At 65.6% G+C, this 56,588-nt stretch carries 50 protein-coding genes, 1 tRNA gene and 1 riboswitch (1 of these 52 cut by a window edge); of the genes, 28 read left to right on the top strand and 23 right to left on the bottom strand.

The features are described 5' to 3' along the window. Both dnaK and HMPREF3151_RS00530 read right to left on the bottom strand, forming a co-directional pair. A protein-coding gene (gene dnaK / locus HMPREF3151_RS00535; RefSeq protein ID WP_070472068.1) for a molecular chaperone DnaK crosses the window boundary here: on the bottom strand, positions 1 to 1,510 show its 5' portion. It extends 332 nt beyond the left edge of the window; only the first 1,510 of its 1,842 coding nucleotides appear in the window; the start codon lies at positions 1,508 to 1,510; its stop codon lies beyond the left edge, outside the window. A 244-nt stretch (positions 1,511 to 1,754) separates the two neighbouring features. Further along, on the bottom strand, positions 1,755 to 3,275 hold the full coding sequence (locus HMPREF3151_RS00530; RefSeq protein WP_070472066.1) for an acetaldehyde dehydrogenase ExaC: 1,521 nt from the start codon (positions 3,273 to 3,275) through the stop codon (positions 1,755 to 1,757). 142 nt (positions 3,276 to 3,417) lie between these two features. Here HMPREF3151_RS00530 and HMPREF3151_RS00525 point away from each other — a divergent pair, with 142 nt between their 5' ends. Further along, positions 3,418 to 4,821: an AI-2E family transporter gene (locus tag HMPREF3151_RS00525; RefSeq protein WP_070844426.1), complete on the top strand. Its 1,404-nt coding sequence runs from the start codon at positions 3,418 to 3,420 to the stop codon at positions 4,819 to 4,821. A 45-nt stretch (positions 4,822 to 4,866) separates the two neighbouring features. Next, positions 4,867 to 5,391, top strand: a complete 525-nt coding sequence (locus HMPREF3151_RS00520) for a type 1 glutamine amidotransferase domain-containing protein (protein WP_070472062.1) — start codon at positions 4,867 to 4,869, stop codon at positions 5,389 to 5,391. Positions 5,392 to 5,699: 308 nt separating this feature from the next. On the opposite strand, the gene HMPREF3151_RS00515 is transcribed toward HMPREF3151_RS00520, so the two are convergent. Genes HMPREF3151_RS00515 through HMPREF3151_RS00480 form a run of 8 tightly spaced genes read right to left on the bottom strand, consistent with a single transcriptional unit; the run spans position 5,700 to position 12,768 of the window. Further along, positions 5,700 to 6,266, bottom strand: a complete 567-nt coding sequence (locus HMPREF3151_RS00515; protein WP_070472060.1) for a nucleosidase — start codon at positions 6,264 to 6,266, stop codon at positions 5,700 to 5,702. A 6-nt stretch (positions 6,267 to 6,272) separates the two neighbouring features. Then, positions 6,273 to 7,196, bottom strand: coding sequence for a sulfite exporter TauE/SafE family protein (locus tag HMPREF3151_RS00510; protein ID WP_083290092.1), 924 nt, complete (start codon positions 7,194 to 7,196; stop codon positions 6,273 to 6,275). Positions 7,197 to 7,206: 10 nt separating this feature from the next. Beyond that, entirely contained in the window at positions 7,207 to 7,845 is a 639-nt protein-coding gene (locus tag HMPREF3151_RS00505; RefSeq protein WP_070472056.1) for a sirohydrochlorin chelatase, read from the bottom strand. Between the two features lie 10 nt (positions 7,846 to 7,855). Further along, positions 7,856 to 9,139, bottom strand: a complete 1,284-nt coding sequence (locus HMPREF3151_RS00500) for a sulfate adenylyltransferase subunit 1 (RefSeq protein WP_070472054.1) — start codon at positions 9,137 to 9,139, stop codon at positions 7,856 to 7,858. Next, positions 9,139 to 10,053 (bottom strand): sulfate adenylyltransferase subunit CysD, encoded by a 915-nt coding sequence (cysD, locus tag HMPREF3151_RS00495; RefSeq protein ID WP_070472052.1) that lies wholly within the window; start codon positions 10,051 to 10,053, stop codon positions 9,139 to 9,141. The genes HMPREF3151_RS00500 and cysD overlap by 1 nt, the downstream gene beginning before the upstream one ends. A 17-nt stretch (positions 10,054 to 10,070) precedes the next feature. Beyond that, positions 10,071 to 10,850 carry a phosphoadenylyl-sulfate reductase gene (locus HMPREF3151_RS00490; protein ID WP_070472051.1) on the bottom strand — a complete coding sequence of 260 codons (780 nt, stop codon included), beginning with the start codon at positions 10,848 to 10,850 and terminating at the stop codon, positions 10,071 to 10,073. Then, the gene (locus HMPREF3151_RS00485; protein ID WP_070472049.1) at positions 10,847 to 11,107 is read right to left on the bottom strand and encodes a hypothetical protein; all 261 of its coding nucleotides are present in this window, start codon (positions 11,105 to 11,107) and stop codon (positions 10,847 to 10,849) included. Before HMPREF3151_RS00485 ends, HMPREF3151_RS00490 begins: the two co-directional genes overlap by 4 nt. Beyond that, a complete protein-coding gene (locus HMPREF3151_RS00480; protein WP_070472047.1) occupies positions 11,104 to 12,768 on the bottom strand; it encodes a nitrite/sulfite reductase in 1,665 nt (554 codons plus the stop codon). The genes HMPREF3151_RS00485 and HMPREF3151_RS00480 overlap by 4 nt, the downstream gene beginning before the upstream one ends. A gap of 238 nt (positions 12,769 to 13,006) precedes the next feature. Between HMPREF3151_RS00480 and HMPREF3151_RS00475 the strand changes: the two genes are divergently transcribed. The 8 genes from HMPREF3151_RS00475 (at position 13,007) to HMPREF3151_RS00440 (ending at position 22,867) form a co-directional block, all read left to right on the top strand. Further along, positions 13,007 to 14,374 (top strand): FAD-dependent oxidoreductase, encoded by a 1,368-nt coding sequence (locus HMPREF3151_RS00475; protein ID WP_070472045.1) that lies wholly within the window; start codon positions 13,007 to 13,009, stop codon positions 14,372 to 14,374. Between the two features lie 188 nt (positions 14,375 to 14,562). Beyond that, complete coding sequence (locus HMPREF3151_RS00470) at positions 14,563 to 16,269, top strand: ABC transporter ATP-binding protein (RefSeq protein WP_070472043.1); 1,707 nt, start codon at positions 14,563 to 14,565, stop codon at positions 16,267 to 16,269. Then, positions 16,266 to 18,218 carry an ABC transporter ATP-binding protein gene (locus HMPREF3151_RS00465; RefSeq protein ID WP_070472041.1) on the top strand — a complete coding sequence of 651 codons (1,953 nt, stop codon included), beginning with the start codon at positions 16,266 to 16,268 and terminating at the stop codon, positions 18,216 to 18,218. Before HMPREF3151_RS00470 ends, HMPREF3151_RS00465 begins: the two co-directional genes overlap by 4 nt. A 112-nt stretch (positions 18,219 to 18,330) precedes the next feature. After that, complete coding sequence (locus HMPREF3151_RS00460) at positions 18,331 to 19,614, top strand: Na/Pi symporter (protein ID WP_083290087.1); 1,284 nt, start codon at positions 18,331 to 18,333, stop codon at positions 19,612 to 19,614. 11 nt (positions 19,615 to 19,625) lie between these two features. Further along, positions 19,626 to 19,997, top strand: coding sequence for a hypothetical protein (locus HMPREF3151_RS00455; protein WP_070472039.1), 372 nt, complete (start codon positions 19,626 to 19,628; stop codon positions 19,995 to 19,997). Next, positions 19,990 to 20,928 (top strand): substrate-binding domain-containing protein, encoded by a 939-nt coding sequence (locus tag HMPREF3151_RS00450; RefSeq protein ID WP_070472037.1) that lies wholly within the window; start codon positions 19,990 to 19,992, stop codon positions 20,926 to 20,928. Before HMPREF3151_RS00455 ends, HMPREF3151_RS00450 begins: the two co-directional genes overlap by 8 nt. A gap of 70 nt (positions 20,929 to 20,998) precedes the next feature. Next, positions 20,999 to 21,604, top strand: coding sequence for a DUF1707 SHOCT-like domain-containing protein (locus tag HMPREF3151_RS00445; RefSeq protein ID WP_070472035.1), 606 nt, complete (start codon positions 20,999 to 21,001; stop codon positions 21,602 to 21,604). Between the two features lie 21 nt (positions 21,605 to 21,625). After that, positions 21,626 to 22,867, top strand: coding sequence for a pyridoxal phosphate-dependent aminotransferase (locus tag HMPREF3151_RS00440; RefSeq protein WP_070472034.1), 1,242 nt, complete (start codon positions 21,626 to 21,628; stop codon positions 22,865 to 22,867). A gap of 9 nt (positions 22,868 to 22,876) precedes the next feature. On the opposite strand, the gene HMPREF3151_RS00435 is transcribed toward HMPREF3151_RS00440, so the two are convergent. The 3 genes from HMPREF3151_RS00435 to HMPREF3151_RS00425 all read right to left on the bottom strand — a co-directional run bounded on the left by HMPREF3151_RS00435 (position 22,877) and on the right by HMPREF3151_RS00425 (position 27,729). Further along, positions 22,877 to 24,400, bottom strand: coding sequence for an ABC-F family ATP-binding cassette domain-containing protein (locus HMPREF3151_RS00435; RefSeq protein WP_070472139.1), 1,524 nt, complete (start codon positions 24,398 to 24,400; stop codon positions 22,877 to 22,879). A gap of 364 nt (positions 24,401 to 24,764) precedes the next feature. After that, positions 24,765 to 26,303 carry an FMN-binding glutamate synthase family protein gene (locus HMPREF3151_RS00430; RefSeq protein WP_246815158.1) on the bottom strand — a complete coding sequence of 513 codons (1,539 nt, stop codon included), beginning with the start codon at positions 26,301 to 26,303 and terminating at the stop codon, positions 24,765 to 24,767. A 100-nt stretch (positions 26,304 to 26,403) separates the two neighbouring features. Next, positions 26,404 to 27,729, bottom strand: coding sequence for a UDP-glucose dehydrogenase family protein (locus tag HMPREF3151_RS00425; protein ID WP_070472031.1), 1,326 nt, complete (start codon positions 27,727 to 27,729; stop codon positions 26,404 to 26,406). Positions 27,730 to 27,886: 157 nt separating this feature from the next. Here HMPREF3151_RS00425 and HMPREF3151_RS00420 point away from each other — a divergent pair, with 157 nt between their 5' ends. Then, positions 27,887 to 28,546: a hypothetical protein gene (locus HMPREF3151_RS00420; protein WP_070472029.1), complete on the top strand. Its 660-nt coding sequence runs from the start codon at positions 27,887 to 27,889 to the stop codon at positions 28,544 to 28,546. A 33-nt stretch (positions 28,547 to 28,579) separates the two neighbouring features. On the opposite strand, the gene dcd is transcribed toward HMPREF3151_RS00420, so the two are convergent. Further along, complete coding sequence (gene dcd / locus HMPREF3151_RS00415) at positions 28,580 to 29,143, bottom strand: dCTP deaminase (RefSeq protein WP_035000205.1); 564 nt, start codon at positions 29,141 to 29,143, stop codon at positions 28,580 to 28,582. A gap of 62 nt (positions 29,144 to 29,205) precedes the next feature. Here dcd and HMPREF3151_RS00410 point away from each other — a divergent pair. Then, positions 29,206 to 29,276: transfer RNA gene (locus HMPREF3151_RS00410), tRNA-Gly, on the top strand. Positions 29,277 to 29,308: 32 nt separating this feature from the next. Here the strand turns inward: HMPREF3151_RS00410 and HMPREF3151_RS00405 are convergent. Then, entirely contained in the window at positions 29,309 to 29,887 is a 579-nt protein-coding gene (locus HMPREF3151_RS00405) for a hypothetical protein (RefSeq protein ID WP_070472027.1), read from the bottom strand. Between the two features lie 16 nt (positions 29,888 to 29,903). Then, a riboswitch (SAM riboswitch) is annotated at positions 29,904 to 30,038 on the bottom strand. Positions 30,039 to 30,117: 79 nt separating this feature from the next. On the opposite strand from HMPREF3151_RS00405, the gene HMPREF3151_RS00400 reads away from it, so the two are divergent. Next, the gene (locus HMPREF3151_RS00400; protein WP_246815157.1) at positions 30,118 to 30,939 is read left to right on the top strand and encodes an esterase/lipase family protein; all 822 of its coding nucleotides are present in this window, start codon (positions 30,118 to 30,120) and stop codon (positions 30,937 to 30,939) included. 151 nt (positions 30,940 to 31,090) lie between these two features. Continuing rightward, positions 31,091 to 32,614, top strand: coding sequence for an HNH endonuclease signature motif containing protein (locus tag HMPREF3151_RS00395; protein WP_070472025.1), 1,524 nt, complete (start codon positions 31,091 to 31,093; stop codon positions 32,612 to 32,614). A gap of 66 nt (positions 32,615 to 32,680) precedes the next feature. Here HMPREF3151_RS00395 and HMPREF3151_RS00390 read toward each other — a convergent pair whose 3' ends face one another. Next, positions 32,681 to 34,336 (bottom strand): VanW family protein, encoded by a 1,656-nt coding sequence (locus tag HMPREF3151_RS00390; protein ID WP_070472024.1) that lies wholly within the window; start codon positions 34,334 to 34,336, stop codon positions 32,681 to 32,683. Positions 34,337 to 34,477: 141 nt separating this feature from the next. After that, the gene (locus tag HMPREF3151_RS00385; protein ID WP_070472022.1) at positions 34,478 to 35,689 is read right to left on the bottom strand and encodes a glycoside hydrolase family 3 N-terminal domain-containing protein; all 1,212 of its coding nucleotides are present in this window, start codon (positions 35,687 to 35,689) and stop codon (positions 34,478 to 34,480) included. An 80-nt stretch (positions 35,690 to 35,769) separates the two neighbouring features. Here HMPREF3151_RS00385 and HMPREF3151_RS00380 point away from each other — a divergent pair, with 80 nt between their 5' ends. Further along, positions 35,770 to 35,979 carry a DUF2613 domain-containing protein gene (locus HMPREF3151_RS00380; RefSeq protein WP_070472021.1) on the top strand — a complete coding sequence of 70 codons (210 nt, stop codon included), beginning with the start codon at positions 35,770 to 35,772 and terminating at the stop codon, positions 35,977 to 35,979. Between the two features lie 15 nt (positions 35,980 to 35,994). Then, entirely contained in the window at positions 35,995 to 38,892 is a 2,898-nt protein-coding gene (locus tag HMPREF3151_RS00375) for an alpha-(1->3)-arabinofuranosyltransferase domain-containing protein (RefSeq protein WP_070472019.1), read from the top strand. Here the strand turns inward: HMPREF3151_RS00375 and HMPREF3151_RS00370 are convergent. Then, positions 38,799 to 39,851, bottom strand: a complete 1,053-nt coding sequence (locus HMPREF3151_RS00370) for an acyltransferase family protein (RefSeq protein WP_305764324.1) — start codon at positions 39,849 to 39,851, stop codon at positions 38,799 to 38,801. The genes HMPREF3151_RS00375 and HMPREF3151_RS00370 overlap by 94 nt on opposite strands. Positions 39,852 to 39,888: 37 nt before the next feature. Between HMPREF3151_RS00370 and HMPREF3151_RS00365 the strand changes: the two genes are divergently transcribed. From HMPREF3151_RS00365 to HMPREF3151_RS00350, 4 genes are all read left to right on the top strand, one after another. After that, a complete protein-coding gene (locus HMPREF3151_RS00365) occupies positions 39,889 to 40,542 on the top strand; it encodes a porin PorA family protein (protein ID WP_070472016.1) in 654 nt (217 codons plus the stop codon). Beyond that, positions 40,526 to 41,950, top strand: coding sequence for an MmpA family trehalose lipid delivery protein (locus tag HMPREF3151_RS00360; RefSeq protein ID WP_070472015.1), 1,425 nt, complete (start codon positions 40,526 to 40,528; stop codon positions 41,948 to 41,950). Before HMPREF3151_RS00365 ends, HMPREF3151_RS00360 begins: the two co-directional genes overlap by 17 nt. Positions 41,951 to 42,111: 161 nt before the next feature. Further along, positions 42,112 to 42,348, top strand: a complete 237-nt coding sequence (locus HMPREF3151_RS00355) for a three-helix bundle dimerization domain-containing protein (RefSeq protein WP_070472013.1) — start codon at positions 42,112 to 42,114, stop codon at positions 42,346 to 42,348. A gap of 339 nt (positions 42,349 to 42,687) precedes the next feature. Further along, complete coding sequence (locus tag HMPREF3151_RS00350) at positions 42,688 to 43,140, top strand: DIP1984 family protein (protein WP_070472011.1); 453 nt, start codon at positions 42,688 to 42,690, stop codon at positions 43,138 to 43,140. On the opposite strand, the gene HMPREF3151_RS00345 is transcribed toward HMPREF3151_RS00350, so the two are convergent. The 3 genes from HMPREF3151_RS00345 to HMPREF3151_RS00335 are packed head-to-tail and all read right to left on the bottom strand — an operon-like array spanning position 43,132 to position 44,862. Further along, positions 43,132 to 44,190, bottom strand: coding sequence for a glycosyltransferase family 4 protein (locus tag HMPREF3151_RS00345; protein WP_070472009.1), 1,059 nt, complete (start codon positions 44,188 to 44,190; stop codon positions 43,132 to 43,134). The genes HMPREF3151_RS00350 and HMPREF3151_RS00345 overlap by 9 nt on opposite strands. Then, entirely contained in the window at positions 44,187 to 44,570 is a 384-nt protein-coding gene (locus tag HMPREF3151_RS00340; protein WP_070472007.1) for a type II toxin-antitoxin system VapC family toxin, read from the bottom strand. The genes HMPREF3151_RS00345 and HMPREF3151_RS00340 overlap by 4 nt, the downstream gene beginning before the upstream one ends. A gap of 1 nt (position 44,571) precedes the next feature. Beyond that, positions 44,572 to 44,862 (bottom strand): type II toxin-antitoxin system Phd/YefM family antitoxin, encoded by a 291-nt coding sequence (locus HMPREF3151_RS00335; protein ID WP_070472005.1) that lies wholly within the window; start codon positions 44,860 to 44,862, stop codon positions 44,572 to 44,574. 35 nt (positions 44,863 to 44,897) lie between these two features. Here HMPREF3151_RS00335 and HMPREF3151_RS00330 point away from each other — a divergent pair, with 35 nt between their 5' ends. Beyond that, positions 44,898 to 45,641, top strand: coding sequence for a class I SAM-dependent methyltransferase (locus tag HMPREF3151_RS00330; RefSeq protein WP_070472003.1), 744 nt, complete (start codon positions 44,898 to 44,900; stop codon positions 45,639 to 45,641). Here HMPREF3151_RS00330 and HMPREF3151_RS11700 read toward each other — a convergent pair. Further along, positions 45,638 to 46,378 (bottom strand): hypothetical protein, encoded by a 741-nt coding sequence (locus tag HMPREF3151_RS11700; RefSeq protein ID WP_141741244.1) that lies wholly within the window; start codon positions 46,376 to 46,378, stop codon positions 45,638 to 45,640. The two genes, HMPREF3151_RS00330 and HMPREF3151_RS11700, sit on opposite strands and share 4 nt — an antisense overlap. A gap of 173 nt (positions 46,379 to 46,551) precedes the next feature. Continuing rightward, positions 46,552 to 48,378, bottom strand: coding sequence for a phosphoenolpyruvate carboxykinase (GTP) (locus tag HMPREF3151_RS00320; RefSeq protein WP_070472000.1), 1,827 nt, complete (start codon positions 48,376 to 48,378; stop codon positions 46,552 to 46,554). Between the two features lie 274 nt (positions 48,379 to 48,652). Here HMPREF3151_RS00320 and trmB point away from each other — a divergent pair, with 274 nt between their 5' ends. The 7 genes from trmB to HMPREF3151_RS00285 form a co-directional block, all read left to right on the top strand. Then, entirely contained in the window at positions 48,653 to 49,423 is a 771-nt protein-coding gene (gene trmB, locus HMPREF3151_RS00315) for a tRNA (guanosine(46)-N7)-methyltransferase TrmB (RefSeq protein ID WP_070472133.1), read from the top strand. Positions 49,424 to 49,425: 2 nt separating this feature from the next. Further along, entirely contained in the window at positions 49,426 to 50,100 is a 675-nt protein-coding gene (locus HMPREF3151_RS00310) for an NYN domain-containing protein (protein ID WP_070471998.1), read from the top strand. Between the two features lie 10 nt (positions 50,101 to 50,110). Next, positions 50,111 to 52,426, top strand: coding sequence for an MMPL family transporter (locus HMPREF3151_RS00305; RefSeq protein ID WP_070471997.1), 2,316 nt, complete (start codon positions 50,111 to 50,113; stop codon positions 52,424 to 52,426). Continuing rightward, positions 52,416 to 53,411 (top strand): lysylphosphatidylglycerol synthase transmembrane domain-containing protein, encoded by a 996-nt coding sequence (locus tag HMPREF3151_RS00300; protein WP_083290085.1) that lies wholly within the window; start codon positions 52,416 to 52,418, stop codon positions 53,409 to 53,411. The genes HMPREF3151_RS00305 and HMPREF3151_RS00300 overlap by 11 nt, the downstream gene beginning before the upstream one ends. 58 nt (positions 53,412 to 53,469) lie before the next feature. Next, a complete protein-coding gene (locus HMPREF3151_RS00295; protein ID WP_246815156.1) occupies positions 53,470 to 54,921 on the top strand; it encodes an FAD-binding oxidoreductase in 1,452 nt (483 codons plus the stop codon). 16 nt (positions 54,922 to 54,937) lie between these two features. Then, positions 54,938 to 56,224, top strand: coding sequence for an SAM-dependent methyltransferase (locus HMPREF3151_RS00290; RefSeq protein WP_141741243.1), 1,287 nt, complete (start codon positions 54,938 to 54,940; stop codon positions 56,222 to 56,224). Positions 56,225 to 56,253: 29 nt separating this feature from the next. Further along, positions 56,254 to 56,588: DUF3054 domain-containing protein (locus HMPREF3151_RS00285; RefSeq protein ID WP_070472127.1), on the top strand; the 335-nt coding region annotated here is incomplete at its 3' end.

Raw genomic sequence — 56,588 nt, 5'->3', positions numbered from 1 at the left:
CGCGGCGCTTCCTGTCCTCGTCGGCGTGAGCCTCGGCGTCCTTGATCATGCGATCGATCTCTTCGTCGGACAGACCGGAGCCGTCCTGGATCTTGATCGTGTTCTCCTTGCCGGTGGCCTTGTCCTTCGCGGACACGGACACGATGCCGTTGGCGTCGATGTCGAAGGTGACCTCGATCTGCGGCACACCGCGCGGAGCCGGTGCGATGCCTGCCAGCTCGAAGGAGCCGAGCAGCTTGTTCGCGGACGCGATCTCGCGCTCACCCTGGAAGACCTGGATCTGCACGGACGGCTGGTTGTCCTCAGCCGTGGTGAAGGTCTCCGAACGCTTCGTCGGGATGGTGGTGTTGCGCTCGATGAGCTTGGTCATCACGCCACCCTTGGTCTCGATACCGAGGGAAAGCGGAGTGACGTCGAGAAGCAGCACGTCCTTGACGTCGCCGCGCAGCACACCAGCCTGCAGAGCAGCACCCAGCGCAACAACCTCGTCCGGGTTGACGGACTTGTTCGGCTCCTTGCCGGTCAGCTCCTTGACCAGCTCGGACACGGCCGGCATACGGGTGGAGCCGCCGACCAGGACCACGTGGTCGATGTCGCCGACGGACATGCCAGCGTCCTTGACCACCTGGTTGAACGGGCTCTTGGTGCGGTCCAGCAGGTCGGAGGTGATCTTCTGGAACTCGGTGCGGGTCAGCGTCTCATCCAGGAACAGCGGGTTCTTCTCGGAGTCAACGGTGATGTACGGCAGGTTGATGGAGGCCTGCTGCGCGGAAGACAGCTCAATCTTGGCCTTCTCCGCAGCCTCGCGCAGACGCTGCATAGCCATCTTGTCCTTGGACAGGTCGACGCCGTTCTGGGACTTGAACTTGTCCACGAGCCACTCGACGATGCGGTTATCCCAGTCGTCGCCGCCGAGCTCGTTGTCGCCGGCGGTGGCCAGCACCTCGACGACGCCGTCGCCGATCTCGAGCAGGGACACGTCGAAGGTGCCGCCGCCAAGGTCGAAGACCAGGATGGTCTCTTCCTTCTCGTTCTTGTCCAGGCCGTACGCCAGGGCAGCCGCGGTCGGCTCGTTCACAATACGAAGCACATCGAGGCCCGCGATCTGGCCGGCCTCCTTGGTGGCCTGACGCTGAGCGTCCTCGAAGTACGCAGGGACGGTAATAACAGCCTCGGTGACTTCCTCACCGAGGTACGCCTCAGCGTCGCGCTTCAGCTTCTGCAGGGTGCGGGCGGAGATCTCCTGCGGGGTGTACTTCTTGTCGTCGATCTCCACGGTCCAGTCCTCGCCCATGTGGCGCTTGACGGAGCGGATGGTGCGGTCGACGTTGGTCACCGCCTGGTTCTTCGCGGACTGGCCAACCAGGACCTCGCCGTTCTTCGCGAAAGCGACGACAGACGGGGTGGTGCGGGAGCCCTCCGCGTTAGCGATCACAACCGGCTCGCCGCCCTCGAGGACGGAGACGACCGAGTTCGTGGTGCCAAGGTCAATACCAACTGCACGTGCCATAAGAGTTATTCCTCCTGTTGAGAAGTGGTTTATCAGTAAGTTGATGTGCTTCGACTCAACTTGACGGCCACCACTATAACACCGGCGGCGACGTTCTTGAGTCTGTCGCACTCATAGGTAACAACGGCACGTGCGGCAAAGTTGTTCCCACTCGACGCAACTTTCTTTGTTTCTGCAGTTCAACGCGAAGAAAAACCTCCGGTTGCGAGGGCAACCGGAGGCGCAATCGTCGACAAGCAACTGCTTAGAACAGGCCCGTCTCCTGCTCCGAGTAGGACACCAGGAGGTTCTTGGTCTGCTGGTAGTGGTCCAGCATCATCAGGTGCGTCTCGCGGCCGATGCCGGACTGCTTGTAGCCGCCGAACGCCGCGTGGGCCGGGTAGGTGTGGTACTGGTTCACCCACACGCGACCAGCCTGAATGGCGCGGCCCGCCTTGTAAGCCGTGGTGCCGGAGCGCGCCCACACACCCGCGCCCAGACCGTAGATGGTGTCGTTGGCGATGGAGATGGCCTCGTCAAAATCCTTGAAGGTGGTCACGGACATCACCGGACCGAAAATCTCCTCCTGGAAGATGCGCATGTCGTTGGTGCCCTTGAACACGGTCGGCTCGATGTAGAGGCCGTTTTCCAGGCCGTCGATCTTGTTCACGCCGCCGCCGGTGAGCACCTCAGCACCCTCCTGCGGGCCGAGCTCCAGGTAGGACTGAATCTTGTTCATCTGCTCGGTGGAGGCCTGCGCACCCATCATGGTCTCGGTGTCCAGCGGATTACCGGTCTTGATCTGCTTGACGCGCTGCACGCCCAGCTCCAGGAACTCGTCCGCGATGGACTCGTGCACCAGCGCACGCGACGGACAGGTGCACACCTCACCCTGGTTCAGCGCGAACATGGCGAAGCCCTCGACGGCCTTCTTCTTGAAGTCGTCGTCCTTTTCAAAGATGTCCTCGAAGAACAGCGCCGGGGACTTGCCGCCGAGCTCGAGGGTGACCGGAATGATCTTGTCCGCAGCAGCCTTGTTGATGATCTTGCCCACCTCGGTGGAGCCGGTGAACGCGATCTTGGCGATGCGGTCGGAGCCCGACAGCGCAGCACCCGCCTCGTCGCCCATGCCGTTGACAATGTTGAGCACGCCCGCGGGAATGAGATCACCGACGAGATCCATCAGGTACAGGATCGACGCCGGAGTCTGCTCCGCCGGTTTGAGCACGATCGCGTTGCCCGCAGCCAGCGCCGGGGCGAGCTTCCACGCGGCCATGAGCAGCGGGAAGTTCCACGGAATGATCTGGCCGACCACGCCAAGCGGCTCGTTGAAGTGGTAGGCGACGGTGTCTTCGTCGATCTGGCTCAGGCGCCCCTCCTGCGCGCGCAGCGCACCCGCGTAGTAGCGGAAGTGGTCGATGGCCAGCGGGATGTCGGCGGCGAGCGTCTCGCGCACAGCTTTGCCATTTTCCCAGGTCTCAGCCACCGCGATCTCTTCGAGGTGCTCTTCCATCCGGTCCGCGATCTTCAACAGCACCATCGCGCGCTCCGCCGGAGAGGTCTTGCCCCAGGCGGGCGCGGCCTTATGCGCGGCGTCGAGAGCGAGGTTGATGTCGGCTTCCTTGCCACGCGCGACCTGGCAGAACACTTCGCCGGTGACGGGGGTGATGTTGTCGAAGTACTCGCCGTCCACCGGGGCGACCCAGTCGCCGCCGATGTAGTTGTCGTAGCGCTCGCGGTACTTGACGTTCGAGCCTTCAGTTCCAGGGTTCGGGTAAACGGTCATGTCTAGGCCTTTCTGACATCAGGATCAGGTTGTGGCCCACGCTACACTCATCTCTGCTTGTGGTCTAGAGCATTTTGCCTTGCGGCGCCCCTCCGTCTCCCACGACATGTGCATCAACCAGCATCTCTGGCACAATGAGCGCGTGACTAAACACGAAAACAACGACTACGTCGGCGCGCTCGACACCGCCGTCGACGATGTCCGCATGCTGCCCACCCCGGCAGACGCGGCCCAGGAACTCTCCAAGGAACCTGTGGACCGCGGCGACATCATCGCCTCCGACGGCCGCACCGCCGCCGCCTGGGCGCTGCGCTTCATCATCATCGTCGCCGCCACCGCGATCCTGCTCTACCTGCTCAAATGGGTCTGGATGGGTCTACTTCCCATCCTGCTCGCCCTGATCCTGGCCACCGTGCTGTGGCCGCCGGTGCGCTGGATGCGAAACCACAAGGTGCCTGCGGCCCTCGCCGTGTTCATCACCTTGATCGGCACCTTCGGCATCCTCGGCGGCATCATCGCCGCGATGGCGCCGACCGTGAAATCGCAGGGCACCGAGCTCGGCCACCAGGCGGAACAGGGCATCAACCAGATCATCGCCTGGCTGAAAGAACAGAACTTCACCTTCCTCGAGCCGGAACGCATCCAGCAGACGGTGGATCAGGCCACCGCGTTTGTGAAGGGCCAGGCGTCGAACATCGCCTCCGGGGTGTTCTCCGGCATCGGCGCGATTACGTCGATAGGCACGACGCTCGCATTGACGTTCGTGCTGCTGTTCTTCTTCCTCAAAGACGGCGACCGCTTCCTGCCCTGGGTACGCAAGTACACCGGCGTGCGCGCCGGCTGGCACCTCACCGAGGTGTGCATGCGCTCCTGGAACACCCTGTCCGGCTTCATCCGCACCCAGGCCATCGTGTCCATGGTGGACGCGATCTTCATCGGCCTCGGCCTGCTCTTCCTCGGCGTTCCGCTGTGGCCCGTGCTGGCTGTGGTGACCTTCTTCGCCGGCTTCATCCCCATCGTCGGTGCGATCTCCGCAGGTGCGCTGGCCGTGATCATCGCGCTGGTGTCCAACGGGTTCATGAACGCTGTGTTCGTGCTCATCCTCATCATCGCCGTGCAGCAGCTCGAGGGCAACGTCCTCTCCCCGATCCTGCAGTCCCAGGCCATGGGCCTGCACGCCGCGGTGGTCCTGCTCGCTGTTGCGGTGGGCGGCACCCTGTTCGGCATCGTCGGCGCATTCCTCGCCGTGCCGGTCGCCGCCGTCGCCGCGGTGTGGCTGCGCTACTGGGCCGAGATGGTCTCGCTGCGTTCCGGTGAAATCACGGCCGACGAGATAGCCATGGCCACACAACAGACGCAGACCATGGACTCGAAGACGTCCTTCCTCGCCGTGCGCGACCACATGATGAGCATGGCAAAACGCGACAAGTCCAACACCAAGGTCCCCGTCAAGGAAGGCCTCGGTTCCACCCGCGTGCCCCTGGGCGAGGCTAAGGAAGAGCCCGACGTCCCGGGCCGCACCCACGCCATCGAAAACGAAGAATAGGTACGGTGGGCGCCGTACTTACTCATCGACGAAAGGACGTAGACAATGGCCGACCTCAACGGCAAGAACATCGCGATCATCGCCACCGACGGCTTCGAGGATTCGGAGCTGACCTCCCCGAAGGAGGCCGTAGAGACCGCCGGTGCGGCCACCAAGGTCATCTCCACCGAGACCGGTGAGATCGAGGGCAAGAAGGGCGCAAAGGTAGCTGTCGACGCCAAGACGGCCGACGCCTCCGTCGACGAGTTCGACGCGCTTATCCTGCCTGGCGGCACCATTAACGCCGACACCATCCGCACCGACGCCGACGCCGTTGCGCTGGTCAAGGCGTTCAAGGATGCCGGCAAGCCGATCGGTGTGATCTGCCACGGCGGCTGGATCCTCGCCGACGCCGACGTGCTCAAGGGCGTCAAGCTCACCTCCGTGGCCAACGTCAAGACCGACCTGGCCAACGCCGGTGCCAACTGGGTCGACGAGGAAGTTGTGGTCGACTCCGGCTTCATCTCCTCGCGCACCCCGGACGACCTGCCGGCGTTCAACGCCACGATCGTGGAGGAGTTTGCGAAGTAGGGCTCTGCTCCCTCCACCAGACCCCCAGTACGAAACCCCTATTAAGCGCCATTTTCGCGCTTAATAGGGGTTTCGTTCTCTGGGCTTGTGGTGCCTCCGCATCGCCTGCGGGCTGATCTGCTAGTTGTCCAGAAACGCTCCTAGCAGATGAGCTTCTTACTGACACCCACTTCCAACATCACCTGGAACAACAGAAAGTTGGACACTTGATCTGCTAGTTGGGTGTGCGGGACAACTAGCAGATTCGCAAACTGAGGGGGCGGGACGCAGGAGCGGTCGCAGGGAGCGGCCCCCGGGAGCCGCGCGGATTACCGCAGGTGGTCGCGCAGCGCCTGCTCCAGCTCGACGCGGGCGCGCTCGAGTGCGGCCTCCCATACCTCGGAGGCGGACTCGTCGGCAGAATCGGAGACCTGCTTGAGCAGGGTCAGCGGCACGCCGAACGTGGAGCACACCGCGGCCAGTGCGTAGCCCTCCATGTCCACGAGCTGGCACTCGCGGGCGAGCTCATCGCGCAGGTCGGAGCGGTTCACAAATGCGTCGCCGGTGGCGAGCTTGGCCTTGGGCAGCTCGGTAAGCGGGTCGAAGGAGAACCAGCGCGGGTAGACAAAGTCGGTGATCTCGGAGGTGCCGCCGACTTTGAAGTCGTGCTTGACGGCGTCGGAAACTTCGTAGACGCCAGGCTCCAAGTCCACCAGCGCGCCGGCGGTGCCGACGTTGATCACGCGCGACGGCAACGGCCTGGAAGACAAGCGGCGGGTCAGCGCGATCGCGGCGGGCAGGGTGCCAATGCCGGTGATGAGCACCTCGTGGTCGCCGCCGGACATGATGTCCGCGGCCTCTTCCTTCATGGCTGCGACGATAAGCAAGTCAGACATGGTTATTTATCGTAGGCGGGCAGGCTCCGGGTCGACCACCGTCGCGCCCTCGCGCTCCCCCGCCGCCTTGGAATTCTCGCGCGCCTTGAGCACGCCGCGCACAGACAGCGCCGCGCCGAGGATCAGGACCGCAACGCGCACGACCCACAGGCCGGAGTCCATGCCGAGGAACTTCAGCACCACCGGCAGGTTCAAAAACACGATCAACGTGCCGACGACCCCGCCGAGGGCGATGGGGTTCATGCGGGTGACCACCCATGCGCCGATCGGTGCTGCCACCACCCCGCCCAGCAGCAGCGCGAGCACACCGGCGAGGTTGGCCATCAGGTCGTTCCACATCCCCACCGCAAACCCCAGGGTGGCCGCCAGGGTGACCAGGAACTCTGCGGTGTTGACGGTGCCGACGATGCGGCGCGGCTCGGCACGTCCGGCGGACAGCAGCGTCGAGGTGGTCACGGGCCCCCATCCCCCGCCGCCGGTGGCGTCCACGAACCCGCCGAACAGGCCCAGCCCGGCCAAGAACCCGCGCGAGTGCGGCTTCTCTGCCAGCTTGCGCTGGGTCAGCCCGCGGGCGAAGCGCAGCATGAGGTTCAGCCCGATCAGCGCCAGGATCAGCGACATCACCGGCCGCGCCGCTTCAGTGGACAGGCGCACCAACACGGTCGCACCGAGGAATGCGCCGATTGCGCCGGGGATGCCGATGGCGAACGCGGTGCGCCAGTCCACGTTGCCGAAGCGGGTGTGCGCCACGCCGGAGGCCAGCGTTGTACCCAGCTCGGCGGTGTGCACGACGGCGGACGCGGCCGCCGGGGTGAGGCCTGCCAGCGCGATGAGCATGGTGGATGAGGTGGCGCCGAAGCCCATGCCGAGGCCGCCGTCGACAAGTTGGGCGGCCAGGCCGGCCACGGCGATGAGCAGCAGCGTCTCAATCTTGTACATTTCAGGCGTCCTTTTCGGCGGCGCGGTACCGGTTGGCAACAACGTCCGCGAGGTCTGTGGTTAACGGCCCGGAGGCCGACAGGTGCTCCGGGATCCGGTCCAGAAGTGTTCCGTGGGTGACAAACAGCGGCAGCACATGCGTGTGCTTATCGACGAACCCCCGGTCGCCCCTCGTCGCCTGCACCACCGACACCTCAATCCCGGCCAAACGTGCCAGGTCATCCGCCAGGCGGGTGTAGTTTGCCGCCTGCTCGGGGTCCGATGTGCCGACGGGGAAAAGGGTGGCGTGGGGGGCCGAAGGTGCGTCGATAAGCAATCGCTTGTGTAGCGCCTCGGCGATGTCGGCGCCGGTGCCCAGTGGCTCGGCGAGGGTGAGGTCGCAGTGGCGGCGCGCCTCGGCCAGGTGCGCCGGCACGTCCACCTTCGCGTGGAACGCGCGGGTGAACAGCAGCGGAACGACGATGGCGCGCGGTGAAGACAGCGCGGCGGCCGCCTCGGCGAGGGTGGGGCGGTCGAAGTCGAGGTGAGCATCGGCCCACTCCACGCCCAGTTTTTCCGCCGCTGCCTGCGTGAGCGCGCGGATGCCCTCTTTGGCGCGCGGGTGGCGCGAGCCGTGGGAGAGGGTGATCAGCGCGGTCATGGTGGTGCTCCTAGCGCAGGCGCTTTCCGACGAGGCCCGCGGCCAGCGTGTTGCCGGAAGACTGGTCCACGAGCAGGAAGTTGCCCACCGCGCCGCGGGCGGCGTAGGGCTCGACCGGCAGCTCGTCGGCGGTCTGGATGGTCACGTGCGCGATTTCGTTGAGCGCGACGGCCTCGGGCGAGGTGTTGTCGCCCGCGGCGCCGTCAATGTCCAGGACGCGGTCCACGCTGGCCACGCGGGCGCGCACAAACGCAGTGCCGATGCGCAGCTTGACGGCCTGGCCTGCACGCAGCTCCTTCTCGGTCAGCCCCACGACGGTGGCGGCGAACTCCCGTGTCTCTTCCGGCCGGGTGCCCGAGGCCAGCAGGTCGCCGCGGGTCAGGTCGATCTCGTCCGCCAAGCGCAGGGCGACCGAGTCCCCGGCGTGGGCGGTGTCCACCGGGCCGTCGGAGGTGTCGATGCCGGCCACGGTGGTTTTCCGGCCGTAGGGGGCGAGGATCTCGTCGCCGACGGCAACGGCACCGGCATTGACGCGGCCGGCGTAGGCGCGGTAGTCGCTGGCGTGCTCGCGCAGCACGTACTGGATGTTGAAGCGGAAGTCCAGGTCGTCGGCGCGGCCGTGGTGGACCGGGATGGTCTCCAGCAGCTCCAGCACTGTCGGACCGGTGTACCACGGGGTCGCGTCGCTACGCTCCGCGACGTTATCTCCACGAAGAGCGGAGATCGGCACCATGTGCGGGTCCTCGATGCCCAGCTCGGCGGCCTTGGCGTCGAAGTCGGCCTTGATCTCGTTGAAGGTCTCTTCCGAGTAGCCGACCAGGTCGATCTTGTTCACCGCCAGGATCACGGTGCGCACGCCCAGCAGCTTGGCCACGGTGAGGTGGCGGATGGTCTGCTCCACCACGCCGTTGCGGGCGTCCACCAGCAGCACGACCACCTGGGAGGTGGACATGCCGGTCACGGTGTTGCGCGTGTACTGCACGTGGCCCGGAGTGTCGGCGAGGATGAAGGTGCGCTTGTCGGTGGCGAAGTAACGGTATGCCACGTCGATGGTGATGCCCTGCTCGCGTTCGGCGCGAAGCCCGTCGACAAGCAAGGAAAGGTCGAGCCCTTCGAAGCCGCGGTCGGCGGAGGTGCGCTCCACGGAGGCAAGCTGGTCGGCGAGGACGGACTTGGTGTCGTGCAGGAGGCGGCCGACGAAGGTGGACTTGCCGTCGTCGACGGAGCCGGCGGTGCACAGGCGCAGCGTTTCGCGGTCTGCCAAAGCGGCCGCGGCGGAGGTGGGAGTAGTCATCAGAAGTAGCCTTCCTTCTTGCGGTCTTCCATGGCGGATTCGCTCAGGCGGTCGTCGGCGCGCGTCGCGCCGCGCTCGGTCAGGGTGGAGTTGGCGATCTCGACGAGCACCTCGTCGATCGTGGACGCGTCCGAATCAACCGCGCCCGTGCAGGACATGTCGCCCACAGTGCGGTAACGCACGCGGCGGGTCTCAAGCTGCTCACCCTCGCGCGGGCCGCCCCACTCGCCCGGGGTCAGCCACATGCCGTCGCGGCCGAACACCTCGCGGTCGTGCGCGAAGTAGATCGACGGCAGAGCGATCCCGCGCGCGCCGATGTACTCCCACACGTCCGCCTCGGTCCAGTTGGAGATGGGGAACACGCGCACGTTCTCGCCCGGCAGCGTCGCGCCGTTGTACAGGTCCCACAGCTCGGGGCGCTGGCGGCGCGGGTCCCAGCCGCCGAAGGAGTCGCGCACGGAAAACACGCGCTCCTTGGCGCGGGCGCGCTCCTCGTCGCGGCGCGCGCCGCCAAGCACTGCGTTGTAGCCGACCTCCGCGATGGTCTCCACCAGCGGCACGGTCTGCAGCGGGTTTCGGGTGCCGTCGGGGCGTTCCTGCAGGTCGCCGCGGTCAATCCAGTCCTGCACCTCGGCCACGCGCAGGCGCAGGCCATGCTTTTCCACGAGCTCGTCGCGGAACTGGATCACCTCCGGGAAGTTGTGCCCGGTGTCCACGTGCAGCAGCTCAATCGGCATCGCCGCCGGTGCGAAGGCCCGGCGCGCCAGCTCGAGCACCACGCACGAGTCCTTGCCGCCGGAAAACAGCAGGCCGATCTTGTCGAATTGCCCGGCCACCTCGCGGATGATGTGGATGGACTCGTTTTCCAAGTCCTTCAGGTGCGGCGACAGCTCAGTTGTCGTTGCTTGCGTCATCTTCTCTAACACTCCTTTTATTCGTGCAGGCCGCACTCGGTCTTGGATGCGAACGCCCAGCGCCCGGCGCGCGGGTCCTCCCCCTCGGCCACCGGCATGGTGCAGGTGGCGCAGCCGATGGAGGGGTAGCCCTGGCGGGTCAGCGGGTGGATGATCAAGTCGTTGTCCTCCTCGAAGTCCTCGGTGTCCTCCAGCGACCAGGTCACCAGCGGGGAGATCTTCAGCCGGCCGGTTCCATCCAGGCTCAGCGCGGGTGCTTCGGCGCGGGTGGGGCCGTCGGCGCGGCGCAGGCCGGTGATCCAGCCGGCGTACGGGCTCATGTGCACCGCCAGCGGCTCCACCTTGCGCATGCGGCAGCACGCGCCGGGGTTGCGCAGGTACAGGTTCGGTCCGTAGACCTTGTCCTGCTCCGGGCGGGAAAGCTGCGCCTTCGCGCGCACGAGCGTGTGCGAGGGGTAGCGGGCCTCTACCGCGTCGCCCACCTCGAGGGTCTCCGGGAAGTGGTACTCAGTGTCCAAGAAGAGGAAGTCCGCCTCCGGCAGGTGGCGCTCGGCCAGCTCTGCCAGCACGGTGTTTTCCATGGACAGTGTCACCACCAGCTTGCCGGGCGCATGCTCGTGGGCCCAGCCGAGGATGTCGGCGGCGGATGCGTCGTAAAGCTTGGGTGCCCACTCCTCGACTAACTGGGCGTTTTGCCTCGCGACGTCCTCCGGCAACGCCGCCGTCTCCTTCGGCCCCTCCGGGCTGATCTCGGGGTCGCGGAAGTTTCCTCCCGGCTGGTTGAGCAGGTTGGTCATCGCTTCTCTTCCTTCACTACTGCGGTGTGCCCGTGCCGTGCCAGGGAGGCCTGCAGCGCCTCCTCCGTCGACGGCGCGGGCGCGTGCGGGGTGTCCGGATCGTCCTGGCCGTGGTACTTCACCTCGAAGATGCGCAGGCATTCCCCGCACTTCCAGGCAAAGTCCGTCTCCTCGTTCGGCCAGAGGTCCTCCCCGCCACAATAAGGGCAAAACGAGGGGAAATTGCGGTTCGGATTCGGGGCCCGGCGAAAGCTCATCGCAGGTCGTCCTCATCCGCGCGGGCGACCCATTGACGGAATGTCTCGCCGTCCTCGCGCTTGTCCACGTAATGCTGCACCACGCGCGTGACGTAATCCGTCAGCTCAGTGGACAGCACCTTGTGACCGCGCACCTTGCGGCCGAAGTTCGCGCCCTCGCCGATGGTGCCGCCGAGGTGCACCTGGAAGCCCTCGACCTTCTCGCCGGCATCGTTGGCCACCATCTGGCCCTTCAGGCCGATGTCGGAGACCTGGTGGCGCGCGCACGCGTTCGGGCAGCCGTTGAGCGAAATGGTGATCGGGGAATCCAGGTCACCGAAGCGCTCCTCCAGCTCATCCGCCAGCTCGATCGCGCGGGACTTGGTGGTCACGTGCGCGAGCTTGCAGTACTCCAAGCCGGTGCAGCTAAGCAGGCCGCGGCGGAACTCGGAGGGTGTGGAGTACAGGCCCATCTCCTCCAAATCAGCCTGCAGCTTCTCGACGTCCTCCGGGTGCACCCCGAGCAGCAGCACCTCCTTGAACGGGGTGAAGCGCAGGTCGGTCACGCCGTAGCGTTCTGCGAGGTCGGCCAAGGCGATGAGCTGCTCGCCGGACATGTGGCCCAGCGTGGGCTTGACACCGATGTAGACGTTGCCGTCCTTCTGCTCGTGCACGCCGATGTGGTCGCGGTCGACCAGGTTGTTGGGGGCCTTTGGTCCGTCCGCAAGCGCATAGCCCAGGTAGTCCTCCTCGAGGATCTGGCGGAACTTCTCCACACCCCACTCCTTGACCAGGAACTTCAGGCGCGCGCGGTTGCGCAGGCGGCGGTAGCCGTAGTCGCGGAAAATGCGCACCACGTTCGCCCACACGTCCGGCACCTGCTCGAGGGTGACGAAGGCGCCGAGGGACTGCGCGAGCATCGGGTTGGTGGACAGGCCGCCGCCGACGTAGCACTCGAAGCCGGGGCCGAGCTCGGGGTGCTCGACGCCGATGAAGGCGAGGTCGTTGATCTCGTGGACGACGTCCTGGCGGGCGTTGCCGGAGATGGCGGTCTTGAACTTGCGCGGCAGGTTCTGGAACTCGTCGTCGGTGACGATCTGCTGGATCTTGCGGATCGCCGGTGTGGCGTCGATGATCTCGTCCTTGGCAATGCCAGCGACCGGGGAGCCTAAGATCACGCGCGGCACGTCGCCGCAGGCGTCCCAGGTGTTCAGTCCGTTGTCTTCCAGCTTGTCCCAGATCGCGGGGACGTCCTCGATGCGCACCCAGTGGAACTGGATGTTCTGGCGGTCCGTGAGATCCACGGTGGAACGCGCGTAGTCGCGGGAGAGCTCGCCGACGGCGCGGGCCTGCGCGGTCGAGCAGATACCGCCGTCGAAGCGGATGCGCATCATGAAGTACTTGTCTTCCAGCACGCTGTTGTCCTCGCCGGTGAACTCGCCGCCCAGGTTCTGCTTGCGCTGGGTGTACAGGCCGAGCCACTTGAAGCGCGGGTAGAGGTCCTCGCGGTCGATGGAGTCGAAGCCGCCCTTGGAGTAGACGTCGATCACGCGCTGCTTGACGTCCAGGACCGGGGACTCCTGCTTGATCTCCTCGTCGTGGTTCAGCGGCGCGGAGCCGTCGATAAGCCACTGCCCCTCCGGTTTTTTGGCGCGTGTCCTGGGCTTCGTGGGTGCGCTCATCTGCTCTCCCTAACTAGACAACTCTGTACGCATCCGGGTGGACCGGAGCTGTTGCTGGCCAATAGTGCCGGACTACTCGGTCTAAGACAACCAGACCGATGAAAGTGCCGGTTAACACAGTGAATGTAAAGAGTTTGCCAGTGCCGAGAATGAAATTACGGATAGGTTTAAGACCACTCGGTCTATACGCTATAGTGTCCAACATCAACAGACCCTTTTGCGAAAGGACTATGAACTTATGAGCCTGCGCGTCGCCGTAGTTGGAGCCGGCCCAGCCGGCATTTACGCCTCCGACCTGCTAATCCGCAACGAAGAGCACGACATCCACGTCGACCTCTTCGAGCAGATGCCCGCCCCCTTCGGCCTGATCCGTTACGGCGTGGCACCCGACCACCCGCGAATCAAAGGCATTGTGAAGTCCCTGCACAACGTGCTGGACAAGGACAAACTGCGCCTGATCGCCAACGTCACCGTCGGCCGCGACATCACCATCGACGACCTGCGCGACTACTACGACGCCGTGGTCATCTCCACCGGCGCGGTGCGCGACCGCGAGCTACTCATCCCGGGCGGCGACAAGTCCATCGGCGCCGGCGAGTTCGTCGGCTTCTACGACGGCAACCCCCGCTTCGAGCGCAACTGGAACCTCGAAGCCAAGGAAGTCGCCGTCGTCGGCGTGGGCAACGTGGCGCTCGACGTCTCCCGCATCCTGGCCAAGACCGGCGACGAGCTCACCGTCACCGAAATCCCGGACAACGTCTACGAGTCCCTGAAGAACAACAAGGCCGAAACCGTGCACATGTTCGGCCGCCGCGGCCCCGCCCAGGCGAAGTTCACTCCGAAGGAGCTGCGCGAGCTCGACGAGTCCGACACCATCCAGGTGCTCGTGGACCCCGAGGACATCGACTACGACGAACTGTCCGAGCAGGTCCGCCGCTCCGACAAGTCCATCGACCTGAACTGCCAGGTGCTGGAGCAGTACGCCATGCGCGAGCCGGACGACGCGCCGCACAAGATCCACATCCACTTCTTCGAGGAGCCGGTGGAGGTGCTTACCGAAGGTGACGCGATTGTGGGCATCCGCACCGAGCGCCAGGAACTCGACGGCAACGGCGGCATCCGCGGCACCGGCAAGTTCACCGACTGGCCGGTCCAGCAGGTCTACCACGCCGTGGGCTACCGCTCCGAGCCGGTCGAGGGCGTGCCGTTCGACCTCGAGCGCCACGTCATCCCCAACGACGGCGGCCGCGTCCTGGTCACCGCCGAGGAAGGCGCCGCGCCGGAGGACAAGCTCTACGTCACCGGCTGGATCAAGCGCGGACCCGTGGGCCTGATCGGCAACACCAAGTCCGACGCCAAGGAAACCACCGACATGCTCATCGCCGACGCGGACGCCGGCAAACTCGCCGCGCCAACCCACACCGGCGCCGACGACATCTTCGACCTGCTCCGCGAGCGCGGCGTGGACTACGCCACCTGGGAAGGCTGGTACAAGCTCGACGAGGCCGAGCGCGCGCTCGGGGCCGCCGACGCCAACTTCCCGCGCGAGCGCAAGAAGATCGTGGAGTGGGAGGACATGCTCGGCCACTCCCGCTTCCAGGGCTAGGCGCTGGCGTCCGCTGCGCGGCCTGCCCGTAAACGCCGATATCGGCATCTAGCCTGACCGCCTATCCGCGACCTGGGCTTTTGCAGCGGCGCGCCCTGTAAACGCCGATATCGGCGTTTAGGCAGCAGCGGTATCGCAGCTGAGGCCCCACAGGTCTAAGATTGCCCCGATAAAAGAGAGGGGCACTCATGGATCTCATCCGCCTCACCGCGCACTTTGGCAAGCGGTACAGCGGCAAGATCGCGTTAGTTGTCGTGCTGCAGCTGATCACCACCCTGGCCACGCTGTATCTACCGGACTTGAACGCGGATATCATCAACAACGGCGTCGCCAACGCCGACGTGCCGTATATCTGGCGCGTCGGCGGGATCATGCTCGTCGTCGCGCTTGTGCAGCTTGCGGCGGCTGTATGCGCGTTCTGGTTCGCCTCGCAGGTGGCCATGAACACGGGCCGCGACATCCGCAAGGCGGTCTACGACCGGGTCTCCAGCTTCGACAGCGAGGACATGGGCCACTTCGGCACCGCCACCCTGATCACGCGCGGGACGAACGACGTCCAGCAGGTGCAGATGACGTTCCTGCTGTTCCTCAACTTCATGGTCGCAGCACCGATTATGGCCATCGGCGGCATCATCATGGCGCTGCGCCAGGACGCGGGCATGTCGTGGCTGGTGGTCACAGCGGTGCTGGTCCTCACCATCGTCGTGGGCATCATCGCCGCCATCCTGATGCCGCTGTTCAAGCAGATGCAGGCGAAGCTGGACGCGATCAACGGCTTACTGCGTGAGCAGATCGCCGGCATCCGCGTGGTCCGCGCGTTCGGCCGCGAGGGCTACGAGGCGGACCGTTTCCACGGCGCAAACACGGACTTGAGCAAGCTCAGCCTGAACATCGGCCGCGTGTTCGTGACCATGTTCCCGGTGATCATGCTCATCATGAACCTCGCCACCGCCGCGGTGCTGTGGTTCGGCGGCCACCGAGTGGACGAGGGCCTGGTGGAGGTCGGTTCGCTCACCGCGTTCATGCAGTACCTGATGCAGATTCTCATGGCGGTGATGATGGGTGTGTTCATGCTCATGATGCTGCCGCGCGCGATCGTCTGTGCGGACCGCGTGGACGAGGTGCTCGGGTATGAGGCGGGTGCGGGGGCGACCGGAGGGGCGTCGATAGGCGAAGGTGTCGTGCGCTTCGAAAATGTCTCCTACACGTACCCCGGTGCGGAGCAGCCGGTGCTGGAAGAGATCTCGTTTGAAGCGCGCCCGGGAACCACGACCGCGATCATTGGCTCAACGGGCGCCGGCAAGACCACGCTGGTGGGGCTGCTGCCAAGGCTGTACTCCCCCACGTCGGGGCGCGTGCTTATCGACGGCCATCCGGTCACCGACCTCGACCGCGCGAGCCTGGTCACGGCTGCCGGCATGGTCCCGCAGAAACCGTGGCTGTTCTCGGGCACCGTGGCGACGAACCTGCGGATGGGCAACCCCGACGCGACCGACGATGAGCTGTGGGCGGCGCTGCGAGTCGCGCAGGCCAGCTTCGTTGACGACCTGGATATGCCGATCGCCCAGGGAGGCACCAACGTCTCCGGCGGGCAGCGCCAGCGCCTGTGCATCGCGCGCATGCTGGTGGCGGACCCGAAGGTGTACATCTTCGACGACTCGTTCAGCGCACTCGACGCGACCACCGAGGCGAACCTCAACGCCGCGATGCGCGATGTGGTGAAGAACCGCACCGTAATCGTGGTGGCGCAGAAGGTATCCTCGATCCGGCACGCGGACCAGATTCTGGTGATGGAGGCCGGGCGCATCGTCGCGCGCGGCACGCACGACGAGCTGCTGGAAACCAGCAACACCTACCGGGAAATTGAACGCAGCCAGGCAGAGGTCGACGCATGAGCAACCAGCACGGAGCCGAGCTGACAGACGACCAGCTCGCCGAATACGAAGAGAAGATGGCCGGCGACGACTTCTCCAACAAGGCACCGCGCAAGGCCAAACAGTTTTGGCCGTCCGCGAAGCGCCTGCTGGGGTTGCTCGCGCCATACAAGATGGCGCTCACGGCGGTGTTTGTCATGAACGCCGTCTCCGTGGTGCTAGCCGTGTACGCCCCGCGCGTGATGGGCCGGGCCATGGACGTGATCTTCTCCGGCGTGATGTCCAGGCACATGCCCGCCGGGATGAGCAAGGAGCAGGCGATCGAGGGCATGCGCGCCGCCGGTCAGGACCGGTTCGCGGACATGGCCTCGGCGATGGACTTGCACCCCGGGTCCGGCATCGACTTCGACCGCCTGCGCGAACTGATCGTCGCAGTGCTTGCGCTGTACGTGGTGTCGGCGCTGCTCATGTGGGCCCAGGGCGCCATCTTGAACAAGCTGTCCATCCGGGCGGTGTTCGACCTGCGCGAGCGGGTCGAAGCGAAGCTGAACCGTCTGCCGCTGAGCTACTTCGACACCCGGCAGCGCGGCGACGTGATGAGCCGCACCACCAACGACGTGGACAACGTGCAGCAAGCGCTGCAGCAGTCCCTGTCCTCGCTGTTCAACGCGGTGATCACCATCGTGGGCATCCTGGTGATGATGTTCGCCATTTCCTGGCAGCTGGCACTGGTCGCCCTGCTGGCCCTGCCGCTGACCGGCCTGGTCATGGGCCTGGTGGGCACGCGCAGCCAAAAGCAGTTCATCACCCAGTGGAAGGCTACCGGCGACGTCAACGGGCACGTGGAGGAATCCTTCTCCGGCCACGACGTCGCGGTCATCTTCGGCCGCACCGAGGCGTTGCGCCGCACCTTCGACGAGCGCAACGAGGAGCTTGCGGGTGCGGCGCAGAAGGCGCAGTTCTTGGCCAACTCGATGCACCCGATCATGCAGTTCATCTCCTACCTGTCCTACGTGGCCATCGCGGTCCTCGGCGGGGTGAAGGTAGCCTCGGGCAGGCTCACGCTCGGCGACGCCACCGCGTTTATCCAGTACTCCCGCCAGTTCAACCAGCCGCTGGGCGAGATCGCCGGCATGATGCAGATGCTGCAGTCCGGCGTGGCGTCCGCGGAGCGCGTCTTCGAGCTTCTCGACGCTGAAGAGGAACCCGAATACCAGCCCCAAGCCCGCATGGACGGCCGTGCCGAAGGCCTGGTGGAGTTCCGCGATGTGTCCTTCTCCTACACCGACGAGCCTTTGATTCAGGACCTGAACCTGCGGGTGGAGCCGGGCCAGACCGCCGCGATCGTCGGCCCCACCGGCGCCGGCAAGACCACGCTGGTGAACCTGATCATGCGCTTCTACGACGTCGAATCCGGCGCGATCACCCTCGACGGCACGGACATCCGGGATCTTTCCCGCGAGGACCTGCGCAGCCAGATCGGCATGGTGCTGCAAGACGCAGTGCTGTTCAAGGGCACGATCATGGACAACATCCGCTACGGCCGCCTGGACGCCACCGACGAGGAGGTCATTGAGGCGGCGAAGGCCACCTACGTGGACCGCTTCGTGCGCTCGCTGCCGGACGGCTACGACACGGAAGTCGACCAGGACGGCGGATCCGTATCCGCGGGCGAGCGCCAGCTAATCACCATAGCGCGCGCGTTCCTGTCGCAGCCGTCGCTGTTGATCCTGGACGAGGCGACCTCGTCTGTGGACACCCGCACCGAGGTGCTGGTCCAAGACGCGATGAACGCGCTGCGGTCCAACCGCACCTCTTTTGTCATCGCGCACCGCCTGTCCACCATCCGGGACGCGGACGTGATTGTGGTGATGGAAGACGGCAGAATTGAGGAGCAAGGTTCGCATGCGGAGCTCGTCGCAAAGCAAGGTGCGTACTGGCGCCTGCACCAATCCCAGTTCAGCGACTAGCTGACAGTAAATTCACACGTTTCCCAAATGTTCACCTCGTGGACACCGTTCCATTAACGCGGTGTCCATACGGTGTCGGGCACACCTGTGTCAGCTACCTGATTGGGAAACGATGAAACGCGAAGAAACCGGCGGATCTTCCGTCGCCGTGGCCGACAACACCGGCCGCACCGCAGAAGACGAGAACACGAACCTCGACGACCTCGATGTGGACGACGACAACGAGCGCAAGGACCCGCTCGGCTTCCTCCCCCTCGACGGCAAGGCCAAGCAGATTGCCAACTGGATCGCCGTGATCATCGGCGTCTGGGTCCTGCTCAACGGCGTGGGCATGATCGGCGACGGCTTCAAAGGCATCGCCGGCGACCGCGCCGAGGAACTGTTCTCCTTCGCCGAGAACCCGTTCGTGGGCCTGGCCATCGGCATCGTCGCCACCGCGATCATCCAGTCCTCCTCCACCACCACCTCGATCGTGGTTGGCATGATCGCCGGCGGCCTGCCGCTGAACATCGCGATCCCGATGCTCTTCGGCGCCAACATGGGCACCTCCGTGACCTCCACACTGGTCGCCCTTGGCTTGGCCGGCAACAAGAAGCAGTTCCAGCAGGGTTTCTCGATGGCCACCGTGCACGACTTCTTCAACCTCATCGCCATCCTGATCTTCTTCCCGCTGGAAATGTTCACCGGCTTTTTGGGCAAGACTGCGACCGCGATTGCGCCGTCGCTGTCCGGCTCCGGAGAGGGCGTGCTGGCCGGCATCTTCGAGTCCATCGGCGACTTCATCGACGCCATCACCGAGCCGCTGGTCGGTCTGGCAGGCAGCCTGGTCGAGCCGCTCGGCGACGTCTGGGGCGGCGTAGTCCTGGCCGTGCTGGGCATTGCGCTGATCCTGTTTTCCATCCAGTTCATCGGCAACATCCTCAACGCGCTTCTGGTGGGCAAGGCCCAGAACATCCTCTACGCAGCGCTGGGCAAGAACGCGTTCATGGGCGTGCTCTCCGGTGCCGCCATCACCACCCTGGTGCAGTCCTCCTCCACCACCACCGCGCTGACGGTGCCGCTGGCCGCCTCCGGCAAGTTCAAGGTGCGCACCCTGTTCCCGTTCGTGGTCGGCGCCAACATCGGCACCACCGTCACCGGCCTGATCGCCGCGTTCTCCGCCTCCGGCGCCGAAGCCGAAGCCGCGATGGCCGGTGCCCTGGTGCACACGCTTTTCAACACCTTCGCCGCGATCCTGATCCTGGGTGTGCCGTTCCTGCGCAAGCTCCCGCCGGCAGGCTCCGACTGGCTCGCAGCCCTGGCGACGAAGAACAAGCTCTACGTCTTCGCGTGGATCGGCGGCGTGTTCTTCATCATCCCGATCCTGGCCGTGTTCATCTCCAACGCACTCTCCTAAGGAGCCCCTCAATGACCACTCCCGAGAACCCGACCAACGCTGAAAACACCCCTGGCGAGACCCCCGACCTGTCCCCACTGGCGAAGGACCTGATTAACCGCGAAGCCCCCGACGCCGAGCTGTACGCGCTGCTGCACGAGCTGGAAGAAACCGCAGATGAGCTGCGCAGCGAGCTGCAGGCACGCCTGGGCAACCGCGCCAAGCTGGAAGGCGAGCAGGCCCGCGCCCACCGCAAGATCAACCCGAACGTCACCCCGGAGCAGGAGGAAGAGCTGAAGCACTTCCCCGAGTACTGGGCAAACTCCAAGGGCTCCTGGAGCAACCTGTTCAAACTGCTGCGCGAACTGCGCATCGAGATGCGGGAGGGCAAGGGTAATGCGTAAACGACTCACCGCCACCGTCGCTTTGGCCGCCGTCGCCGCACTGGCCGTCGGCTGCGGCAACGACACCACCCCGGGCGATAACGCCATCAAGGTCACCGGCTCCTCCACCGTCGAGCCGATCACCAACTACATGGCCAACCGCTACGACTTCGACGTGGACATCGACGCAGTCGGCTCCACCGACGGCTTCGAAGCGTTCTGCGCGGGCGAGGCCGACATCAACGACGCCTCCGTGGCCATTCCCGGCGACGGCGCTGACGTGGACTACCAGAAACAGTGCGCCGACGCCGGCGTGAACTTCATCGAGCTGCCCATCGCGCTCGACGCCATCACGCTGGTCAAGCACCGCGACAACGACTGGGCCGAGGACCTGACCATCCAGCAGCTGCACGACATCTGGGCGAAAGACTCCGCGGTGACCAAGTGGTCGGATATCGACCCGTCCTGGCCCGACGAGGAAATCACCCTTTACGGCCGCCCGGACGGCTCCGGCACCCTGGGCGTGTTCGAGCAGCTCGTGCTGGATGGCGACGAGATCCGCGAGGACTACCAGGCCACCGACGACATCCAGGAGCTGTCTAAGTGGGTCTCCGAGGACGTCAACGGCTTGAGCTTCATGGGCATCGGCAACTACCTGGCCACCGAGGACCCGACGCGCAACCGCATCGATAACGTGCTTGTCGACGGCGTCGCCCCGACCGCCGATGAGGCAAAGAGCGGTAACTACCCGCTGGCGCGCCCGCTGTTCATCTACGTCAACGAGGACTCCGCCAAGCGCGACGACGTCAACGAGTTCGTCACCACTTACCTGGACAAGGTCGAAGCCGTGCTGCCGCGCGTGTACTTCTACCAGCTGCAGGAAGACGAGTACGACAAGTCGAAGCAGCGCTACGAGGACCGCGAAACCGGCGCTGACGAGCGCTGGCAGTAAGCCACCTTCACTGCTTTCCACCGCGCCCCGGACATGCACGACAGCCGTCCGGGGCGTTACTATATGCGGCGTGAGCACCCCCTACGGCAACTTCAGAATCGGTGACCAGGAGCGCATGGACGCCATGGACACCCTCGGCCGCGCACTCGGCGAGGGCCGGCTCAATATGGGCGAGTTCGACGACCGCTGCCGCCGCGTCGCCGAGGCACAGGTCCACTCAGATCTCGAGCCGATTTTGGGGGATCTGCCGCCGCAGCCGACCGGAGGTGCCGTCGAGAGGCAAGAAGTGCACTCGGGCGATGTGTTTTACAGCGGCCGCGAAATCATGCAGGCGCGCCGCTCCGGCAAGCGCATGCGCGCAGGCACCTTCTGGCTGGGCACCGTGGGCGCGTTCGGGCTGACCGCTGTGCACCCGGTCTTCCTGCTGATCATCCCCACCCTGTTCATCCTGCTGTACATCATGAAAGTCGGCCCCGACTCCTGGTACACCCCCAGCCTGCGGCAGCTGGAGCAGCAGCGCCGCCAAGAGATCAAGCGCCGCCAGCTGGAGATCGAATCCGCCAAGGCACACCAGCAGGCCATGATGCGGGTGCAGCGCAAGGATCAGTTCAACCAGCTGACCTCCGATGCGCTCGATGTCGCGCAAAACACGATAAACCGCTTCCGCAAGAACTAAAGAGGCCTACAGTGGAGTGGCATGAGTGAGCCACTGCAAAAGCACCGCCATTTCGACCAAGCGGACAAGCTGAAAAACGTCTTCTACGACATCCGCGGGCCCGTGACCGCCACCGCGGAGAAGATGGAGCGCGACGGCCACACCATCTTGAAGCTCAACACGGGCAACCCGGCCGTCTTCGGCTTTGAGGCGCCGGACGTGATCATGCGCGACATGATTGCCAACCTGCCCACCTCCCAGGGCTACACCACCTCCAAGGGCATCACCTCGGCACGCCGCGCGGTGGTCACGCGCTACGAGATGATCGACGGCTTCCCACCCTTCGACATCGACGATGTCTACCTGGGCAACGGCGTGTCCGAGCTGATCAGCATGACCACCCAGGCGCTGCTCAACGACGGCGACGAAATCCTCATCCCCGCCCCCGACTATCCGCTGTGGACCGCCGCGTCCACGCTCGCAGGCGGCAAAGTCGTGCACTACATGTGCGACGAGGAGGACGACTGGAACCCGTCGCTCGAGGACATCCGGGAGAAAGTCACCGACCGCACCAAGGCGATCGTGGTGATCAACCCCAACAATCCCACCGGCGCCGTGTACTCGCGCGAAGTGCTCGAAGGCATCGCCGACATCGCCCGCGAGCACGAGCTCATGGTGCTCTCCGACGAGATCTACGATCGCGTACTTTACGACGGAGCTTCGCACATCTCCATGGCAGAAGTCGCCCCCGACCTTTTGTGCATCACCTTCAACGGGCTGTCCAAGGCCTACCGGGTGTGCGGCTACCGCGCCGGCTGGATGGTTGTCACCGGTCCCCGTCGCAGAGCTCAAGGCTTCATCGAAGGCCTGGACCTTTTGAGCGGCACGCGGTTGTGCGCGAACGTGCCTGGCCAGCACGCCATCCAGGTGGCCCTTGGCGGGCGGCAGTCCATCTACGAGCTCACCGCCGAGGGCGGACGCCTGCACAAGCAGCGCAACGTGGCAGTGCGGAAGCTCCGCGAGATCCCCGGTGTGTCCGTGGTGGAGCCAAAGGGTGCGCTGTACTGCTTCCCCAAGATCGACGCGGAGATGTACAACATCCACGACGACGAGAAGTTCATGCTGGACCTGCTCAAATCCGAGAAGATCCTGATGGTCCAGGGCACCGGCTTCAACTACCCCACCCCGGACCACTTCCGCGTGGTCACCCTGCCGTGGGCATCGCAGCTGGAAAACGCCATCGAGCGCCTGGGCAACTTCCTGGCGGACTACCACCAGCACTAGGGGTTCGTCCTACGGCAAGGTCTCGATGGCGACTTCGCGGGTGAGACCTATTCGCGCACAGAAATCCTCGTCATGGCTGACCAGGACGATCGCACCGGCGTAGCTGTCCAGTGCGGAGACGAGCCAGTCCACTGTGGAAATGTCGATATTGTTGGTGGGCTCGTCGAGAAGCAATAGCTTCGGGGCTGGGTGAGAAAGCAGGATACGGGCGAGCTCAACGCGGAATCGCTCCCCGCCGGACAGCGTGCCAACGGGGGCGTGCACGGTGTCGTTCTGAAACAGCAGCTGCGCAAGTTGGTCGCGGATATACTGCGGCTCTGCCTCGAGGTTGGTTTGCGTCACCAGCTCCAGCACCGTCAGCTCTGGGTTGAGCGTAATGCGCTGGCGAAGGTAACCCACGTCGTCAATGACGTAGCCTGCCTGCCCACTCGCGATGGAGTTGAGCAGCGTAGTCTTGCCGCTTCCGTTAGGACCGGTAATGCGCACCCGCTCGGAACCTACGACTGTCAGTCCGGGAATGTCCAAGACCCGGGTACCATTGGGCAGCTCGGTGCCGGGCAAATCGATAAAGACAGCTTGATCATCGCGGACTTTTTCCTGGGCTTTGTTGTAGGCGGCGAGCGCGCCCTCCACCGCCCCTGCGTGGGCCGACCCCCGTCTCGCCGCAGTCTTTTCAGACCTGTCCTTGTCCAATCCCATCGCCATGCCGGGCTTGCGCTTCGAGGCGGCGAACTTCTTTCCACGGCGCGCATCCCGATCGATGCGTGTCTGCATCGCTTCCCGCTCCTTGACCTGCTTGCGGTGGTTCGCTTTTGCGTCCCTCACCCCGCGTATCGCTGATTCCTGCTCCTGTGCGAGCGTCTCCTTGTATGCGGAAAAGTTGCCGGAGAACATTCGCAGCCGGCCGTCGTGCAGCTCAGCAATTTCGGTGGCGCTCTGCAGCAAGTCGCGGTCATGACTAGCGACGAGCACAGGTACCGACGCCGCCTCCAGCTCCCGTATGAGCTGCTCTTTCGCGTGGTGGTCGAGGTTGTTGGTTGGCTCATCCAAGACGACGAAGTCGGGGTTGCCGGAGAACAACGCGGCCAACGCTACCCGGACTGTTTCACCGCCGGAAAGCGTATCCAGGGTTCTATCCAAAGGTAGGTCGAGTCCGTGCGCGGACAGGGTGGCGGTGATCTCTGCGGCGATATCCCACCGGTCACCGATGGTTTCAAACAGCTGGGGATCGAACTCCCCGGCCTCCACCGATGCAATTGCGTTGAGGATTTCAGTGGCCTCAAAAACATCAGCCACGGTGTCGTCCGCCCGCAGCGTGAGGTCCTGCGGTAAGTACGCGATGTTCGCGGGGCGTTCCACCGAACCGCCCGTCGGTTCGAGCTGACCGAGGATGACCTTGATCAGAGAGGATTTACCGGATCCATTATCACCGATTAACCCGGTAAGCCGACTATCAAATACGGCGTTCAGGCCTTCAAGGCACGTGGTTCCATTGGGCCACTCGAGGGAAATGTTGTTCAGGGAAATAGGCATGCTCATCTGTCTTTCTGGTTCGTGTTATGCGGAAACACGGAACGTGAGCACTGCCTACTCCTTCCCTCGGGGACGCGGTCTGTTCAGAAACTACGGTGAACCAGTGTGCGTGTCAAGCACTTTGCGTCCAATAAGTGACCAGACATGACGCTGATCTGCTAGTTCGACTGCGAATGCCTCGCGAGCGAACTAGCAGATCAAGTGTCCAACTTTATGTTTTCCCAGGTGATATTGAAACACAGTGTCAATATCAGGGCGATCTGCTAGCTACCCTGCGAACCCTTAAATGGCCAACTAGCAGATCCGCGGGCCGGGAGAGCCGACTGGGTACGGGTGGGCCGCCGCGAGAGCAGCCCCATACGCACTACGCCACGGGGCGGAACGTATCCGGGGAGGCGGCTTTCCAGTCGGGGGCCCAGGCCGAGGGGGCGTCTTCAAGCAATTGCCCCGGGCGGAGCCACTCGTAGATGGAGGCGTAGGAGCGCGACTCCGTCGGCGAGACGCTGCGGCGCAGCATGTCGGGGCGCAGCTCCGACGGATCCGAGACGCCCATGGAGGCCATGAGGCGCACGGCGGTGCTGACGGTGGTCTTGTGGAAGTTGTAGACCGCCTTCGATTTGTCCTCCACCACGATGGCGCGGTTGCGTCGCGGGTCCTGGGTGGCCACGCCCGTCGGGCATTCGCCGGTGTGGCAGCGCTGCGCCTGGATGCAGCCGGTGGCCATCATCATGGCGCGGGCGGAGTTGGTGTAGTCCGCGCCCTGAATCATGCGCATGACAATGTCGGAGCCACCGGCGACTTTGCCGGAGGCGCCGATCTTGATCTGGTCGCGCAATCCGGTGCCCACAAGCGCGTTGTGCATCAGCATCAGGCCGTGGGTCAGGGGCATGCCCATGTGGTCCTCGAAGTCGATGGGTGCGGCACCGGTGCCGCCCTCGGAGCCGTCCACGACGATGAAGTCGGGTGCGGTGCCGACCTCGCGGATGGCCTTGCAGATGGCGAGCACTTCTCTGCGGCTGCTGACGCACATCTTGAACCCCGCCGGCTTGCCGCCGGAAAGCTCGCGCATCTGCGCGATGAACTCGATGAGCTCGACCGGGGTGCTGAACACGCGGTGGCCGGCCGGGCTGATGCAGTCCACGCCCATGGGCACGCCGCGGATCTCCGAGACTTCCTTGGTGATCTTGTCCGCCGGCAGCACGCCGCCGATGCCCGGCTTGGCGCCCTGGCTGAGCTTCAGCTCCACCATCTTGACCTGGTCGTCCTGGGCCTTGTCGCGGAACTTGGCGGGGTCGAAGCCGCCGTCTTCGGTGCGGGCGCCGAAGTAGCCGGTGCCCATCTGCCAGATCAGGTCACCGCCGTTTTCCTTGTGGTACGGAGAGATACCGCCCTCGCCGGTGTTGTGGGCGAACCCGCCCATGGCCGCGCCCTTGTTCAGGGAGCGCACCGCGTTTTTGGACAGCGAGCCGAAACTCATCGAGGACACGTTCAGCATGGAGATGGAGTACGGCTGGGTGCAGTCCTTGCCGCCGACGAGTGCGCGCGGCGGCTCGGCCGGCTCCTCCACCGGCGCGATGGAGTGCACGAGGTGCTCGTGGTTGGCGTCGTAGACATCCTGGACGGTGCCGAACGACGTCTCGCTCTGCTTGCCCTTCGCGCGCTCGTAGATGGCGTTGCGCTGGTCGCGGTTGAAGGGGCGGCCGTCCCAGTCACGTTCGATGAAGTACTGGCGCAGCTCCGGACCGATGTCCGTGAGCAGGTAGCGCATGTGTCCCAACACTGGGTAGTTGCGCAGGATCGGGTATCTGGTTTGCGTGAGGTCGTGAATGGCGACGCCACCCAGCGCCGCCGCGGCAGCGCCCAGGGCGCCCTTGGCAAATGTTCCTCGCTTCTCCTTGGACATGCGGACCATCATGCCCTACCCGACCAGAAATACTAAGACGGGCACACCCTGCAGGTATGCCCGAATTAGGTACTACGAAACTACTGCTTGGAGCTGCCCCTTACAGGCTCCGACCGAGGGCACGGATCTGCCAGCCGGCGTTCTGCCAGTCGGTGACGTTGAGGACGTTTCGCCCGTCGATGAGCAGTTGCTTGTCGACGTGCTCCGCCGCCCACCGCGGGTCCATCTCCTTGAACTCCTGCCACTCGGTGGCGAGGATGACCAGCTCCGCACCGCGAAGTGCGTCCTCGAGGCTGGTGGCGTAGTCGAGGGTGGGGAACACCTTGCGGGCGTTGTCCATGCCCTGCGGGTCGTAGACGCGCACACTTGCGCCGGCAAGCGAAAGCTGGCCCGCCACAGCAAGTGCGGGCGAGTCGCGCACGTCGTCCGAGTTCGGCTTGAACGCCGCGCCGAGCACGGTGATGTTGCGGCCGATGACGCTGCCGAGCTCCTCGCGCGCCAAGTCGGTCACGCGCTGGCGGCGGCGCATGTTGATCGCGTCGACCTCACGCAGGAACGTCAGTGCCTGGTCGGCGCCGACCTCGCCGGCGCGCGCCATGAACGCGCGGATGTCCTTGGGCAGGCACCCTCCGCCGAAACCGAGACCTGCGCCGAGGAACTTCCGCCCGATGCGGTCGTCGTAGCCGATCGCATCGGCCAGCTGGGTCACGTCCGCGCCGACGTTCTCGCAGACCTCGGACACGGCGTTGATAAACGAGATCTTCGTGGCGAGGAACGCGTTGGCGGAGACTTTCACCAGCTCCGCGGTCTGCAAATCCGTCACGATGAACGGGGTGTCATTTTCCAGCGGGGTGGCGTAGACCTCGCGGGCGATCTCCTCCGCGCGGGAGTTCTCGGCGCGGTGGCCCAACACGATGCGGTCCGGCTCGATGGTGTCTTTGACTGCGTAACCCTCGCGGAGGAACTCCGGGTTCCAGGCGATCTCCACGGTCGCTTTGTTGCCGTTGGCGGCGAGAGCGTCGGCGCGCTCCTGCAGCGCGGCGGCGGTGCCGACCGGCACGGTGGACTTGCCCAAAATCAGGTGCTCGCCTTCCAGCTGGGGCACCAGGTCGTCGATCACGGCCTCGACGTAGCGGGTATCGGCAGCGTAGGAGCCGCGCTGCTGCGGGGTGCCAACCCCGATGAAGTGCACGCGGCCGAAGGCGGCGGCTTCGGCGTAGTCCGTCGTAAAGCTCAGGCGCCCCGCCTCGATGTTGCGCTCCAGAACCTCGGGCAGGCCCGGCTCGTAAAACGGCACCTTGGAGTTCTTCAGCGCCTCGATCTTGGTTTCGTCAACGTCTACGCCCAGCACCTCGTGGCCGAGTTCAGCCATGCACGCCGCATGCGTCGCGCCAAGGTAACCAGTGCCAATCACAGTCATCCGCATAAGTGGCCATTATGCCGTGGAGCGGCGAGGTCGGCAGGGTGAAGAACGGGAAGGCAAGCACACAGCTTATTCCCATTTATTTGCCAGGCGATAACACGGTGTCGAGCGTGACAACGGTAACTTAGTCACGTCCCTACAACAGGTTCAAGGAGTCTCTATGAGGAAGCTAGCTTCTGCGGTTCTTGTAACCGCACTCGGTTTCACCCAACTGATCGCACCAGCCCACGGACAAGAAAACGCCGTGACGGTCGCAGAGGCCAGTCCGACAGCGGAATTCGTGGCTGCCCCAACTAACACCCCGGACCCCAGTTTCACCGAAACGGTTGTCGGACCGTCACGGAAACCTGTGAAGGCAAGCGACGTGAAGTACAAACCCTCCGATATCAATCTCGTAATCAAGGGTGATACGTGCTTTATCGACACCCACAAAGTGGAGAGCTTCTTCGAAGACGTATACGGCCGGACATACCACAACGAGTTCTGGTCACCCCTGGAAGCAGAACACATGATCCCATACTTCGAAGAATTCCGGAAGGAGCAGGAGCAGGAGGGCATTTGGAGCAACTGGGAGCAGAAACGCACCCCGTTTAAGGAATACTTCTCGGACTTTGAAATCCAGATGGCAGAAGCCGAGATGAAGGCGCTTAAGGAGTGCGCGGCTTACACGGCACCAACCCCCACAACGACCGTGCTTAAGCCCGAGCCCGCGAAACAGAACAACACGCTTGCCATCATCGCGATCATCGTGTCTGCAATTAGCGCCGCCCTATCCGCGGTCAGCCTGGCCTTGCCCTTTTTCCCACAGTTGAAGCGCTAAACGCCTGGAAGGCTCGTCGATAGGCAAAAGCCCCTACTGGAAGTTCAGGTACGCCTTCGACGGGGTGGGGCCGCGCTGGCCCTGGTACTTCGAGCCGAGCTTGCCGGAGCCGTACGGGGTGTCCGCGGGCGAGGTCATGTTAAACAGCGCAAGCTGGCCGACCTTCATGCCCGGCCACAACACGATGGGCAGGTTGGCCACGTTAGACAGCTCCAAGGTGATGTGGCCGGAAAAGCCCGGGTCAATGAAACCCGCGGTGGAGTGCGTGAGCAGGCCCAAGCGGCCCAACGAGGACTTGCCCTCGAGGCGGCCGGCCAAGTCCGCGGGAAGAGTGAAGCACTCCAGGGTGGAGGCGAGCACGAACTCGCCGGGGTGCAGGACAAACGCGTCGCCGTCCGGCACCTCGACCAGCGTGGTCAGATCCGGCATCTCCTGCTTCGGGTCGATGTGCGTGTACTTCGAGTTGTTGAAAACGCGGAAGAACTTGTCAATGCGCACATCGATCGAGCTCGGCTGGATGAGCTCGGCATCGAACGGGTCGATACCGAGGTGGCCGGAGTCAATGGCATCGCGGATGTCGTGATCTGAAAGCAACACGAATCTAGAGTGTACTTCCCTGTTTTGGGCCGCGAATCCGTGGTGCTAAAGTTGGCAGAGCTGCCGGCGTAGTTTAGTGGTAGAACATCAGCTTCCCAAGCTGAGAGTGCGAGTTCGATTCTCGTCGCCGGCTCTCTTTTCTTTTTTTGGGGGGCTTCCTCGGATCTAGCTTTCTGTGGTGCACGGTGTCAGCGGCTTCTTGCTCAGCAATACCGCGCGGTACCTCCCATTCTCTGTTTTGAAGCGGAGGATGTTCCAATCCGGGTTGTACTCCTCCGCCAGCGCAAGTTCCTCGGGGTCGTGGTTGTAGCCGGTGACGTTCTCCTCCCCCACTGCACTGCGGAAACGGAAGGTGAGCTTCGTGCCGTCCTGCTCCGCCGCCTCGACGGGGAACCAGGAGTGCTTCAGGTTCATGGCGCGAAGCACCGGGATGTAGTGGTTTTTGTGGCCTTCGGCCTGCCTGTCGCACTCTTTGTAAGTGCATTCACGGCGTGCGGCCGGCTGCTTGGGCAGCGGGACAACGGCATCACCGACGCGGATCGCGCCCGCTTTTGGCGAGTAGTCGAACTTCGGGCCAGTGTTACCCACGAAACGGGCCGCTTCCATCGGGCTGTCGAACTTTGCGACGACACTTTCGCCCGTCTCATCGAGCGTGAACGCGAACGCAGTTCCGCTCATGTGGGCCAGGGTGGCAGGGGTCCAGTCGGTGGGCATGTTGGACATGTCGTTCAAGTCGGAAGACATGGTTAATCTCCTTTGAGAATCGCACTTCCGGCGCGGCGGTTGCACGTGCCGGCGGATCTTCCCCCGGGGGCACCGTGCGCGATATGCGCGGTTGCCAGCCGACGAGCCGGGAGGCTTTTCCCTTGTGCAGGGTGCGTCGGACTTCGTGATCCAAACCAGGACAATAACAGACCGCTTGGTCTACTGCAAGTGGGGGCCGGAGGGCGTCGATAAGCAATATGCTCAAAGGGATGAAACTCAGCAGCGCGATGATGACACTGGCGGTCGGCTACGGGGCGGTGCGCGGGCTGCAAAACCGCCCGCCGATGCCGTTCAACGACCGAAATTTTAAGCCCACACACCCCACGCCGGTGATGTACGTGCACGGGATCAACTCGCGCACCGCGGCGTTTGAGTCGAACGCCCAAAGGCTGAAAGAACAGGGGTTTTGGGTCTGGGGCTACGACTACGGCGACATGATCGCGCCCGGATTCTTCGGCGCGGGCGACCTGAATTCGATCGTGGGCGACGTGGAGGAGCACGTGGACCGTGTGCTGCGAAAAACCGGCGCGGAGCAGGTGGACATTGTGGCGCACTCGCAGGGCGCGCTGATGACCAAGCTGTTCATTTCGCGCGGGGGCGCGGAGAAGGTGCGGCGCGTGGTGGCGATGGGCGGCAACTTCCACGGCACCGACTTCCGGGGGCTGGCCGGACAGATGGGCGCGTTCGCCGCAAACCACCCGCACTTCACCGCCCTATTCGCCCCGGGGGCAGCACAGCAGCTCGCCGGTTCCGCCTGGTTACGCGAGTTTTTGAGCGGCCCGGACACCGTGCCGGGAATCACGTACACCTCCATCTACTCACCGGCAGACACGGTGGTTACGCCCGCCTCCGCGTCGATGCTGGAGGCGGTCCCGGGCGCGGACGTGGCGAACATCGACTCCGGGCAGTGGTACGACGGCTACGCGCCCTACCACGCGCTCATGCCACGCGACCCGCTGTACGCGGACCTCACCGTGTGGGGGTTGCTGCGCGAGATGGGCGACCATGTGCCACCTTCACAATTTGAGTGAGCACCTTTTGCTTATCGACGTGCTAAAGTCGCTGGCCGTTTAGGGATACTCGAACATGTGTTTGGCTTTGCGGCGGTCGTGTCGGAGGCGTGTCGTAGCGTATGCATTGTTCATTCGTTGACAGCGCGTACCTGAAGGGAGGGATCCGCCCATGACCACGGTAATTGACCACCACGTGGACCAGCTCGTCGATAGTCTGAAGGCGCTCGAGGCGCTCATGATGCAGCCCGAATCCCTCCACCTTTTATCCACGCACCAGGCCATGGAGCGGCTGCACGCGGCGCTGCCGCTGCTGTCCAACGCGAACATCGCGTTTGCTCACCTGTGCGAGCGCGACGGGGCGGGCCGGCTGGTCGGCGCGAACCACCCGGTGGAGTACCTGACCAAGCAGCTCGGGCTCCCACGCGCCGACGCCTTTAGCCTGCTCAACCAGGCGAAGACGATGTTCGGCGAGGTCGAGGTGCCCACCCCACCCTCGGACCCGCTGATGGACGAAGAAGAGCGCGAGAAGCAGGCCGAGGAAGAAGAGCGCCGCAAAGAGGAAGCGCGCAAGGCCAAGGAGCGCGCGCGGAAGGCGGCGGCGAAGGCCAACGCGGAGAAGAAGCGCATCATTGAGCGGGCACTAATGCAGCTCAACGAACACTCGGACCCGGGCCGCGACGAGATCTACGCGCAGGCGCTCGAGGCGGCGGAGACGATGTCCGCGGAAGAGCTGCGGAAGCACGTGAACACACTGGTCAAACGCGCCAACCGCAAGGGCAGGGACTACGAGGGCAACAAGGACCCGCTCGCCGCGTTTAAGAAGCGCACCATGATCTTCGGCGAGGAGGACAGCGACGGCGGTTCCTGGGGACAGATCTACTTCGACAAAGCCAGCCGCGCCGCGTTCGAGGCCGCGCTGGCCGCCGGCGAGTCGCCCGGGGCGAACCTGCCGCCCGGCGCCGAGGACAAGCGCACCCGCGGGCAGCGGCGGTTCGACCAACTCATGGACATTGTCGGCAACCACGCGAACTCCTCCACCGCGGCGCGCAAGGGCATCGGAACCGTGGTGATGACGCTGACGCTGGAAGACCTCATGGGGGCGGACGCGTACACCGAGTTCGCCACCAACACCTCGGTGTCGTTGACCGCGTTGGACATAGTCCGGCTCGGGCTGGCAGGAGACTCCTTCGCCCTGCAGCTGGACTCGTGCACCGGGGTCCCGCTATCCCTCGGGCGGGCGCGGTTGGCCAGCGTGGAGCAGAAGCTGGTGCTTTTGGCCATGCAGCAGGTGTGCGCCTGGACCGGGTGCACCAAGCCAGGCGTGGAACTGGAAGCCCACCACATCCAGTCGTACCTGCACGGTGGGCTCACAGACCTGGAAAACCTCGTCCTCCTGTGCCGCGAGCACCACATGTGCAACAACGACAACAGGGACGGCGCCGGTGGCAAGGGTCACTTCGAGAAAGATCCCACCACCTGGGACGTCACCCACCACCCCGCCGACGGCGGGCCACCAACACCAACCACGACACGTCAGTACCAAGACTCTCCTGGTCAGAGGACTATCAGGCGGGTGCGGAAGAAATACCCCGCGTTCGACGACCCACCGAACCAGACAACCACCGACCCGCCGTTATTCGACATCGGCGATGGGTCCAGGGCCGGCCCCGACCGGGGCGGCAACATAGCGTGAGAGTTGGACGCGCGGCGGTTTGGTGCCGCGCGGGTGTGGGGTGCGTGACGGTTCGTACGCTAACCGCTAACCGCAGCGCACGATCGGCTGCGGGTCGTACACCGTGGTCTGGGTTTCCCGGCTGAGCTCGTTTCCGGCGAGGTCGTAGATGATGCGGGTGTCGGAGGTAGTGAAACCAGGCGCGCCCGAAGACGGCGCACAGTTCGAGCCGGAGACGTTCACCGGCTGCGGCTGCGTCTGCGCCCACCGGCCACCGTTGACAGACTCGACGGTCACGGTCTTGACGCCCATCAGGCTCACCGTGACCTCCCCGCCGCCGACGCTGGTGGAGATGCGCACCGGGTGCGGACTGTCGTTGCGGAACTGCAGGTCGATAGCGCCCTCATACACGGTCGCCTCGCGGCCGGCTGGGTAGCGGGAGATGTAATAGGAGTGCGGCATGTGCGCCACATCCGTCATGCCGGCGAAGTAGGAGGCGTTGTACAAGGTGGTGGCGAACTGGGAGATGCCGCCGCCGACCGCGGTGTCCGCGCGCCCGTTGAGGATGATGCCGGACTCCACGTACCCCTGAGCGGGGCCGCGCGGGCCGGTGTAGCCGTTCAGGGAGAAGGTCTCGCCCGGGTTCACGATCGCACCGTTGACGGTCTGGGCCACCAGCGCAATGTTGGTGCCGGACGCACCCGAGTAGCCACTGGTGGTGAACGAGCCGACCACGTCGTTGAAGGTCGCGTTTTGCGCCTGTTCAGTGGTGAACTGCGCGGGCACGTCCTTGTACACCGCGTCCCAGGCGCGGGGCTCGTCGCCGGTCAAGCGTTTTTCAAAGCCCGCCAGGGTGGCGTCCCAGTCCACCACGGAGCCGTCGACGGACGGTTCGACGCCGCCTCCGGCCAGGACGCGGGCGTTTTTGCCCTCCACCTCGGTCTCCGCGAGCTGGTCACCCAGGATGGTGCGCGTGGCATCCAGGTTCACGTCGGGTGTGATGCGGCCTTCCACCGCGGGGAACTGCACGATTTCGCCGATACGGTCCTGCGGCACGGCGGCGGCGACGCCGTCCTTGCCGGTGACCGTGACCGGGCCGTCCAGGGCGGCGCGCACGGGGCCGCCGAGCGCGGCCTTCATGGCGTCGTCGTTGATGGCGGGCTGCGTCTGCGACGGCTCCACTTCGACACCGTCCGGGTTGAGCCAGCCGGTGGTCACCTCGTCGCGCAGCGTGGCGCGGTCCACGTCCTGGCCGAGCTTCGGGTCGGTGGTTTCGGCCTTGCCGCCCTGCACACGGATAGTGCCGTCGACGGGGTCCACGTGCAGCTCGTCGGTCATGCGGTCGAGCTGGCTCCCCAGCGTTTTGTCGTCGACGGTCGGCACGACGTCCACCTCGCGGGTGGTGAACAGCCCGCGGAGGCGCTCGACGGGGTTCGCGGTCTCGATGCCGGCGTTGTCCACCGTGGCGTCGAAATCGATGCCCAGTCCGGCCTTGGCGGGGATGAACTCGGTTGCCTTCTCCCCCGCCTTGACTGGAACAGCCTTGGCTGCGACGCCGCCGAGTTCCGCCTGGAGCTTTTCGCGCGCCTCGTCCGGCGCCATCGCACCGATGTCCACGCCGCCAACCTGGGTGCCCCGTGGGACGTTGCCCCGGTGGGTGGCCAAGTCCGCCAGGTAGATCGCGAGCGCCACGGCGAGGATGCCCAAGAGCACGCCTAGCGTGATTTTGGCGCCGCGGCCCATCACTCCCTGCCCGCCCTTGGCGGTGCCTGCGCGTCCTTTCCTGTGCGAGGTCGCCTTTACCGTAGTCACGCGCCCCACAATAATGCAGATCTTTGATCTCTCATAGCCGGGGAAGCGCTACAAACCCACCTACAAGCCCGCCTACAACCCCACGTCGATGAGCTGCTGCTGCACCCTGGTTGCGGCCTCGTCCACTCGAGTTTCAGGGATATAGCCGTTGTGCACACACCACACGATGTGGTCGACGATGCCGGGCAGGTCCGCGCCGGAGGACCACAGCGCTTGGTCCGCCCCGGAGCCGATTGCCCTGGCCACGGCATCGCGGGTGGGAGCGTAGTCCAGGATGCCGCGCATGCCGGACAGGTCGTCGGTGACCACCGCACCTTCGAAGGGCACCCCACCTGGGTAGTCGCCGGTGCGCAGCAGCCGGTAGGTGTCCGGGTTCATGGAGCTGGGCACGCCGTCGGGGCCTAGGCCCGGCACGATCATGTGGCCCATCATCACGCTGGCGCGGGGGAACTGTTCCAGCAGCGGACCGTAGGGGCGCAGGTCAAGCTCGCGCATCTGGTCCAGCGGCGGGGTGACGGCCAGGTGGTGGTGCGTGTCCCCGGAGGCGCGCCCGTGGCCGGGAAAATGTTTGAACGTCGGGGTCACCCCGGCGTCGATAAGCCCCTGCGAGAACAGCCCGGCTACGCGCACGACCTCGTCGGGGTTGCCGTGGAAGGAACGGTCCCCCACGATGTCCAGGTTGGTCACGTCCAAGTCCAGCAGCGGTGCGTAGTCCACGTTGATGCCGTGGGCCCGCAGGGAGCGGCCGATGTCGTAGCCGGTGCCTCGGATCACCTCGGGCGGCTGCCCGGCGAGCGCGCGCGGCGGCATGAACTCGCCGAGCACCTGCGTGTGGCGCTGCACGCGGCCGCCCTCGAAGTCGATGGCCACGCTGAACGGGCGGTGATACTCGGCGCGCAGGGCGTTGATGTCGCGGCCCGCCTCAGTGAGCAGCGCCGGATCCGCCCAGCTGGGGATAATCAGCCCGCCGACACCCTGGTCCAGCGCGAACCGCGCCTGGTCGTAGTTGGCCACGCCGACCACCATGAGCGAGGCGACCTTTTGCCGCAGGTCGTCCGGCACGCGCTGCTGCGCCGGCGACAAGGGCGCGGGCGCGGCCGGGGGTGCGGAAGGCGGCGCCACCTCAGGGGCTTCTTGCTTGTCGACGTCCTCCCGGCCCGCCTCCGCAGTCTCCAAAACGGCCGACTCAGCAGCGTTGTCTTCGGGCTGTTCGGCGCATCCGGCGAAGCTGAACGCCGATAGGCACGCAAGTGCGAGCAACGCCGCACCTGTCCGAGCCCGCATGTACCTGTCCCCTTGTCAGCTGTTTCAAACCCTGTTTCAAACCACAGCCACTGTACCCGCTGCTGGTAGGCTTCTCCGACATGTCCCATCGCGTATTTGCCCTGCCGGCGTCGCTTGCCCGGCGCGCCACCGCGCCCGTTTTGGCCAGCACTGTCGTTGGTGTGGTGCTCGGTGCGGTGGGGGTGCTTGGCATCGCGTCCGTGTCCGGGCAATCGACGGTGCCGCAGGGTACTGCGGTGCCGGCGGATGAGGCGGTGCTGGGCGGGCCGGAGTACGGCTCGAGGAAGTAGGCGCTGGTGCGGGGGATGCGCGCGCACCTCGCAGGTTGGCTGGTCCTGCTTGCTGTTGTGCTTGCACAGCCGCCGGGGCAGGTCGCGGCGGACACCAAGTTCGACCTGGTTGCCGCCCCGGGGCGGTTTTTGCGCCGCGCTACCCACGCGTACACCGACGAGTTTCCGCTGGGCCAGGTGCAGAACCAGGCGTACGGCTACCTGTTCCCGCAGGGGCCGTTCTTCTTGGCGGGGGATCTGCTACATGTGCCGGATTGGTTGATCCAGCGCGCGTGGTGGTGGCTGTTGTTGTGCTTGGCATACTCCGGCACGCTCACGCTGGCGCGAAGAATAGGCGTCAAGGGCACCCTCCCGCAGGTCCTCGCGGCGGGGCTCTACGCGCTGAGCCCGCGCATCCTGACCACGCTCACCGCGATTTCTTCGGAGGCGTGGCCGGTGGCGCTCGTGCCGTGGACGCTGATCCCGCTGACGCGGCGCACCCCGCGGGTGGCGCCGGCGGTAGTGGCGGTTGCGTGCATGGGCGCGGTCAACGCCACCGCCACCATCGCCGCGTGCCTGCCAGCGTTCGTGCTGCTTATCGCGCGGCGCGCCTACGCAGCGGCCAGCAAGTTCGCCCTCGGGGCGGCGGCGGTGTCCGCGTGGTGGGTCGGGCCGCTTTTGGTGCTGGGCCGCTACTCCCCGCCGTTCACGGACTTCATCGAGTCCGCCGGTGTGACCACCGCGTGGCTCAATCCGGTGGAGATCCTGCGAGGCACCACGAGCTGGACGCCGTTCGTGGACACGGAGCGCGCCGCCGGTCACCTCTTGGTGGCGGAGCCGACGTTCGTCATCGCCACCTGCCTCGTCGCCGCGTTCGGGCTCGCGGGCTTGGCGCGCCGCGACATGCCGTGGCGCGGGCCGCTGCTTGCGGTGTTCGCGGTGGGGTTCTGGGTGCTCGGCTCGGCGCACATGAGCACCTCGCTTTACGACGGTGCTCTCGCCCCCTTCCGCAACCTGCACAAATTCGACCCGCTGGTCCACCTGCCGCTCGCGCTGGGCGCCGGGCATCTGGCCGCGAAGGTGAACCGTCCCAAGGCTGTCGGCATCACCCTTGCCGCCGTAGTGGCTGTGGCGCCGGCCTGGTCGTTGCGCCTGCTGCCGGAGGGCACCTGGAACGAGGTGTCGGAGGACTGGGTTGCCGCGGGCCAGTGGCTGGACGAGCACGCCGCGGGTACCCGCACGCTTGTGGTCCCGGCGGCGTCGTTTGCTCGCCAGACGTGGGGGTGGACGCGCGACGAGCCGATTCAGGCGCTGACCCAGGCGCGTTTCGCGTTCCGCGACGCGGTGCCGCTGGTGGACCCGGAGGCGATTCGGGGGTTGGAGGGGCAGGCGGAGCTCGTCGATAGGCAGGCGCTGCGTTCTGTAGGCGTGGGTGCCGTGGTGGTGCGCCGCGACCTGGAGCGGCAGCCGCGCACGCCGAATTTGGGTGAGCCGGACGCAAGCTTCGGCGAGGTGGATATCTTCCTGCTGGACCCGCACGCGGACGTGATGGCCACGGACCGCGAGCCGGTTGCTGTGGACGGCGGCGGCGAGGTGTTGCCGCTTATATGGCGCGAGCTCGGCTATTTCCCGGCGCGCCTGACCAGCGGGGACGCCGATGTGGTCACCGATACCCCGGCGCTTGCGGTGCGCAACTACGGCACAATCGACGGTCAGTCCGGCCGCCTCGCCGCCGAGTGGGAGGACGCCACGGTGCGCAACCGGGTGAAGGACTACCCGTCTGCCGGCACCCGCACCGCGGTGGCGGCCGACGGCTTCGCCCGAGCATCGTCCTCGGCCGCGGACGCCGGCGCGTTCGGCGGGCCCGACGCGTCGAAGTCGCTCACCTCCGCCTTCGACGGCCTCAACGAAACTGCCTGGTGGCCCGCCCCCGGCGACCGCGACGCCTGGATCGAGTTCCAAACCCAGCAGGAGCACGTCACGGTTACCGCCACCGCGGACACCACCGTCCAGCTGTGCGACGGGCACAGCAACTGCCGCAACGTCACCCTGGTCAAAGACCAGCCGCGCAGGCTCACCCGCGGCGACGCGACAATCCTGCGGCTGGCCGAACCCGTGGGCATCCGCGAGCTCGACGTGGGCGTCACGCGCATCGTCGAAGTGGAGGGCACCGCGGACCGCTACTTCTTCCAGCGCCACTTCCCCGAGCACAAGGTGATCCAGCGCCGCTTCACCACCGCTGAGGACGCCACGTGGCAGCTCAGCAAACCCGCCACCATCGACGGCGAGCGCCGCGTGGGCAGCGTGTTCCTCAAAGCCGGCTCCCACGAGCTGTTCACCCGCGCCGACACGGTCATGCTCTCCCGCGCGCCGCTGCCCGACCAGACCGGCGACCGGTTGATCCTGACCACCCGCGCGTTCAACGACGGGCTCCGCGCCGCCCTCGGCGGCACCGAGCTGGAGCCTATGCGTATCGACGCCGGCGCCCAAGCCTTCCGCATCCCTCCAGGAGCCGACGGCGAGTTCGAGATGCACTTCGCTGGCGAAGGTGCCTACCGCTACTCGCTGCTCTTCGGCGGCACGTTCAGCCTGCTCGTACTCGCCTACTGCCTGTGGGTGCCGTGGCGCCGCGAGGACGACACCCCGTACGGGCCGGACACCAACGCCAACTGGGCGCCGACCGTGGCCGTGATCGCCGCGTTCCCGTTCCAGGGCCTGGCAGCGACGGCACTCGCGTGGGTGGTGCGCCGCTTCACTGTCCTGCCGATGCACCGCGTCACGGCCGCCGCCATGGCCATCTGCGGGTTGGTGCTGGCGCGCGCCCCATGGCCGGCCGCCAACTACGCCGGTTCGTCCACTTTCTTGGTCGTGGCCGGCCTGTTCGCCGTGGCGTGTCTGACCAACCGCGCGCCGGGCACCTCCACCAACTCGTAGGAGATGTAAGCCACCGCGGTACTCGCCAGCGCGGTGGCCGCGTAGACCAGAACAAACCCGCCGGAGAACATCGGCACCCCGAGCACGGGGAAGACGAAGTACAACACCGCCATGTGCCACAAAAACACCGAGTAGGACCAGTGGCCCAAGGTGCGCATGACTTTCGACGACAGCACCGTGCCGCGCTGCCGCTGCCCCAGCGCGAACGGCGCCACGATAAGCGCCGCAAACACCGCACCGAGCAGCACCCGCACGTTGAACTCAGCCGGCGTCGGGTGCTCCAGCCCCCGCGGGCCAACCACCCCGCCGACCCAGGCCACCGGCAGCGCCAGCGCCGCCACCGGCCAGCGCGGCCCGGCGTAGCGCACGCCGGCGCGCTCCAGCTCCGCCAGCACGAGGCCCACCGCGAACCAGGGGGCGTACGACGGCGGCCAGATTTGCATGTTCACCACCGCCGGATCCGTCACCCCGGCCACTGCCCACGGCCACACCAGGCCCAGCACCACCGACCCCGCCAACGCCGCGTACCTTCCCCGCGATCCGAGGCGCAAATACAACGGCAGGACCAGGTAGAAGGCGGCTTCGACGCAGAGCGACCACATCTGGGTCAACCCGTCGATAAGCGAATGCGGGACGTAAATCTGCGCAAGCAGCACATTCGCCGCGACCTGGCTGGCAGTGACCCCTGCAAGCGGCGGTAGGGCGAGCAGCACCACGCCCACGCACACGAGGTACGCGGGCACAAGGCGCGCCACCCGCCGCGAGTAGTAGCCCTCGCGGGCCCCGCCGCGCGCCAGCAGGAACGCCGAAAGCGCGAAGAACACGGCCACGAAGTAGTCGAAGCGCTCCAGCACCGCAGATCCGGTGGCGGTTTGGAATGCGACGTGCGTGGCCACGATGCCGTAGGCGGCCACGGCGCGCAGGCCGTCGAGCTCGGGCAAAATGGCGGGTCTGTTCACGATGGCGCAAGTCTAGCCACCCGGTAGGGTGACACGGGTGAACCTGCGACGCCGACTTGCCGCCTGCCTAGGCATCATCGTCGCCTGCGGCGCGCTCAACCTCGCCTCCCCCGTTGTGATCGCGCAACAGCGCACCCTTGATCCGGGCGTGTACACCATGCTTTTCGACGGCACTTCGCCCCGCACCCGCACCATCGAGCTTTCCAAAGCCCCGAAACGCCTGGACGCGGTGGTCACGCTGGACGGTGAAGAGGTGGACGCGTTTCCCATCGATCCCTCCACCGCCTTTCCCGCGAAGGGGCGCGCCGGGCTGGGGCCGCTGTTGCCGTACCGCCCGGAGCGGCGCACCTACCCGCTGTTCGACTCCACCTCCGGGGAGGATGTCGGTCTGGACTATTTGGGCCCCGGTTCGGTGCGGGGGTTGGACACGTACAAGTACTCGGCTGCGCTGTCGGATGGCTGCGTGCGCACCGTTGATGCGGAGCGGCGCACCGGCCGCATCCTCGACGAGGTGTGGGACTGTGGGCCCGACCAGTGGGTGCTGGCCGAAGAGACGAAGGCGGCGCAGGTGGACGCTGCGGCGCGCGACGTGGCGTGGCTGCGCGGGTTGCAGGTGATGGCGGTGATCACCCGTGTGGTCGCCGCCGCGGCGTTTGTGGCGGGCCTGGTGCTGTATGCGCGCCGCCGTTAGCCGCTGGTGGGCGCCGGTGTACGGCGCGCTACTGGTGTTGGGGTTGACCTGGCCGTTTTTGGTGCCCGGCGAGGCGTTCGCGCTGCGCGACATGATGGTGTTTGACCAGATGGCGCTCACCAGGGCTTCGCTGGGCTGGGGCGATCTGGCCGCGCGCAACGTGCCACAGGACGCGCTGTTGGGGATCTTGCCGTGGCCGGTGGCGTTCGTGCGGGTGTTCATGGTCGCCGCCGCCGGGTGCGCAGCGTGGGCGGGGTACCGGTTCGGGCGCACCCCGTTCGGGCAGGCGGCGGCGATGACGGTGGCGGTGTGGAATCCGTTTGTGGTGGAGCGGCTGCTGCAGGGGCAGTGGTCGCTGGCCGCGGCGGCGTGGCTGCTGCCGCTGGTGGCGTTGGGGCTTGTGCCGGCATCAGGGCTGGCGCACTGGTTGGCGTCGTTGACCCCCACAGGTGCCCTGGCGGCGGCGTGTTTTGCCCGCGGCTGGCGCGGGGTGGCGGTCAGCGTGTGCACCTGTCTGCCGTGGGTGGCGGCGGGCGTGTTCGCCGGGGTGCCCGGCACGTCTTCGGCCGCGTCCGCTGCGGCGTTTGCCCCGCGGGCGGAAGCGCACGCGGGCACCCTCGGATCTTTGCTGGGCTTGGGCGGGATCTGGAACGGCCAGGCGGTGCCGGCCTCGCGCGAGCTCGGGTTCGCGCTTTTCGGGGTGGCGCTGTGTGCCCTGCTCGCGCTGTCCTGGCGGGCGGTGCCCCGCCGTTTCCTCCTGCTGGCAGCGCTGGGGTTCGCGGTTGCGCTGGCCTCCTGGGCGGGGCTCACTGCACCACTGGTCCAGCATCTGCCCGGCGGCGGCCTGCTCCGCGACGGCCAAAAGTGGCTCATCCTCGCCATCCCCGCCTTCGTCGCCGCTGCCGGCGCGCTTGATCCCCGGCGCGCGCTCGCCGCCGCAGCGTTCGCACTGCTGCAGGTCCCGGACGCGCCAGTCGCCCTCGCCGCGCTCACCCCCACCACCGTCGAGGTCCCCGCCGTCGACCACCGCGGCCGCGACGTCCTCTTCGAGTCCCGCCCGGCGCTTGTGCCTATCGACGGCCACCCGGCCGTCGACCCCGCCCCCAAAGCCATGAACGTTGTCGAATCCGGCGCGCTGACGGTGGACGGGGTGGCGGTGGACCCGCCGTCGCTGCGGTGGACGGCGGCGCAGGCTGCCTTAGACGACCAGGAACGCCTGCGCGAGCTGGGCGTCGGTGTGGTGGTGCGCGCCGACGGTTCCGTGGCCGAGACTGGTGAGCCCGCGCGCCCTCTGCCGCCTGCCGGTGTGGCGTTGTTTGTCTTGTGGTGCATGGTGCCATTGCTACAGTGTGTCCAAAATCACACATCCCCTCAAAAGAACCCCTACCAGCGCTTTTCTAAGAATTAGTTGGCTTAGACCAATTAATGTGGACTTCCAATCATTGATCCTCTTGCACTGTTCGCCCCGCCCGTCCTAAAGTGAACTCAAAGTTAACAACAGGTTACGTACATGCGTAACCCTGAGCCTAGAGAAGGAGCAGATACCGCTTCTGCAAGGAGGAACACACCATGGCTAACACAATTGACTTCAGCATCATCCGCGAGCGCGCGCTGCGCAACATCCGCGAGGACCTGCTCGCCGAGTTCGCCGGCCAGTTCGACACACTCGAGATCAACGACGCATTCGATGCTGTCCTGCGCACCCATCGCAACTCCGCCGTGATCGAGGACTTTATCCCTGTCCTCGTCGAGGCCGAGATGCGCGACCGTCTCCGCGACGGCGAGCTGTTCCCCTCCGCGGCATAACACCGCATAACCCTCAACGCCCAGCCCTTCCCAGCGGCTGGGCGTTTTGCTATGTTCGAACGAAACTGTCGGTAGCGGAAAAGCTCGCCGGCACCCAGCGAACGTCAACCCTCCGTGCCCGGGGTAAGGGGCACCTTGCATGGCGCCTTGTGGCCGTATCAGGGCTGAAGCGGTTCGATTCCGCTCACACGCACATCGCATGCGGCCTGCACGACGCACACGGGCACGACCCCCACCACAGGGTTGCACCGAGCACTGTTTACTACCGCGACGTTGGGGGTGCCTCGGACGCATCCGCGAGGGTTGGGAACGGGGACAGAAACGTACAAGGAGGCACACATGCTGCTCGCAGAGGCACTGGCGCGCCGCGCCGAGGCGCAGGACCGTCTAAACAAGCTGCAGGAACGCCTGGTGCAGGGCGCGATGATCCAGGAGGGCGACGCGCCCGTCGAGGACCCGGCGGCCATGCTCGAGGAAGCCGCCGCCCTCCTCCAGGAAATTGAGACACTGGTGCGCCGCATCAACCACACCAATGCGCAGACAGCGTTCGAGGGCGCCACACTCACCGACGCCATCGCACGCCGCGACGCGCTGCTGCGCTCCCGCCGCCTCTACGCCGCCGTCGCCGACGCAGGCACCATGACCGGCTCCCGCTACTCGCGCTCCGAGGTCCGCTTCGTCCCCGCCGTGGACGTGAAATCCCTGCGTGACATGGCCGACAGCGCCGCGAAGGCCTACCGCGAGCTGGACACGAAGATCCAGCAGCTCAACTGGACAACTGAGCTAATTTAGAGCTCCAATAATCTTCGCGAACCTTCGGCCGGTCTCCTCCCAGGAGAACCGCGCCGCCCACTCGCGCGCCGCGGGAGCCATTGCTTCTCGACGCCCAAGGGTCTCCCCCACAACCTGCTCAAACTCCTCGCCGGGCTGCACCAGCCGACCAGTCTCGCCGTCGCGGATAGAGTCCGCCACCCCGCCGGCAGACGCGTACGCCACGGTGGGCACCCCGTGCTGCGCCGCCTCAATCACCGCGATCCCCCAACCCTCTTTCCGCGAAGGCAGCAGGTGCAGCTCCGCCCGCTCAAGCAGCGCATGCTTGTACGGCTCGGACACGTGCCCGTGGAAGACCACCTTGTCGCCGTAGGGGGCGGCGTACTCGCGCAGCTGGTCCTCCCACCAGCCGGAACCGATCACATCCAGCACGGCGCCATGCATACCCGCCACCGCGTCGATCGCCTCCTCGATGCGCTTGTGCGGAACCAGGCGCGAAAGGGTGACCAGGTGCAACCTTTGGTCGTCGTGAAGCACAGGCGTGTGCGCCGGCACCGGGTCCACGCCGTTTTCCACGATCTCAATGTCGCCCTCACGCACCCCGAGCGCCACCAAGTCGTGCTTCGAAGCTTGCGACACCGTCACGTACTGCGCGCCCCTGTACACGCGAGGCGCGACGCGCGACTCCAAAAACCACCCCAAGCGGCGGATCAGCGGGCCCGCCACCGGCCACTGCTCCTTGTGGCAGTGGTGCGTCAGCAGCACCACGGGCTTTCTCGTGAACAGCCGCGCGAAAAACGGGATGCCGTTTTGCGTGTCCACCACCACGTCCGGACGGTTGCGCCAGATAGATAGCGGCGCCGCAAGGTACACGCCGAACTTTCCCCCGGCGCGCTCGTAGCGCACCCCGTTGCGCCGCGAGCGCCTTGGTGCGTCCGTGTGCGTCGCGCTGCGGTAAATCACCTCGTGGCCCTGCGCCGCGAGGTACTCGCCAACGCGCTCGAGGTAGCGCTCCGACCCGCCGCCTTGCGGGTGGGTGGAGTCGCGCCAGCACAGAAGCAGAATCTTCATGGTGCGATGACCTCGAGTCCAACTTCACGCGAGGCATCCGCGAGGCGGTCGTCGTAGGTGAGCATCGCATCGGCCTCCAAATCCAGCGCGGCCTGCAGGTGGATCGCATCCAGCGTTCGCAGGTACGGCATGGGCAGCATGCTCGCGCTTCGCAGCGTCGCCCGGTTGAGTTCCGCAAGCGAAATTCCGCGCAAGATGAGCGTGACTTCCCCCTGGGGCCTGCCCAAACGCACCGCTAGCCGCCGCATCTCAATTTCGAGCAGGTCCGACGACACCACCTCACACTCCCCTGCCTCGAGCCAGAGCCGCATCGCGTGCGTGTGCGGCTCCGCTTTCAGCAGGCAGGCGATAGCCGATGTATCCGCATACACCCGCCGCATCCTAGAAGCGGTCCTCGCGCATATCATCGAGCATCTCGGCCAACGGTTCGCCTTCCGTCGGCTCCACCGGAAGGTCCAGCCAGCCGCCGACACGGGTGGCGGGGCGTGTGATGGCCAGCCGCGGTTTCGGCTCGTCAAGAGGCACAAGTCGCCCCACTGGTTCGCCGTTGTTGGTGACCACGAAGCTGTGCCCCGCCCGCACCGCGCGCAGGATCCGCGCGGAATCGTTGCGTAGTTCGCGCTGCGATATCCTGCGTTCAACCAGCGATTCGTCGTATTCCGGCGTGGCCATGCACTGCACTGTAGCACGGTTGCTACGGTATGCCTATGCACCGTACCCGCCGGATGGCCACACTTTCCCGCTCGCTCCGGCTGTTGCGCGCGTTTTCCTACGAGCAGTTCCGCCCGCGCATCTTCTACTCCATGCTCGCCCGCGACACGCGTTCGCTTCTCGACGCCCTCTCGCACGACCTCCTTGACACCCCCGTCACCGGCGCATCCGTGTTAGACGTCGGCGGCGGGCCCGGCTACTTCGCCGACGCCTTCTCGGACTGCTTCTACGTGGGCCTAGAGCCGGACGCCTCTGAAATGTCCGCCGCAGGGATCTCCGGCTTCGGTTCCGTGCGCGGCGACGGTGCGGCCCTACCCTTCGCCGACGACTCCTTCGACGTGGTGTACGCCTCCAACGTCGCCGAGCACATCCCGAACTGGCAAGCCATGGGCGACGAGATGCTGCGCGTGGCCAAACCCGGCGGGCTGGTGGTGCTCAGCTACACGGTGTGGCTCGGGCCGTTCGGCGGGCACGAGACAGGCCTGTGGCAGCACTACGTAGGCGGGGAGTACGCGCGCCGTCGATACGCAAAGGTGCACGGCCGCGACCCGAAGAACATCTTCGGCGAGTCCCTGTTTGCCGTCTCCGCGCGCGAGGGCCTCGCCTGGGCGGAGGCCACCGGCCAGCTCGCGGCCACATTCCCCCGTTACCACCCGTGGTGGGCGTGGTGGGTCACCCGCGTGCCCGTGCTGCGCGAGTTCGCGGTGTCGAACCTCGTGCTCGTGCTGCGCAAGGGTTAAAAACGCGGCCGCAGCAGCAAATTACGTTGCACCCGATCCATTTTCTTCATCACCCCGAGTGTCTGGGGAGACATCGCATGAACCAACGCGTACATATCAGCCAATCGTTCTTGATGGTCAACGTTGAGTATTTGTTCCTGATGGCTCACACGGTTTCTCAACCGACGTAGCTGCTCGAGCGCTACCGCGACGGCGTACCCGCTCTCCACCTGAACTGGAACAAGAGGATGAATGCTTGATCGGTGCGCGCTTACGAGTTTTTCAGTCAATCCCGGAAACCCACCGGAGAGAGCATGTATCCACAGGTTCTCCTTCGCTGAGAACCCACTGGCGAAATTCGAGCGGCTACGCGGGGCCTGCAAGGGGAATAGTGAGCTGATATTGCCGAATGAAAGCTGCGAAATTCGGTCATCCAAGGTTATCGGAGCACTAAACCGCGGATGATTTCGCGGTCTGCGACGCGCGCTGCTCTCTGCGGCGTTCCTCGCGTCTGAAGCCATTCGGCTGACCGCTTTCTTTAGCGGCTGAGCTGGATCCTCCAACCAGTCCTCGCTATTGCCTTGAGCTTGATTCCATTTTCTGAGTTCGCAATCAATACGGTTGCGCAGTACAGGCTCAAAAATCGAGAGAGCCTCGTACCAAGCCGATGCCACCGCGCTTTGCCACAGGTACAAGGACTGAACGGAGCGGTCAGAAACAGAGTTCGCGCTACGGCCTGTCTCCCCCACAATGGCCATGCGGTATGAGTGCACCCGTGCACTGCTAAGCCCCCGAAGCATCCCACCATTCATGCAGGTAACGGTAACAAAAAACCCGCCTTTCGGCGGGTTTTCTGCAAAATTAACAACAGATCCTGTCTGAAGTTTTCCAACAGCAATGATACAACATCACTGCTGTGCTACTCAAGCGCTTACTTCGCTGCAGCCTGGATGCGCTCGTCCAGCTTCTTCAGCTGGTCGAAGATCTCCTGCGGCACGCGGGAACCGAGGCCCTCGAGGTAGCGACGGGAGTCCGCGACGTCTTCCTTCCACAGCTCCGGGTCTGCGGTGAGCGCCTCGCGCACGTCCTCGATCGGGGTGTCCAGGCCGGTCAGGTCCAGGTCTTCAGCGCGGGCGGTGTAGCCGACCACGGTCTCGTCGGCGTCGACCTTGCCCTCGATGCGATCGATGACCCACTTGAGCACGCGGGAGTTGTCGCCGAAGCCCGGCCACAGGAAGCGGTCGTCGTCGCCGCGGCGGAACCAGTTGACCAGGAAGATCTCTGGCATGCGGTCGCCGCCCTTTTCGCCCATGTCCAGCCAGTGCTGGAAGTAGTCGCCCACGTTGTAGCCCATGAACGGCAGCATGGCCATCGGGTCGTGGCGCAGGGATCCGACCTTCGCTTCCGCGGAGGCGGCGGTCTGGCCAGAGGAGAGCATCGCGCCGATCATGGTGCCGTGCTCCCAGTTGTGGGCCTGGGTGACCAGCGGCACGGTGTCCGGGCGACGACCGCCGAAGAGGATGGCGTCGATCTTCACACCCTGCCAGTCGTTGAACTCCGGTGCGGCGGCCGGGCACTGCTCGATGGCCACGCAGTAGCGAGAGTTCGGGTGGGCGGCCTTGGAGGAGGACTCCGGTGTCCAGTCCTCGCCGCGCCAGTCGATGAGGTGGGCGGGCGCCTCGCCGTCCATGCCTTCCCACCAGACGTCGCCGTCGTCGGTGAGCGCGACGTTGGTGAACAGGATGTTGCCCGGCTCCATGCTCTTCATAGCAATCGGGTTGGAGGCGTAGTTGGTGCCCGGCGCGACGCCGAAGAAGCCGTTCTCCGGGTTCACGGCATACAGGCCGTCCTCGCGCAGGTGCATCCAGGCGATGTCGTCGCCGACCACCTCGGCCTTCCAGCCGTCCAGCGTCGGGGTGATCATGGCCAGGTTGGTCTTGCCGCACGCAGACGGGAAGGCGGCGGCGACGTGGTAGGCCTTGCCCTCAGGCGAGGTGAGCTTGAGAATGAGCATGTGCTCGGCCATCCAGCCCTCTTCCTTCGCCATCACGGATGCGATGCGCAGTGCGTAGCACTTCTTGGCCAGGATGGCGTTGCCGCCGTAGCCGGAGCCGTAGGACCAGATCTCCTTGGTCTCCGGGAACTGGGAGATGTACTTGGTGTCGTTGCACGGCCACGCCACGTCCTCCTGGCCCGGCTCAAGCGGGGCGCCGACGGAGTGGAGGCAGTGCACGAAGTTCTCACCCTGGATCTTCTCCAGCGCTTGGGCGCCCATGCGGGTCATGATGCGCATGGAGAGCACGACGTAGGCCGAGTCGGTCAGCTGCACGCCGAGCTTCGGGTCCGGGTCGGAGATGGGGCCCATGCAGAACGGCACGACGTACATGGTGCGGCCGCGCATGGAGCCTGTGAAGTGCTCCAGCATCTCTTCCTTGAGTGCTGCCGGCTTCATCCAGTTGTTGGTCGGGCCTGCGTCTTCCTCGTTCTCGGTGGAGATGAAGGTGCGGGATTCCACGCGTGCGACGTCGGACGGGTTGGAGCGGGCGAGGAAGGAGTTGGGGCGCTTTTCCTCGTTGAGCTTGATCAGGGTGCCTGCGTCGACGAGTTCGGCGGTGAGGCGGTCCCATTCTTCCTGGGAGCCGTCGACGAAGACGACCTTGTCAGGTTGGAAAAGTTCGACCGCCTCGTTGATCCAAGCGATAAGCTTTTCGTTGTCGGTGGGGTTGTTCCCCTCCAGGCGCTTGATTTCGGCGGTCATTTAGGTACTCCTTGTGTAACTGGTTATGGCCAGTGCGCGTGCGAAATTCATCGTTGTTGCGCCCCAAGAGTATCGAAACGGGCGTTCATCTGGCCAAAAGTTCCGACCAATTTGCGCACGCTGGATATAACCAGCTGGCCCGAGCACGACCTTTGCAAGAAACGGGGGTGGCACCCTACCCCCCGTCGCCCGTTCTTGAGCCTTTGCTTTACGACGCCTCCGGGGGTGCCTCACGGAGCTTGCGTTTGCCCTGTTCATGTGGACAATAAACGTGATGAATAATACTGAAAATTTCCGCCCCGGAACGGGCGAATTGCCAGCGGGCCGCCCGCTGCAAACCGAGTTCGACACCGGCCTGGATTACCCGCGCCTGGGTTCCGTGACCTTCCGCCGCGGCACCCTCACCGAGAATCAGGAGGCCCTGTTCGACGAACACTGGCCGCGCCTGGGCCGCGTGCTGGCGGAAGGGTCGGACGAACGCATCGACGTCGACGAGTGGTTCGGCCGCTCCGGCCACCCCACGATCCTGGAGATCGGCTCCGGGACCGGCACCTCCACCGCCGCGATGGCGCCGCTGGAGGCGGACACGAACGTCATCGCCGTGGAGCTGTACAAGCCGGGCCTGGCCAAGTTGCTCGGCTCGGTGGTGCGCGGCGGCATCGACAACATCCGCATGGTGCGCGGCGACGGCGTGGAGGTGCTGGCCCGCATGTTCGGCGAGGAGTCCCTCGACGGCGTGCGCATCTTCTTCCCGGACCCGTGGCCGAAGGCGCGCCACCACAAACGCCGCATCATCCAGTCCGGCACCCTGAACCTGATCGCCACGCGCTTGAAGCCGGGCGGCGTGCTGCACGTGGCCACGGACCACGCAGATTACGCCGAGTGGATCGACGAGCTGGTGAACGTGGAACCGATGCTGGAGTACAAGGGCTGGCCATGGGCGGAAGCGCCGCTGCTCACGGACCGGCAGGTGATCACTAAGTTCGAAGGCAAAGGTCTGGACAAGGATCACGTGATCCGCGAGTACCTGTGGGAGAAGAAGTAGCCATGGATCTGCAAGCGCTGTCGCACCCGTACACCCCTGGCGCGCCCGCCGGCCCGGAGAGTCTGCTGCTGGTGTGGGACGCGCCGAACCTGGACATGGGCCTCGGCGCGATCTTAGGCGGGCGCCCGACTGCGGCGCACCGTCCCCGCTTCGACGCGATTGGGCGCTGGCTTATCAGCGAAGCCGAAGCCCGCGCCGACGACCTCGGCCGCGACATTGAGCCGGAGGCGACGGTGTTCACCAATGTCTCGGCCGGCGGCGCGGATTCCATCCGCCCGTGGGTGGAAGCGCTGCGCAACGTCGGTTTCGCGGTGTTTGCCAAGCCGAAGAGCGACGAGGATTCGGACGTGGACCAGGACATGCTGGCCCACATCGACCGCCGCCGCGACGAGGGCGTGCTGCAGGGCGTCGTGGTTGCCTCGGCGGACGGACAGAATTTCCAGGAGCCGCTGCTCGAGCTCGTCGACGCCGACATCCCCGTGACCGTCCTCGGCTTCCACGAGCACGCCTCCTGGGCGGTGAACTCCCCGGATGTGGATTTCGTGGACCTGGAGGACATCCCGGGCGTGTTCCAGAACCCGCTGCCGCGGGTGAACCTGGACCGGCTGCCGGACGGCGGCGCGTGGCTGCAGCCGTTCCGCCCGCTGCGCTCCCTGCTGCACAACACCCGCGACTAGGAGGCCGGAGATGTTTTACAAGTGGGGCCGTTTCGCGTTCCGCCACCGCCGGATCATCCCGCTGGTGGTCATCGTGCTCATCCTGGCCATGCAGGTGCTGTTCGGCTCGAAGCTGGGCGAGCGCCTGTCCCAGGAGGGCTGGGAGGACCCGGGCGCGGACTCGACCACCGCCGCCGCGATCGAGCAGGAGACGTTCGGCCGCGACAACTCGGGCGATGTGATTGTGCTGGTGAGCTCTCCGGAGGGCGTCGACAGGCAAGAGCTTCTCGGCGAAGCCAACGCCCAGCTGAACTCCCTGCGCGAGCAACATCCCGACGAAATCGCCCACGTCACCAGCTATTTCGAGCGCCCCAACCCGCAGCTGGTCAACGCCGAGCACACGAAGGCGTTCGCGGCGATCGGGCTCAAGGGCGACGGCGAGCAGACGCTGAAGGACTTCCGCACCATCAAGCCCGCGCTCGAGGCGATGGAGCTGCCGGGCGCGACCGTGCAGGTCGCCGGCGCGACCGCGGTGGCCGACGCGCTGGACGAGGGCATGGCCGCCGACATCGCCCGCGCTGAGAAGATCGGCCTGGTGTTCGTGGCCGTCATCCTGCTGTTCGTTTTCGGCGGCGTGGTCGCTGCGGCGATGCCGCTGATCGTGGGCATATTGTCCATCATCGGCTCACTGTCGCTGCTGTCGGTGCTGGCGCAGTACCAGCAGGTGAACATCTTCTCGCAGTCCATCATCACGCTGCTGGGCCTGGGCCTGGCCATCGACTACGGCCTGTTCATGGTTTCGCGCTTCCGCGAGGAGCTGGACCGCGGCGCGGACGTCGAGGAGGCGGTGGCGGTGACCACAAACACCGCCGGCAAGACGGTGTTCTTCTCCGCGCTGATGGTGGGCGTGGCCCTGTCCGGGCTGCTGATGTTCCCGCAGGCCTTCCTCAAATCCGTGGCCTACGGCGCGATGAGCGCGGTGCTGCTCGCCGCCGTGATCTCCGTGGCGGTGCTGCCGGCGCTGTTCGGCATGCTTGGCCCCAAGATCGACATGTGGTCGGTGCGTCGTCGCTCTTCCCGCAGCGGCGACGAAGGAGCCGTTGCGGACACCGTGTGGTACAAGATTCCGGCGTGGGCGATGCGCCACGCCAAGGCCGTCGTGGTCGGCTGTGCGGCCCTGTTGCTCCTGCTCACCGTGCCGATCGTGGGCATCACCTTCGGCGGCATCAACGAGACGTACCTGCCGCCGAGCCAGGCCACCCGCCAGGCCCAGGACGAGTTCAACGAGGAGTTCCCCGCCTTCCGCACCGACCCGGTCAAGCTCGTGGTCACCGGCGCGGACAACCAGCAGCTCGTGGACATCGTGATGCAGACCCGCCAGGTCGAGGGCCTGGCCGCGCCGCTCAAACCCGCGCACGCCACGCAGGACGGCACCACGGTGCTTTCCGCCCCGTTGGCGGATAGGGCCGGGGGCGCGAACGTCGTGAAGCAATTGCGAAACATCGACACCCCCGAGGGCGTCGAGACCTACGTCGCAGGCACCCCGGCGATGGAAACCGAGTCCATCGAGGCGCTGCTGAAACGCCTGCCGTGGATGGCGCTGTACATGGTCATCGCCACGTTCCTGCTGATGGCGCTAGTGTTCGGCTCCGTGATCCTGCCGGCGAAGGCCGTGATCATGAACGTGCTCGGTATCGGCGCCACGCTCGGCTTCCTCACCGCCGTGTTCGTCGACGGCCTCGGCGCCGGCGCGCTGAACTTCACCCCGGGTCCGCTAATGAGCCCGATCCTGGTGCTGATCATCTCCATCCTCTACGGCCTGTCCACGGACTACGAGGTCTTCCTGGTCTCGCGCATGGTCGAGGCGCGCCAGGACGGCGAAAGCACCGACGAGGCGATCAAGCGCGGCACCGCGCACACCGGCGGCATCATCACCGCCGCGGCGCTCATCATGATCGTCGTCGCCGCCGCCTTCGCGCTCAGCGAGATTGTGATGATGAAGTACATCGCCTACGGCATGATCTTCTCGCTCGCGCTCGACGCCACCCTGATCCGCCTGCTGTTCGTGCCCGCGGTGATGCACTTGCTGCGCGAGGACAGCTGGTGGGCGCCGCGCTGGGTCAAGCGCCTGGCCGGCGCGTTCGGGGAGGGCTCAAGCCTATCGACGCCACCGCGCACCGAAACCTCCATCGCCCACATGGTGCCCGACACGCAACCCGGCCGCGCGGGAGTGTCGGTGTCCGAGGACGCCTCGCTGGTTCCGTTTACCCAGCTCATGCGCGACCTGGAGGAGCGCCGCGCACGCCAGGCGCTGGAGCAGCTGAAGAAGAAGGAACTTGAGCGCTAACACGTGGCGCCAGTGGCTGCGCTGGCTCGCGCCCGTGGCCATCATGGTGGTCGTGCTGGTGGTGTTGCGCGACGAGATGCCGTTTTTCGGGGAGGCGTGGAGGGCGGTCGGCGCGGCGTCGACAGGCCCGCTGCTGTTCGCGGTGGCCACGGCGGTGCTGTCGCTGGCGGCGATGGCCGCGGTGATGCAGATCCTGCTCAACGTGGAGGGTCGCATTACGGGAGTGGCGCGCACGAACGCGATCGTGTTCGCCTCCAACGCCTGGTCCACCACGGTGCCGGGCGGGCCTGCGCTGTCGGCGTGGCTGACGTTTCGGGTGCACCGGTCCTGGGGCGCGTCGGTGGGGCTGTGCGGCTGGTTCTTCGTGGTCTCCGGCGCGCTGTCGACGGTGTGGATGGTGCTCATCGGCGTGGTCGCGGTGGCGCTTTTGGGCGCGGAGCTGTCCGTGTGGTCGCTGGTGGCGTCGCTGGCGGCCGCGCTGGCGACGATCGCGGCGGTGTTCTGGGCGACATTGCATCCGGCGGTGCTGAAGCGCTGGGTGCGGTTTCTTCCGGAGAAGGTGCGCGGGCGGGTCGTGGACGTGATCGACCAGGTCTCCGCGATCCGCATCTCCGCGCCGGCGTTTTTCGGCGCGGCGGGGCTGTCGCTTACGAACCGGCTGTTAGACCTGGCCACGATGGTCTTCTCAGTGTGGGCCGTGGCCGGCCAGGGCGTGCCGCTTGCCGGGGTGTGCCTGGCGTTCATCATGACCAAGCTGGCCGGCTCGGCCCAGGTCACGCCCGGTGGGCTCGGCACGGTGGAGCCCGTGGCCTTGGGCATGCTCGTCGCCGCGGGGTTGCCGCTGGCCCACGCGACCGCCGCGACGGTGGCGTACCGGGCGGTGTCGTTCCTGCTCATCACGGCTATCGGGTGGGTGGTCTACGCCGCGGTGTACGCGGGTCGTGGCTTCATGGTCGGGCGACCGTCCGCCGGCGACGCTGTTTGAGCTGGCGTGACGTTTTCACTTGCGCACCGTACGCAAAATGGGTCTAAGGTGGCCCTACATGAGCGTTTCCAGCATGCTTTACGGTCGCAGCGTGGATTTCGAACGCGTCTTGCCGGTCGGCTGGCACGCGCACGAGGAGGGGGTCGCCGCGCTCCTGGATAGCTTCCGGCGGGTGCCGGACGGCCAGCGGGTGCGCCTGGCCAAGAAGACGTCGAACCTCTTCCGCTCCCGCGACGCGGGGAGCGCCGGACTCGATGTAGAGGGCCTGCGCGGCGTCATCGCCGTCGACCCGGTGACGAAAACAGCCGACGTGCAGGGTATGTGCACCTATGAGGACCTCGTCGACGCCACCCTGCCGTACGGCCTCGCGCCATTGGTGGTGCCGCAGCTAAAAACTATTACTCTCGGCGGCGCAGTTTCCGGCATGGGCGTGGAGTCCACCTCCTTCCGCAACGGTCTGCCGCACGAGTCCGTGCTCGAGATGGACGTGCTCGTGGGCACCGGCGACATCGTCACCTGTTCGCGCGACGAAAACGTCGCGCTCTTCCGCGCGTTCCCGAACTCGTACGGCTCGCTTGGCTACGCGGTGCGCCTCACCATCGAGCTGGAAGAGGTTGAGCCGTTTGTCGAGCTCCAGCATGTGCGCTACGACGACCTCACGGCCTTCCAGGACGCCCTCGCCGACGCTGCCGCCACCGGTGAATGGGCCGGGCGCGCCCTGCACGGCCTCGACGCCGTCGCGTTCTCCCCCACCGAGCAGTACCTAGTCTGCGCCTTCCAGGTGGGCCAAGCGCCGGGAACGTCCGACTACACGCGCGATGCCGTGTACTACCGCTCGCTGCAGCACCCGTCCGGAGTGCACCACGACTTCCTCACCGTCCGCGACTACATCTGGCGCTGGGACACCGACTGGTTCTGGTGCTCCCGCGCCTTCGGCACCCAGAACCCGAAGGTGCGCAAACTCTGGCCGCGCGAGCTGCGCCGCAGCGCGTTCTATTGGAAGCTCGTGGGCCTGGACAAGAAGTACGACCTCGAGTACCGGTTCCTGAAGAAGCCGAAGGGTCTGCCGCGCACTGAGCGAGTTGTGCAAGACATCGAGGTGCGGGACACACAGGTCGCCGAGTTCCTCGACTGGTTCTTCAAAGCCAGCGACATCGAACCGGTCTGGCTGTGTCCAATCCGGCTGCGCGACGGCGTCGAAACGCTGGCTGGCGTCGGGCTGGACGCCCAGGCACCGTGGCCGCTCTACCCCCTCGAGCCGGGGACGACCTGGGTGAACGTCGGCTTCTGGTCCGGCGTACCGGAGGTGAAGCCGGGGGCCTTCAACAGGGTCATTGAGCGAAAGGTCTCCGATCTCGGCGGGCATAAGTCCCTGTACTCAGAGGCGTTCTACGACCGCACCGAGTTCGAGCGTCTCTACGGCGGGGATCTACCGGAGCGCATGAAGGCCCAGTACGACCCGGACCGGCGCTTCCCGGGCCTCTACGAGAAAACAGTGGAAAACGCGTAGGAGAATGACCATGCACATGACCGTCGCAGATATCGTCGACACCCTCTTCCCCAGTGGCACGCCGTTCAAATGGGAAGCCTTCGACGGCTCCTCGACAGGCCCGGCAGATGCCAAGCACACCGTGAAGGTGAACAGCCCCGAGGGCCTGTCCTACATCGTCACCCACCCCGGCGATGTCGGACTCGCCCGCGCCTGGGTCACCGACGGTCTGACTGTTGAAGGCGCGCACCTGGCGCACCCCTACGACGTCTTCGACGACATGCGCACCCTCTACAACAACTACAAGCGCCCGAACCCGCGCGAGCTCGTGCGCATCGCGCGCTCCCTGCGTTCCATGGGCGCACTGCAGATCCAGCCAATTCCGGAGGCGGAGCAAGCGTCCTGGCTCGAGCGCACCATCCGCCAGGGCCTCGCCCCGCACTCGAAGGAACGCGACGCCCAGGTTATTTCGTCCCACTACGACGTAGGCAACGACTTCTACGAACTGTTCCTCGGCGACTCTATGGCCTACACCTGCGCTTACTACCCCACTCCGGACGCCACGCTCGACGAGGCGCAGGAAAACAAGTTCCGCCTCGTCTTTGAGAAGTTGAACCTTAAACCCGGTGACAAGCACCTCGACGTCGGCTGCGGCTGGGGCTCAATGGTGCGTTACGCAGCCCGCCAGGGCGTGAAGTCCCTCGGCGTCACCCTCTCGAAGGAGCAGGCAGAGTGGGCGCAGGCGAAGATCAAGGAGGAGGGTCTGGAGGACCTCGCGGAGGTGCGCTTCCTGGACTACCGCGACGTCACCGAAACCGGCTTCGACGGCATCTCCTCCATTGGCTTGCTCGAGCACATCGGGGTGAAGAACTACGCCTCCTACTTTGAGTTTCTCGCCGACAAGCTACGCCCGGGCGGCGTGATGGTCAACCACTGCATCACTTACCCGGACAACCACAAGACGTCGCAGGGCGACTTCATCAACCGCTACATCTTCCCAGACGGCGAGCTCACCGGCTCCGGCACGATCATCCACGAGATGCAGGACCACGGCTTCGAGGTCTTCCACGAAGAGAACATCCGCTTCGATTACATGCGCACGCTGCGTGACTGGTGCGAAAACCTCAAGGCCAACTGGGACGAGGCGGTCTCGCTGGTCGGCATGAACACCGCCAAGCTGTGGGGCATGTATATGGCGGGTTCGGAATGGGGCTTCGAGCACGACGTCGTCGAGCTGCACCAGGTCGTGGGCATCAAGCTTGCTAGCGACGGCTCCCGCGCCGGCACGCCTGAACGCCGGTGGTGGAACGACTCGGTGTTCTAGGTTCTAGAGTGGCTGGCATGCGCAACACTATCTCCAAGCCTTACGCCATCGCCACCGACTACGTCGCCATCGCCGCCTTCGCCTTCCTGGCGCGCGCGGCGCACCAGTCCGACGATATGCCGTTCAACTTCTCCGGCTGGCTGTCCACCCTGTGGCCCTTCGCCCTTGGTGTCACACTCGGCTGGCTGATTTCCCGCGAAAACAAGGGCGGACTCATCTGGATTGTCACCGTGGTCACCGGCCTGGTGATCTGGGGCATTCGCAATCAGGCGATCCCCCACTGGTCGTTCATCATCGTGGCCACGGTGATGTCCGCACTGCTCATGCTGGGCTGGCGCGGCGTAGCCAAGCTCGTGCGCAAATA

The sequence above is a fragment of the Corynebacterium sp. HMSC05H05 genome (assembly GCF_001807265.1).
GTDB lineage: Bacteria > Actinomycetota > Actinomycetes > Mycobacteriales > Mycobacteriaceae > Corynebacterium.
This window is presented reverse-complemented; position numbering and strand designations above follow the sequence as displayed.

Bases quoted from the DNA above. Each gene is read 5' to 3' on its own strand.
- HMPREF3151_RS00450 (WP_070472037.1), top strand. From the start codon at position 19,990: ATGCGTAAACGACTCACCGCCACCGTCGCTTTGGCCGCCGTCGCCGCA.
- HMPREF3151_RS00390 (WP_070472024.1), bottom strand. From the start codon at position 34,336: ATGGGCCGCGGCGCCAAAATCACGCTAGGCGTGCTCTTGGGCATCCTC.
- HMPREF3151_RS00435 (WP_070472139.1), bottom strand. From the start codon at position 24,400: ATGCCTATTTCCCTGAACAACATTTCCCTCGAGTGGCCCAATGGAACC.
- HMPREF3151_RS11700 (WP_141741244.1), bottom strand. From the start codon at position 46,378: ATGGCCATTGTGGGGGAGACAGGCCGTAGCGCGAACTCTGTTTCTGAC.
- HMPREF3151_RS00345 (WP_070472009.1), bottom strand. From the start codon at position 44,190: ATGAAGATTCTGCTTCTGTGCTGGCGCGACTCCACCCACCCGCAAGGC.
- HMPREF3151_RS00360 (WP_070472015.1), top strand. From the start codon at position 40,526: ATGCGCGCCGCCGTTAGCCGCTGGTGGGCGCCGGTGTACGGCGCGCTA.
- HMPREF3151_RS00430 (WP_246815158.1), bottom strand. From the start codon at position 26,303: ATGTCCAAGGAGAAGCGAGGAACATTTGCCAAGGGCGCCCTGGGCGCT.
- HMPREF3151_RS00440 (WP_070472034.1), top strand. From the start codon at position 21,626: ATGAGTGAGCCACTGCAAAAGCACCGCCATTTCGACCAAGCGGACAAG.
- HMPREF3151_RS00295 (WP_246815156.1), top strand. From the start codon at position 53,470: ATGAGCGTTTCCAGCATGCTTTACGGTCGCAGCGTGGATTTCGAACGC.
- HMPREF3151_RS00385 (WP_070472022.1), bottom strand. From the start codon at position 35,689: ATGCGGGCTCGGACAGGTGCGGCGTTGCTCGCACTTGCGTGCCTATCG.
- HMPREF3151_RS00330 (WP_070472003.1), top strand. From the start codon at position 44,898: ATGCACCGTACCCGCCGGATGGCCACACTTTCCCGCTCGCTCCGGCTG.
- HMPREF3151_RS00490 (WP_070472051.1), bottom strand. From the start codon at position 10,850: ATGACCAACCTGCTCAACCAGCCGGGAGGAAACTTCCGCGACCCCGAG.
- HMPREF3151_RS00480 (WP_070472047.1), bottom strand. From the start codon at position 12,768: ATGAGCGCACCCACGAAGCCCAGGACACGCGCCAAAAAACCGGAGGGG.
- trmB (WP_070472133.1), top strand. From the start codon at position 48,653: ATGAATAATACTGAAAATTTCCGCCCCGGAACGGGCGAATTGCCAGCG.
- HMPREF3151_RS00355 (WP_070472013.1), top strand. From the start codon at position 42,112: ATGGCTAACACAATTGACTTCAGCATCATCCGCGAGCGCGCGCTGCGC.
- HMPREF3151_RS00400 (WP_246815157.1), top strand. From the start codon at position 30,118: ATGAAACTCAGCAGCGCGATGATGACACTGGCGGTCGGCTACGGGGCG.
- HMPREF3151_RS00460 (WP_083290087.1), top strand. From the start codon at position 18,331: ATGAAACGCGAAGAAACCGGCGGATCTTCCGTCGCCGTGGCCGACAAC.
- HMPREF3151_RS00380 (WP_070472021.1), top strand. From the start codon at position 35,770: ATGTCCCATCGCGTATTTGCCCTGCCGGCGTCGCTTGCCCGGCGCGCC.
- HMPREF3151_RS00395 (WP_070472025.1), top strand. From the start codon at position 31,091: ATGACCACGGTAATTGACCACCACGTGGACCAGCTCGTCGATAGTCTG.
- HMPREF3151_RS00520 (WP_070472062.1), top strand. From the start codon at position 4,867: ATGGCCGACCTCAACGGCAAGAACATCGCGATCATCGCCACCGACGGC.
- HMPREF3151_RS00375 (WP_070472019.1), top strand. From the start codon at position 35,995: ATGCGCGCGCACCTCGCAGGTTGGCTGGTCCTGCTTGCTGTTGTGCTT.
- HMPREF3151_RS00455 (WP_070472039.1), top strand. From the start codon at position 19,626: ATGACCACTCCCGAGAACCCGACCAACGCTGAAAACACCCCTGGCGAG.
- HMPREF3151_RS00350 (WP_070472011.1), top strand. From the start codon at position 42,688: ATGCTGCTCGCAGAGGCACTGGCGCGCCGCGCCGAGGCGCAGGACCGT.
- HMPREF3151_RS00465 (WP_070472041.1), top strand. From the start codon at position 16,266: ATGAGCAACCAGCACGGAGCCGAGCTGACAGACGACCAGCTCGCCGAA.
- HMPREF3151_RS00340 (WP_070472007.1), bottom strand. From the start codon at position 44,570: ATGCGGCGGGTGTATGCGGATACATCGGCTATCGCCTGCCTGCTGAAA.
- HMPREF3151_RS00305 (WP_070471997.1), top strand. From the start codon at position 50,111: ATGTTTTACAAGTGGGGCCGTTTCGCGTTCCGCCACCGCCGGATCATC.
- HMPREF3151_RS00425 (WP_070472031.1), bottom strand. From the start codon at position 27,729: ATGCGGATGACTGTGATTGGCACTGGTTACCTTGGCGCGACGCATGCG.
- HMPREF3151_RS00320 (WP_070472000.1), bottom strand. From the start codon at position 48,378: ATGACCGCCGAAATCAAGCGCCTGGAGGGGAACAACCCCACCGACAAC.
- HMPREF3151_RS00335 (WP_070472005.1), bottom strand. From the start codon at position 44,862: ATGGCCACGCCGGAATACGACGAATCGCTGGTTGAACGCAGGATATCG.
- HMPREF3151_RS00475 (WP_070472045.1), top strand. From the start codon at position 13,007: ATGAGCCTGCGCGTCGCCGTAGTTGGAGCCGGCCCAGCCGGCATTTAC.
- HMPREF3151_RS00500 (WP_070472054.1), bottom strand. From the start codon at position 9,139: ATGACTACTCCCACCTCCGCCGCGGCCGCTTTGGCAGACCGCGAAACG.
- HMPREF3151_RS00470 (WP_070472043.1), top strand. From the start codon at position 14,563: ATGGATCTCATCCGCCTCACCGCGCACTTTGGCAAGCGGTACAGCGGC.
- HMPREF3151_RS00420 (WP_070472029.1), top strand. From the start codon at position 27,887: ATGAGGAAGCTAGCTTCTGCGGTTCTTGTAACCGCACTCGGTTTCACC.
- HMPREF3151_RS00485 (WP_070472049.1), bottom strand. From the start codon at position 11,107: ATGAGCTTTCGCCGGGCCCCGAATCCGAACCGCAATTTCCCCTCGTTT.
- HMPREF3151_RS00290 (WP_141741243.1), top strand. From the start codon at position 54,938: ATGACCGTCGCAGATATCGTCGACACCCTCTTCCCCAGTGGCACGCCG.
- HMPREF3151_RS00310 (WP_070471998.1), top strand. From the start codon at position 49,426: ATGGATCTGCAAGCGCTGTCGCACCCGTACACCCCTGGCGCGCCCGCC.
- HMPREF3151_RS00530 (WP_070472066.1), bottom strand. From the start codon at position 3,275: ATGACCGTTTACCCGAACCCTGGAACTGAAGGCTCGAACGTCAAGTAC.
- HMPREF3151_RS00405 (WP_070472027.1), bottom strand. From the start codon at position 29,887: ATGTCTTCCGACTTGAACGACATGTCCAACATGCCCACCGACTGGACC.
- HMPREF3151_RS00505 (WP_070472056.1), bottom strand. From the start codon at position 7,845: ATGACCGCGCTGATCACCCTCTCCCACGGCTCGCGCCACCCGCGCGCC.
- HMPREF3151_RS00515 (WP_070472060.1), bottom strand. From the start codon at position 6,266: ATGTCTGACTTGCTTATCGTCGCAGCCATGAAGGAAGAGGCCGCGGAC.
- cysD (WP_070472052.1), bottom strand. From the start codon at position 10,053: ATGACGCAAGCAACGACAACTGAGCTGTCGCCGCACCTGAAGGACTTG.